We start from the raw sequence: 57,671 nt of genomic DNA, 5'->3' as shown, positions 1-57,671 counted from the left end.
CGATCGATGCGGTTCTCCGGTGCGAGCGGCGTGCCGACGGCGACATACCAGAGGATGGCGTTGGACTCGGCAAGATAGCGATCGTCGCCGACCTCGAGCAGCGGCACCTGACCGGACGGGTTCTTGGCCAGGAAGTCCGGGGTGCGGCTCTCGCCGCGCAGAATGTCCACCTCGACCGCTTCGTAAGGCAAGTTCAGCAGCGCCAACGCAAGGCGGACCTTGTAGCTGTTGCCCGAGCGCTGCATCGAATAGAGCTTGTACATTCTGAGGATGATTCCGGAAGACGGGAGGGCGCGGCGCTTGTTGCCCCGCAACGCGGCTAAACAATGATGCCGATGCGAATCCGCCGCAAGACCCGGCCAATAGAAAAACTCGAAAACCCTACCGCATTGCAATGCGGCGGAAGATCATTTCCGTGCGACCCTCCAACTCAGTTCACGCTTGCGTCAACGCGCAAGTGCGTTGCTCGACGCGATCGTGTGCGAGAAACGGCGGCCGCGTTTTGGCACTGAAGCTTCCGCATCGTCATGGCCGGGCTTGTCCCGGCCATCTACGCGCTGCACACGGCACGAAGAACGTGGATGCCCGGGCCTTCGCCTCGCCGGAGCGGCTTCGGCGAGCCGAAGGCGGGACAGGCCCGGGCATGACGACGTTCTCGTTTCATGGCCCTCGAAGGCGCCAAAATTGCTCCGAGGACACGCCTTGTCGGATATGCGGGATTTGCCCCGCAAAGTTGCGGAATATTGCGAGAAATCGCGGCTTGATGCGCGCCAGACACGTAAACTTTTCCGAGATCGGGCCGAAGTTTCTTGCGGCGCAACGGCACTCGTTTTAGGGTGGCTCATTCCCACAATCGGAGTCGTGAAGCCAAAGGGTTCACGACGCTTGTCAGGAGATGACGATGTCCTTCCTTGCCGCTGCGCTCGACCGTGTGAAGCCGTCCGCGACCATCGCGGTCACGGATAAAGCACGTGCGCTGAAAGCGGCGGGCCGCAACGTCATCGGTTTAGGCGCCGGCGAGCCCGACTTCGACACGCCCGCCAACATCAAGCTGGCCGCGATCCACGCCATCGAAGCCGGCAAGACCAAGTACACCGCGGTCGACGGCATTCCCGAGTTGAAGGACGCCATCATCGCCAAGTTTCAGCGCGAGAACGGCGTCGTCTACAAGGCGAACCAGATCATCGTCGGCACCGGCGGCAAGCAGGTGCTCTACAACGCGCTGATGGCGACCATCAATCCGGGCGACGAGGTGATCATCCCCGCGCCGTTCTGGGTCAGCTATCCCGAGATGGTGGCGCTCGCCGGCGGCGAGCCGGTGCCGGTTGTGTGCACCGCCGCGACCGGTTTCAAGCTCCAGGCCGAAGCGCTCGAGCGCGCGATCACGCCGAAGACCAAATGGGTGATCCTGTGCTCGCCGTCGAACCCGACGGGAGCCGCCTACACCAGGACCGAGCTGAAGGCGCTCACCGACGTGCTGGTCAAGCATCCCCACGTCTGGGTCATGACCGACGACATGTACGAGCATCTCGTCTATGACGACTTCCAATTCACAACGGTCGCGCAGGTCGAGCCGAAACTCTACGACCGCACGCTCACCGTGAACGGCGTGTCGAAGGCCTATTGCATGACCGGTTGGCGCATCGGCTATGCCGGCGGGCCGGCGCAGCTGATCAAGGCGATGTCGACGATCCAGTCGCAGTCGACCTCAAACCCGTCGTCGATTGCGCAATGGGCCGCCGTTGAGGCGCTGAACGGTCCGCAGGACTTCATCCCCGCCAACAACAAGGTCTTCAAGGAGCGCCGCGACCTCGTCGTCTCCATGCTCAACCAGGCCAAGGGGATCGAGTGCCCGCGTCCCGAAGGCGCCTTCTACGTCTATCCGTCCTGCGCCGGCACGATCGGCAAGACCGCGCCGTCCGGCAAGGTGATCGACAATGACGAGACATTCGTCACCGAACTGCTGGAGACCGAAGGCGTCGCCGTGGTGCAGGGTTCGGCCTTCGGCCTCGGCCCGGCATTCCGCATCTCCTACGCGACCAAGACCTCGGACCTCGAAGACGCCTGCAAGCGAATCCAGCGCTTCTGCGGCAATCTGCGCTGAGCTCGCAGACCTGATGTGACATCGAAGGGCCCGCGCAACGCGGGCCCTTTTTCTTTCAAGTCTGCGCGATCTGGCGCCACCGGAACTGTTGTGGCATAGACCATCGCGTGGCGTGTGCCGCGCCTCCATGCTCGCATCACATTCATCGCCGGAGATCTTCATGCGCCGTTCACTCCTCCTCGCCGGGCTTGCCGTTGCGAGCCTCGTTGCCTCCGTTGCGGGCGCCAGCGCGCAGTCGCGGATGGTGCAGGTGGGCGTGCTCGAATGCCGCGGCGGCGCCAGCGTGGGCTTCATCGTGGGATCGGTGACCCATCTCGGCTGCGTGCTGCGCGTCGATGGTTTGCCGGACGACCGTTACGTCGCGACGATCCGCAAGGTCGGCCTCGACATTGGCATCACCCAGGAAACGGCACTCGCCTGGGGCGTGTTCGCGCCGGTGAACCGGCTCGGACCGGGCGACCTCGCCGGCACCTATGCCGGCGCGCAGGGCAGCGCCTCGGTCGGCGTCGGCCTCGGCGGCAACGTGCTGGTCGGCGGCTCCAACAATTCGATCGCGCTCCAGCCGCTCAGCGTGCAGGGCCAGGTCGGCCTCAATGTCGCCGCCGGCCTCGAGAGCCTGGAACTCCGCCCGGGCCGTTGAGGCTCGGCGCCAGCCGAAGCGTTCCTCCTCACCTCTCTCTTCGGGCGAGGAGGAAATACCGACGACGCACCGCAGCGACGTTTGATGCTTGCCAAATCTCGGGGACGGGCAGAGCATCGGCGTTTGCCGACCCAATCATGGGCCGAGCTCCACACCAAGGAGGCGGCGAATGGGACAAGACGTCAGAAGTCCCCGAGGTCCACGGTGCATCGCGCTGGTGGGCCCTTTCCAAAGCGGTAAAACCACACTTCTCGAAGCCATCCTGGCGCGAACGGGCGCAATCCCGCGCGCCGGCAGCGTCGACGCCGGAACCTCCGTCGGCGACGCCACGCCAGAGGCCCGTCATCACAAGATGACCGTCGGGCTGACTGCCGTCACCACGAGTTTCATGGGCGACAGCTACACCTTTCTCGATTGTCCCGGTTCCGTCGAATTTGCCCACGACATGCGCGCCGCGCTGCCTGCGGTCGACGCCGCAATCGCGGTCTGCGAAGCCGACGAGAAGAAGCTGCCGCAGCTTCAGATCATTCTGCGCGAGCTGGAGGAGCTGAAGATCCCGCGCTTCCTGTTCCTCAACAAGATCGACCGCGCCAACAAGCGCATCCGCGAGACGCTCGAGATGCTCCAGCCCGCCTCGCGCGTGCCGCTGGTGCTGCGCCAGATCCCGATCTGGAAGGACGAGCTGATCGAGGGCTTCGTCGATCTCGCGCTGGAGCGCGCGTTCATTTACCGCGAGCACAAGGCCTCCGAAGTGGTCGCGCTCCAAGGCGGCGATCTCGATCGCGAGAAGGAGGCCCGCTTCTCGATGCTGGAGAAGCTCGCCGATCACGACGATGCGCTGATGGAGCAGCTGCTCGAGGACATCCAGCCGCCGCGCGATGCCGTGTTCGATGATCTCGCGCGGGAATTGCGTGACGGGCTGATCTGCCCCGTGCTGCTCGGCGCCGCCGCACGCGAAAACGGCGTGCTGCGTTTGATGAAAGCGTTGCGCCACGAGGCGCCCGGTATCGCGGAGACCGCAAAGCGTCTCGGCGTTCCCGAGACCAGGGACGCCCTCGGCTTCGTTTTCAAGACGCTGCATTCGCAGCACGGCGGTAAGCTGTCGCTGACGCGGATGCTCGCCGGTCATCTCGACGACGGTGCCACCCTGCAATCCTCCTCCGGCGGGGCGAGCCGCATCTCCGGCATCCTCGCCGTCACCGGGGCCTACGATACCAAGCGTGCCGCGGCGGAAGCCGGCGACACGATAGCGCTCGCCAAGCTCGACCCGATCAAGACCGGCGACACGGTCTCGAACGGCAAGACCCAGCCAGCAGCGCTCGCCGCCGGCGAGCCCACTCCGCCGGTGCTCGCGATCTCGGTTGCGGCTACTGACCGCAAGGACGACGTCAAGCTCGGCCAGGCGCTGATGCGACTGCACGAGGAGGATCCCTCGCTCGTCTTCGTGATGAACGCCCAGACCCACGACACCGTGCTGTGGGGGCAGGGCGAGATGCACTTGCGCGTCGCGAGCGAGCGGCTGCGCGACCGTTTCGGCGTCAAGGTCGCCTCGCATCCCCCCGCGATCGGTTATCAGGAAACCATCCGCAAGCCGATCGTCCAGCGCGGCCGCCACAAGAAGCAGTCCGGCGGCCATGGCCAGTTCGGCGATGTCGTGCTCGACATCAGGCCGCTGCCGCGCGGCGATGGCTTCAAGTTCGCCGAGAAGGTGGTCGGCGGCGCGGTGCCGCGCAACTACATCGGCGCGGTGGAAGAGGGGGTCGTCGACGGGCTCGCACGCGGCCCGCTCGGTTTCCCGGTCACCGATTTGCAGGTGACGCTGACCGACGGCTCCTATCATAGCGTCGATTCCTCCGACCTCGCCTTCCGCACGGCGGCGCGGGTCGGGCTCAACGAAGGCCTGCCGCAATGCCAGTCGGTGCTGCTGGAGCCGATCCACGTGGTCGAGATCGTCTGCCCGACCGACGCCACCGCCAAGATCAACGCGATCCTGTCGGCGCGGCGCGGCCAGATCCTCGGCTTCGACACCCGCGACGGCTGGAGCGGATGGGACTGCGTCCGCGCCATGATGCCGGAAGCCGAGATTGGCGAGTTGATCGTCGAACTGCGCTCGGCCACGGCAGGCGCCGGCAGCTTCACCCGCCAGTTCGACCACATGGCCGAAGTCACGGGGCGCGCCGCCGACCAGATCATCGCAGCGCATCAGCACGCGGCGTGATCGGTCTGCCGAAGTAAGGGAAGCAACCGCTCTCCCACACCTCTCCCCGTTCTCTACGGGGAGAGGGTGGGGTGAGGGGCTGTCACCCCGGGCGTGGCGAAGGTTGGACTCAGCTGCTCCTCGCAATGACGGTGGAGGGGGTGGCTTGCACGGCGAACTTCCCCTTGCGTTCGGCCTTAGTTGATGTATTTTACATCATTGTACATGCTTCAGATGTCACTTATAAAGGCTGAAACGTGAGGCCAAGGTGATCACGTCGTTCCAGATGCGGGCAGCGCGCGCGCTGCTTGGCATTGACCAGAGAGCCTTGGCGGAGCTCGCAGGCGTTTCGCTGCCGACCATTCAGCGCATGGAGGCGAGCACCGGCAACGTCCGCGGCGTGGTCGAGACCTTGATGAAGGTGGTCGAAGCCTTTGATCGGGCCGGCGTCGAGCTGATCGGCGAACAGGCGCGCAGCGAAGGCGGCGGACGTGGCGTTCGGCTCAAGCAGCCAGGGCCGCCGCGGCGAGTGGGAGCATGATCCCGCAATGATCGTGCTCGGAAGCAGTCTTAACTAACGCACCGTCGCGCCCCGCTACGCGGCCGCACGATGCATCGAAGCGTTGTGGGCAGCGGAGCAATTTGCTGAAATGAGCATCACAGGCGAACACGCAGGCAAGCTGCACCAGCTTCGTCGGCCGACCTTTACCGAACTCTATCTGCCAAAGCTCGTCACCGTATGGCGCGAGGGCTATGGCCTATCGGATTTCCGCGCCGATGTGTTCGCGGGCCTCACGGTCGCGATCGTCGCGTTGCCGCTGTCGATGGCGATCGCGATCGCCTCGGGCGTGACGCCGGATCGCGGACTCTACACCGCTGTTGTCGGCGGCTTCATTGCGTCACTGCTCGGCGGCAGCCGGTTCCAGATCGGCGGTCCCGCCGGCGCCTTCATTGTGCTGGTTGCGGCGACCGCCGACCGTCACGGAGTCGACGGCGTGATCCTGGCCACGCTGATGGCGGGCCTGTTCCTGATCGCTGCGGGCTTCCTGCGGATCGGCACCTATATCAAGTTCATTCCGTACCCGGTGACGGTCGGCTTCACGGCCGGCATCGCCGTCATCATCTTCGCGAGCCAGCTGCGCGATCTCGGCGGGATCACGCTGGTGGCGAAGGAGCCGAGCGAATTCGTCCCGAAACTCGTCGCGCTTGCGGGGGGCCTGCACACCGTCAATCCGTCGGCCTTGGCGGTCGCGATCGTGAGCATTGCCATCATCGCCGGCCTGCGACGCTGGCGTCCGTCCTGGCCGGGCATTCTGATCGCGGTCGTGCTCGCGGCGGTCGCATGTGCCGTGCTGTCGCTGCCGGTCGAGACCGTCGGATCGCGCTTCGGCGGCATTCCGCGCGAACTGCCTTCGCCGGCCTTGCCCGCGTTCTCGCTTGCGAAGGCGACCGCCGTGCTGCCGGATGCGATCTCCTTCGCGCTGCTCGCCGCGATCGAATCGCTGCTGTCGGCGGTGGTGGCCGACGGCATGACCGGACGCCGTCACCGCTCCAATTGCGAGCTGGTGGCGCAAGGCGCCGCCAATGTCGGCTCGGCGCTGTTCGGCGGCATCTGCGTCACGGGGCTGATCGCGCGCACCGCGACCAACATCCGCGCCGGCGCGCGGGGGCCGCTCGCGGGTATGCTGCATTCGGTCTTCCTGCTGCTGTTCATGCTGATCGCAGCGCCGCTCGCGAGCTACATCCCGCTGGCCGCGCTCGCCGCCGTGCTCGTCGTGGTGGCCTGGACCATGGCGGAGAAGCACGAATTCGCGACGCTCCTGCGCTCGTCATGGGGCGATGCCGTCGTGCTGCTCGCAACCTTCCTGCTCACCATCTTCCGCGATCTGACCGAAGGCATTTTGGTCGGCTTCGCGCTTGGCGCGGTCCTGTTCATCCATCGCATGGCGGAAATGACCGGCATCGAGGAACGTTCGCCGATGGTGGCTGCCGATCGTCCCGACGACGAAAATGGCGAGCGCGTGCCTTACGACCCCGCGCTCGCGGTCGATCGTGACGTGCTGGTCTATCGCATCACCGGCGCGTTCTTCTTCGGCGCGGCCTCGGCGATCGGCAGCGTGCTCGACGGCATCGCCGACAAGCGCAAGGGTTTTGTGGTCGATTTCGCCGCGGTGCCGTTTCTGGATTCGACCGCGGCCAACGTGCTCGGCCGCGTCGCCGCCAAGGCCCACCGGCAGGGCATCCGGCTGTTCATCACGGGGGCATCGCCAACGGTTCGCCGCGCGCTGCTCACCCATGGCGTCACGCCGCCACGCGCGCGTTATCGCGAGACCATCGCGCGTGCGGTCGCCGACATCAAGGGCGGCGCGGCGCACCCCGCAGCTGGTGAGGCGGGCACGACCTAACGTCGAGCCTCTCCCGAGACGGCCCGCGCGCTTGACAGGGCCTGCGGGACGCGAAATGGATCGCCTCCGAAACGACCCGAGGGGAGGACGACCGTGACCAAGGCTCCCGCAGCCTGTCTGATCGGATGGCCGGCCGCGCATTCGCGCTCGCCGCTGATCCATCGTTACTGGCTGCGCGCGCTCGAGATCGAGGGCGGCTATGTCATCGAGGCGGTTCCACCCGATAATTTGCGCGATTTCGTGCTGCGGCTGTCGCTGCGCGGCTTCGTCGGCGCCAACGTCACCATCCCGCACAAGGAGGGCGTACTTGAGCTCTCGACGCCCGATGCCCGCGCGCAGGCGGTGGGGGCGGCCAACACGCTGTGGTTTGCGGACGGCGAGCTGCGCTCGACCAACACCGACGTCGAGGGCTTTATCGGCAATCTCGATGCCAGCGCGCCCGGCTGGGACGCAGCCAGCGAGGCGCTGGTGCTGGGCGCCGGCGGCTCCGCGCGGGCCATCGTGTTCGGGCTGCTCGAACGCGGCATCAAGCGCGTGCATCTCGCCAATCGCACCATCGCCCGGGCCGAGATGCTTGCAAGGCAGTTCGGGCCGAAGGTGCATCCTCTTGCGTGGGACGGGATCGACGACATCCTGCCGCGTGCAAAACTTCTCGTGAACACGACCTCGCTCGGCATGCACGGTCAGCCTTCACTTGACCTTGAAGTGGCGCGCCTGGCGGATGGCGCCGTCGTCGCCGATCTCGTCTATGTCCCGCTGGTGACGCCGTTGCTGGCGGCCGCAAAGGCGCGTGGACTGAAGACCGCCGACGGGCTCGGCATGCTGCTGCATCAGGCGGTCCGTGGCTTCGAGCTGTGGTTCGGCCGGCGACCGCAGGTCACGGCCGAGCTGCGTGCGCTGGTCGAGGCTGATCTCACAAAGACTTGAAAGAATAGCGCGTAACCTCCGGAGTTCTATGTCCGTAAGGGCGATAGGGACAATCGGAGACCATCATGTCTGTTCAACGTGCAACTTTCACACGTCCGCTCATCGCCGTCGCGATGGTGGCCGTCTCGACCCTCTCGGCACTTGCGCAAAGGGCGCCGGTGCCGACGCGCGTGCGCGGCACGATCGAAAGCGTCAATGGTGACACGATGCAGGTCAAGGCGCGCGGCGGCGAGGACGTCAAGCTGCACATCGCCTCCGACGTGAACGTGTCAGGCATTACCAGGATTTCACTTGCCGACATCAAGCCCGGCTCCTTCGTCGGCGCCACCACCGTGCCCGGACCGGACGGCGGCGCGAACGCGGTCGAGGTCCACGTGTTTCCGGAGAGCATGCGCGGCACCGGCGAGGGCTCGCGACCCTACGACCTCAAGCCCAACTCCAGCATGACCAATGCGACCGTGTCGGAGAGCGTGGTCGGCAATGACGGCCATACGCTGCTGGTCAAGTACAAGGACGGCGAGAAGAAGGTGTTCGTCGCCGACAATACGCCGGTCGTGACCTTCGTGCCCGGCGACAAATCCGATCTGAAGGCCGGCGCCAAGGTCATCGCCTTCATGAAGCAGCTGCCGGACGGCTCGTTCGAAACCAACCGCGTCAGCATCGGCCGCGACGGCCTGACGCCGCCGATGTAATAGAGGATAACAACATGACGAAGAGAACCTGGATATCGTTGGCGTGGCCGCATTCGCCGCCTGCATCGTCACGTCATCCGCCCTGGCGCAGCAGACGCCGACGGTGCGCATCCGCGGCACCATCGAGAGCGTCGACGGCAACACGCTCGGCATCAAGACCCGCGAAGGCAGCGACGTGAAGGTGCGCATGACCGACAATGTCGCCGTCTTCGCGGTGGTGAAGACGTCGTTGTCGGAGATCAAGGACGGCTCCTATATCGGCGTCACCGGCCTGCCGGAGCCCGACGGCACCCAGAAGGCGATCGCGGTGCACATCTTCCCCGAAAACCAGCGCGGCGCGGCCGAAGGTTTTCGTCCCTGGGATGCGCGCGCCAACTCGACCATGACCAACGCCACCGTGGCGCAGACGGTGAAGGGCACCGACGGCCAGAACATCACGGTCAAGTACAAGGACGGTTAGAAGAAAGTCGTGGTGCCCCCGGACACGCCGATCGTCACCTTCGTCGCCAGCGACAAATCCGAGCTCAAGCCCGGCGCCAAGCTGATCATTTTCGGTGCGGTGAAGAAGGACGATGGTTCGCTGGAAGCCAACCGCGTCAATGTCGGCCGCGATGGGGTGACGCCGCCGATGTGAGAGTGCTGCTGCGGCGACATCTTCAGTGTCGTCCCGGCGAAGGCCGGGACCCATACCGCGTGATCTATCTTTGGGCGCAGGTCTCAGTACCGCGCGAAGGTTGAATAACTACCGATCTTCGCCAAACTACTCGCTGTGGCTATGGGTCCCGGCCTTCGCCGGGACGACGGCTGAGTTTGAAGCGGCTGCTTTTGACCACACTACGGCGATCACATCGCGATGATATGTTCGTCGATCTCGTCAATCCTGTTGACGCCGCACAGGCCCATGGTTGTGAGCAGCTCCTTCTGGATGATGTCGATCGCCTTGGCGACGCCGGCCTGGCCGCCGGCGCCAAGGCCGTAGGCGTAGGCGCGGCCGATCATGCAGGACTTTGCACCGAGCGCGAGCGCGCGCATCACGTCCTGGCCGGAGCGGATGCCGCCGTCGAACATGATCTCCATCCTGTCACCGACCGCCTCGGCGATCTCGGGCAGCACCTCGATCGATGACGGCGCGCCGTCGAGCTGACGGCCGCCATGGTTCGAGACGACGAGAGCCTGCGCGCCGGTCTTGGCGGCTTCCTCGGCGTCCTCGACGTCCAGAATGCCCTTGATGATCAGCTTGCCCGGCCAGATGCTGCGGACCCACTCGACGTCCTTCCAGTTCAGGGACGTATCGAACTGCGATGCCGTCCACTCCGCGAGGCGATTGAGGTCCCCGGTGTTCTTCACATGGCCGGCGATGTTACCGAAGGTGCGACGCTTGCCTTGCAGCACGCCGGAGACCCAGGTGGGCTTGCTAGCGAAATCCAGCAGCTTCGAGAGCGACCATTCCGGCGGAACCGTCATGCCGTTCTTGATGTCGGCGTGGCGCTGGCCGATCACTTGCAGGTCAACGGTCAGCACCAGCGCGGAGCAGTTCGCCGCGATCGCGCGCTGGATCAATTCCTTGATGAAGCCGCGGTCCTTCATCACGTAGAGCTGGAACCAGAACGGCTTCTCGACATTGGCTGCGATGTCCTCGATCGAGCAGATCGACATCGTCGACTGCGTGAACGGGATACCGGCGGCCTGCGCGGCGCGGCAGGCATGGATCTCGCCATCGCCATGCTGCATGCCGAGCAGGCCCACCGGCGCGAGCATCAGCGGCATGGTCGAGGGCTCGCCGAGGATGGTGGTCGAAGTGTCGCGCTTGGAGACGTCGACCAGGATGCGCTGGCGGAACTTGATTGCCTGCATGTCATCGCGGTTGGCGCGCAGCGTTTCCTCGGCGTAGGAGCCGCGGTCGCAATAATCGAAAAACGCCTTCGGCACGCGGCGCTGATGCAGTGTGCGAAGATCGTCGATACAGGTGATGTGCTTCATGAACGTTTCCCCGGCCCGGCTTGTATCGGAAGAGTCTGCATCGGAAGTCTTGTAGCGGAAGAGGCTTGCATCGGAAGATCGAGGGGTCATCTAGCATGGTTGGATGCACAGCCAAATCGTTTGCAAATCGTTTTGAAGAGGAGGGCGCCATGACCAGGCCGCACACCGGACCGACGCCGGAGGAGATCAAGGAGAAGCATGATCTCGAGGAGGCGCTGGAAGAAGGTCTGGAAGAGACCTTTCCGGGCTCCGATCCCGTCAATGTCACCCAGCCGGCGCCGAGCCGCGGGGACGGCCATGTGAAGCGCTCGGGCTAGCGCGGGTTCCGGCCTGTTCCGGCGACCTGGCCGGAAATATAATGTTAACAGGACGTTATCGGGGCCGGGCAAGCCCGGTTCCGTAATGATTTATCATATTTTTTGAAGCCAAGTTAGCTGCGATGGCTTTATAACACCTCAGCAAATCAGGGATGCGGGTCCCGCCATGGCACCCGGAGGTTGTATTGGGGATCCCTGGTTGTTGCGTGGGGGACGATATGAGCCGCAAATATTTCGGGACGGACGGGATTCGGGGCCGCGCTAACGGACTGATCACGCCGGAGCTCGCGCTCAAGGTCGGCCAGGCCGCAGGCCTCGCGTTTCAGCGCGGTGACCACCGCCACAGGGTCGTGATCGGCAAGGACACCCGCCTGTCCGGCTACATGATCGAATACGCGATGGTCGCGGGCTTCACCTCGGTCGGCATGGACGTGCTGCTGGTCGGCCCGATGCCGACGCCGGCAGTCGCGATGCTGACCAAGTCGATGCGCGCCGATCTCGGCGTGATGATCTCCGCCTCGCACAATCTGTTCGAGGACAACGGCATCAAGCTGTTCGGCCCGCAGGGCTTCAAGCTCTCCGACGACGTCGAGAAGCAGATCGAGCAGCTGCTCGACGAGCCCATCGACAAGCGTCTCGCCCAGAGCGCCAGCCTCGGCCGCGCCCGCCGTATCGACGGCGTGCATGATCGCTACATCGAATTCGCCAAGCGCACGCTGCCGCGCGATCTGTCGCTCGACGGCCTGCGCGTCGTGGTCGATTGCGCCAATGGCGCCGCCTACAAGGTGGTGCCGGAAGCGCTGTGGGAGCTGGGCGCCGACGTGATCCCGATCGGCGTCGAGCCCGACGGCTTCAACATCAACAAGGAATGCGGCTCCACCTCGCCGGAAGCGCTGTCGAAGAAGGTCCGCGAGATGCGCGCCGACATCGGCATCGCGCTCGACGGTGACGCCGACCGCGTCATTCTGGTCGACGAGCGCGGCCACATCGTCGACGGCGACCAGCTGCTCGCGGTGATCGCGCAGAGCTGGAAGGAAGACGGCCGGCTGTCGCGATCGGGCATCGTCGCCACCGTGATGTCGAACCTCGGCCTCGAGCGCTTCCTCAATGCGCAGGGGCTCGATCTCGTGCGCACGCCGGTCGGCGATCGCTACGTGCTCGAGCAGATGCTGAACGGCGGCTACAATCTCGGCGGCGAGCAGTCCGGCCACATCATCCTGTCCGACTACGCCACCACCGGCGACGGCTTCGTGGCCGCATTGCAGGTGCTTGCCGTGGTGCAGAAGCTGCGCCGGCCCGTATCGGAAGTCTGCCACCGCTTCGATCCGCTGCCGCAAATCCTGAAGAACGTCCGCCACAAGGGCGGCAAGCCGCTCGACAATTCCGACGTCAAATCGGCGATCTCCGACGGCGAGCAGCGGCTCAACGGCCACGGCCGTCTGCTGATCCGCTCCTCCGGCACCGAGCCGGTGATCCGCGTCATGGGCGAGGGCGAGGATCGCATCCTGGTCGAGGACGTCGTCGATACCATCGTCACCGCGCTCGGGCAGGCCGCGGCTTAAGGCGCATCGCGAAGCACGATCGTAGCCCGGACGCATCCCAGCCATCGACGATTGGCGGTGGATCGGTCGCCGCGCGCAGCGTAACTAGCAGGTCGCGGCAATGTGCCGCGCCTGGATCGATCCATTGAACAAGCCTGTCGTCGTCTCAGAGGAAACGCTGACCGAGCCCGTCATCGTCAGCGACGTGACGCCGGCGGCGAAGTCAGCGGCAGGGCCGGCCTATGTCGTGCTGGCCGGCATCAGCTTCTCCCACTTCCTCAACGACACCATGCAATCGCTGATCGCCTCGGTGTATCCGATCCTGAAGGACACCTACGCGCTCGACTTCGCGCAGATCGGCATGATCACGCTGGCCTTCCAGTTCACGGCCTCGCTGCTCCAGCCGGTAGTCGGCCACTACACCGACAAGAAGGCGCAGCCTTATTCGCTGTCGATCGGCATGGCCTCGACCTTCTTCGGTCTGTTGCTGCTCAGTGCCGCCCACCAATATCTCGTCATCCTCGTCGCCGCCGCGCTGGTCGGCCTCGGCTCGGCGGTGTTTCACCCGGAGTCGGCGCGCATTGCGCGGCTCGCCTCCGGCGGCCGCTACGGTTTTGCGCAATCGGTGTTCCAGCTCGGCGGCAGTTTCGGCACCTCGATGGGACCGGTGCTCGCCGCGCTCATCGTCGTGCCGTTCGGGCAGGGCAGTATCGCCTGGTTCTCCTCGATCGCCTTCCTCGCGATCCTCATCCTCTGGCGCATCGGCCGCTGGTACGAACCGCAGATCAAGGCGAAGAAGACCGCGGTCGCTCAAGCCCATCCCGACGCGCCGAACTCGCGTCGAGTCGTCGTTGCGCTGCTCGTGCTGGTCGCACTGCTGTTTTCGAAACAGCTCTACGTCTCGAGCCTGTCGAGCTACTACATCTTCTATCTGATCGACCGCTTTGGCGTGTCGACGCAAGCCGCGCAGATGTATCTCTTCATTTTCCTCGCGGCGAACGCGGTCGGCGCTTTTCTCGGTGGTCCCTTGGGCGATCGCTTCGGCCGCAAGATCGTGATCTGGATCTCGATCCTGGGGGCGCTGCCGTTCACACTGGCGCTACCCTATGCCGGGCTGTACGCGAGTGCGGTGCTGTCCGTGATCATCGGCCTGATCATCTCCTCGACGACCTCGTCGATCATCGTGTTCGCGCAGGAGCTGGTGCCGCATCGCTTCGGCATGATCTCCGGCGTGTTCTTCGGTGTTGCGTTCGGTATCGGGGGCCTTGGCGCCGCCGTGCTTGGCAAGCTCGGCGATCACACCTCGATCGAGTTCGTCTACCAGGTCTGCGCCTATTTGCCGGCGATCGGCCTGCTCGCGGTGTTCCTGCCCAAGCTGCCGCGGCACGCGCGTTAATATATCCTGTCTTGCTGCAACGCGGCTTCATACATCGTTAGGAAACGCGGCGAAGAGGTCGCATTTGGCGCTGCATTTTTGCAACGCTCGCGCCGCACGCGCGTGTGAGTTGAGAAAAAATCAACCTTAAAAATTAGGGTTAAGTGGCGCTTAAACATTTGCTGGCATCGTCCCGACCGTGAGTTTCCAGAACGTGAGGCGCCGTATTGCCTCACCGGCCAAAAGGACGAAGCCAATGCGTAGCGTTAAGTCTCTCCTTGCCGCGGGTGCGGCAACCCTGATCTCCTCGATGGCGTTCGCCGCCGACATGCCGATCGCGGCGCCCCCTCCGATGTACGCGCCCCCGGCGCCGCCCGCCGATTTCGGTGGCTGGTATCTGCGCGGCGACGTCGGCATGACCAATCAGAGCGCCAAGCGCATCGACAGCGCGACCGCGCAGGCGTTCCCGACCCAGACCGTCGGTCTCGGCTTCGATTCGTCGCCGCTGTTCGGCCTCGGCGTCGGTTATAAGTTCAACAACTGGTTCCGCACCGATTTGATCGGCCAGTATCGCGGCAAGGCCAATCTGCATGGCTCGGACAACGTCACGCTCGGAGCCGCCGATTTCGAAGCCAACAACTACTCCGGCAGCAAGTCCGAGTGGGTCGTCATGGCCAACGCCTACGTCGATCTCGGCACTTGGTGGTGCATCACCCCGTTCATCGGCGCCGGTGTCGGCGGCTCGTACAACAAGCTGAGCGGCTTCCGTGACGACGGCACCCGCATCAATGCTGGCGGTCTCTCCAACAGCGTGACCTACTTCGCCGACAACGGTAAGTGGAATCTTGCCTGGGCGGCTCATGCCGGTCTTGCCTACAAGGTCAGCCCTGGCCTAACCGTCGAACTCGCCTATAGCTACATGGATCTCGGCGACGCGAACCCCGGCAACTTCCGCGCCTATGACAATAGCATCTCTGGCGCGTCGACGATCAAGGTCAAGGACATCACTTCGCATGACGTGAAGCTCGGCGTGCGTTGGGACCTCAGCAGCCCGCCGGCCTACATGCCGCCGCCGCTCGTCACCAAGGGCTGATCGTCCGCCTGATCGGTTAGGACTTCTTAACGGCGCGGGATCATCCCGCGCCGTTTTGCTTTGCGTATTTTTCATGGCGACCGGCGACGAAGGGCTCCGACGCAACCATTGGTTAAGGTTAACGGGCCATGATCACGAGCGAAAGTTCGAGTTCGATGGAGCGTTCGATGCGTAGGCTATTGTTGGCGGCGGCGATGTTGGGGACGGTCTCTGCGGGGCACGCGGCCGATCTCTCCGATCTTCCCATCCTGCGCGGCAGCTTCACCGACGGCTTGAGCAAGTCCAACGTCAACTGGCAGGGAAGCTATATCGGCGCCCAGGGCGGCTATGGCTCGTCGGACGAGAACTTCAGAGGCTCGACCAGCAATATGATGGCGGCGTTGCTGGCCGATACCTTGGTCGAAAATGAGATGGGCGTATCGCAGTGGAACCTCGGACTTGGCAAGGCTTCACAACGCAACAGCGGCTACGGCGCTTTCGTCGGCTACAATGCCCAGTGGGACGATGTCGTACTCGGCCTCGAGATCAGCTACTTGCACGGCAAGTTCGGTGGATCGGCGTCGGCCTCGGAGCGGCGCGTGAGCGCCCTCGCTCTGTCGGACAACAATTTTCACGACGTGACGGCGACCTCCACGTCATCGATCAACATCAGCGACATGGCGACATTTCGCGGCCGCGCAGCTTACGCCTGGGGATGCTTTCTGCCCTACATGTTCGCGGGTCTCGCACTCGGAAATGCCGACATCATCCGCACGGTCAGTGCGCAGGACCGCATCAGCGCGACCCAGCTCGGCACCTATACTCCACTCGCGCTGCTGAGCTCGACGGAGGCCCAGCATAACCATTTGATCTACGGCTACAGCGCCGGTCTTGGTGTCGACGTCAATCTGGTCGGCGGCCTGTTCTTCCGCGGTGAGTACGAATATATCCGCTTCAGCTCGGCGGTCGACACCAGCATCAACACCGTCCGCGCCGGTCTCGGCTACAAATTCTGACGCGCCCGCGCGGGCCGATTGACAGGCCGCCTCCGTCCTGATGCTCTGTCGCTGAACGCGGGGGGCAGCGATGCGGATCTACGGCGATAGCAATTCCGGCAATTGTTTGAAGGTGAAGTGGGTCTGCGACAAGCTCGCGGTGCCCTACCAGTGGATCGAGATCGACACCCGCAAGGGCGAGAGCCGCACGGCGCAATTCCTCGAGATGAACGGTGCCGGCCAGGTGCCCACCGTTGCTTTCGACGACGGTCGCACGCTGGCGCAATCGAATGCCATCATCCGCTATCTCGCGCGCGACAGCGCGCTCATACCGGGCGATGCCTTCACTGCCGCCAAGATGGACGAATGGCTGTTCTGGGAACAATACAGCCACGAGCCCTACATCGCGGTGTGCCGCTTCCAGCTCGTCTATCTCGGCAAGGACGCCTCCGAGCTCGATCCTGAAAAGGTCAAGCGCGGCTATGCGGCGCTCGACCGCATGGAGCAGCATCTCTCCGGCAACCGTTTCCTCGCCGGCGATGCGGTTTCGCTCGCCGATGTCTCACTGCTCGCCTATACCCGCGTTGCGCATGAAGGCGGCTTCGATCTCGGTCGTTATGCCGCCATCCGCCGCTGGATCGCCGAAGCCGAGACCTTTCTCGGGCTTCCCAAGGTGCGCTAAGGCGCGCTGAGGCAGGAGTAACTTAATGAACGCCGAATCCGTCTCCATTCGTCCCGCGCGCCGCGAAGACGTTGCTGCGATCGTGACGATGCTCGCCGACGATCATCTCGGGCGCGCACGCGAGCGCGTGGAAGACCCGCTGCCTGCGTCCTATTACGAGGCATTCGCTCGGGTCGAGCGCGATCAAAATCTCCAGCTCGTGGTTGCCGAGAACGAGGGCAGGGTGGTCGGCTGCCTGCAACTCGCGATCCTGCCGGGTCTCAGCTCGCAAGGCGGCCTCCGCGGTCTGCTCGAAGACGTCCGCGTTGCTTCCGATTGCCGCAGCCGCGGCATCGGCGAGCAATTGGTGCAATGGGCGGTGACGGAAGCGAAAGCGCGCGGCTGCAATCTGGTCGAACTGCTGACGCATCAGACGCGAACAGATGCGCAGCGCTTCTACAAGCGGCTTGGGTTCACGGCGAGTCACGTCGGCATGACTGTCCGCTTTTGACGCAGCACGCTATGAGCCTTGCGCGATCAGCGAAATCGGATCGCGCGTACGTTCATATTAAGAGCTGATAAACCACCGCTACGGCGTTCACGTTGGTGAAGGAACGAACGGTGCTACGGGACGTCGAAACCGGGCTCGATCGGTTCGGGGATTTCGATGACAAGCTATTCGATGATCAAGGTCGGCAACGACTACGTCGTGCAGGCCAATGACAAATGCATTTTGAAAGTCGGCAGCCGTCGCCGCGCCGCGCAATTGATCAGCGAAGCCACGGACTTGTTGAACGCACTCGCCGCCGTCGAATCCCCTAAAATCGCACCGGAAGCGCCATCACTCGCGCGTGAGGCCCCGGAACTTCCTTGACTGGTCTTCCCGATTCCCGTATCAGCCGCGGCGGGACACCTCCCCCCAACGGGAGGCTTACTATCTGGAAGGGTAGACGATGACTGTAGCGAAGCCCGCTTCGCGGCCGAACGTGCCGCATTTTTCCTCCGGCCCCTGCGCCAAGCGCCCCGGATGGAATGCCCAAAATCTCAAGGACGCAGCGCTCGGCCGTTCGCATCGCGCGAAGGTCGGCAAGACCAAGCTCAAGCTCGCGATCGATTTGACGCGCGAGGTGCTCGAAGTGCCCGCCGATTATCGCATCGGCATCGTGCCGGCCTCCGATACCGGCGCGGTCGAGATGGCGCTGTGGTCGATGCTGGGTGCGCGGCCCGTCACCACGCTCGCCTGGGAATCCTTCGGCGAGGGCTGGGTCAGCGACATCGTCAAGGAATTGAAGCTCAAGGACGTCACCAAGCTCAACGCGGCTTACGGTGAGATCCCCGACCTCTCCAAGGTCGATCCGAAGTCCGACGTCGTCTTCACCTGGAACGGCACCACCTCGGGCGTGCGCGTGCCGAACGCCGACTGGATCAGCGCGACCCGCGAAGGCCTGACCATCTGCGACGCCACCTCGGCCGCGTTCGCGCAACCCCTCGACTGGGCCAAGCTCGACGTCGTCACCTTCTCCTGGCAGAAGGCGCTCGGCGGCGAAGCCGCGCACGGCATGCTGATCCTGTCGCCCCGCGCGGTGGAGCGGCTCGAAACCTACAAGCCGGCCTGGCCGCTGCCGAAGATTTTCCGCATGACCAAGGGCGGCAAGATCAACGAAGGCATTTTCGTCGGCGAGACCATCAACACGCCGTCGATGCTCTGCGTCGAGGATTATCTCGACGCGCTGAACTGGGCCAAGTCAATCGGCGGCCTGAAGGCGCTGATCGCGCGCGCCGACGCCAACACAAAGGTGCTCGCGGACTGGAAGGCGAAGACGCCCTGGATCGACTTCCTCGCCAAGGACGCCGCGATCCGCTCCAACACTTCGGTGTGCCTGAAGTTCACCGATCCCGCGATCACCTCGCTCTCCGAGGACGCGCAGGCCGACTTCTCCAAGAAGCTGGTGACGCTGGTCGAGAAGGAAGGCGCGGGCTACGACTTCGCCTACTACCGCGATGCGCCCGCCGGCTTGCGCATCTGGTGCGGCGCCACCGTCGAAGCCAGTGATGTCGCGCTGCTGACCCAGTGGATCGACTGGGCCTTCGCCGAGACCAAGGCCACGCTCGCCAAGGCGGCGTAAGCAAGCTTCGCTCGTCGCGTTATCTCATCTCGTCATGGCCGGGCTTGACCCGGCCATCCATCGAAGAGAATGGATCCGCGGGGCAAGCCCGCGGATGACGGTCTCAGATTTATCGACCATCAGGGATCATTCCCATGACCAAACCCAAAGTTCTCATTTCCGACGCGCTCTCTCCCGCTGCCGTGCAGATCTTCAAGGACCGCGGCGTCGAGGTCGACTTCCAGCCCAACCTCGGCAAGGACAAGGACAAGCTCGCCGAGATCATCGGCAATTACGACGGCCTCGCGATCCGCTCGGCGACCAAGGCGACCGCGAAGATCCTCGAGAAGGCGACCAATCTCAAGGTGATCGGCCGCGCCGGCATCGGCGTCGACAACGTCGAGATTCCCGCCGCCACGGCCAAGGGCATCATCGTGATGAACACGCCCTTTGGCAATTCGATCACGACTGCCGAGCACGCCATCACCCTGATGCTGGCGCTGGCGCGCGAGATTCCGCAGGCGGACGCTTCGACCCAGGCCGGCAAATGGGAGAAGAATCGCTTCATGGGCGTCGAGATCACCGGCAAGGTGCTCGGCGTCGTCGGCTGCGGCAACATCGGCTCGATCGTCGCCGACCGTGCGCTCGGCCTGCGCATGAAGGTGATCGCGTTCGATCCGTTCCTGTCGCCGGAACGCGCCAGGGACATCGGCGTCGAGAAGGTCGAGCTCGACGACCTGCTCAAGCGCGCCGACTTCATCACCCTGCACACGCCGCTGACCGAAAAGACCAAGAACATCATCGACGCGTCCGCGATCGCCAGGATGAAGAAGGGCGTGCGCCTGATCAACTGCGCCCGCGGCGGCCTCGTCGACGAGCAGGCCGTGGTCGACGCTTTGAATTCCAAGCACATCGCCGGCGCCGCCTTCGACGTCTTTGTCGAGGAGCCCGCCACCGCGAACGTGCTGTTCGGTCATCCCAACGTGATCTGCACGCCGCATCTCGGTGCGTCCACCACCGAAGCCCAGGAGAACGTCGCGCTTCAAGTCGCCGAGCAGATGTCCGATTACCTGCTCACCGGCGCGATCTCGAATGCCGTCAACTTCCCCTCGATCACGGCGGAAGAAGCGCCGAAGCTGAAGCCCTTCATCGCGCTCGCCGAAAAGCTCGGCTCGTTCGCGGGACAGCTGACCGAGAGCGGCATTCTCAAGGTCGAGATCACCTATGAGGGCCACGTCGCCGAGATGAAGATCAAGGCGATCACCTCCGCCGTGCTGTCCGGCCTGCTGCGGCCGATGCTGGGCGAGGTCAACGTCGTTTCCGCGCCGGTCGTCGCCAAGGAGCGCGGCATGGTGGTGGACGAGATCGTCCGCGCCGCCCAGAGCGACTATGAAAGCCTGATCACCGTCACCGTCACCACCGAGCGGCAGGAGCGGTCGGTCTCGGGCACGGTCTATGCCGACGGCAAGCCGCGCCTGGTCGACATCAAGGGCATCCGCGTCGACGCCGAATTCGGCAAGTCGATGATCTACGTCACCAACGAGGACAAGCCGGGCTTCATCGGCAAGTTCGCGAGCCTGCTCGGCGATGCCAAGATCAACATCGCGACCTTCCATCTCGGCCGCGTCGCGCCGGGCTCCGACGCGATCGCGCTGATCGAGGTCGACGGCGCGGTGCCGGCCGACCTGCTCGCCAAGGTGCAGGCCCTGCCGCAGGTCAAGCAGGTCAAGGCGCTGACGTTCTAGTCGAGCTTTCTCCGTCGTCATGGCCGGGCTTGACCCGGCCATCCACGTCTTGCCCGGTCGGAGAGAGAACGTGGATGCCCGGGACAAGCCCGGGCATGACGAGTGGATAGAGTGATGCTCACATTGATATTCCGACCCGCGGAACAACGCCGCCCTCTCGCGAGGGCGGCGTTTTTATTTCTCCCGCGACCGCTGCACTTTGTGTACCAATGGCGCCGAGAAGACCTCGACCGACGCACCGGTCAAAATCGTTCGAAAAGGGAGAAAACAATGCGTGAAGCCGTCATCGTTTCCTATGCACGCACGGGCCTCGCGAAATCCGGCCGCGGCGGGTTCAACATCACCCCGCCGATGTCGCTCGCGGCCCACGCCATCCATCACGCGGTCGACCGCGCCGGTGTCGAGAAGGACTATGTCGAGGATTGCTATCTCGGCAATTGCGCCCATGGCGCGCCGAACATCGGCCGCCAGGCCGCGCTGCTGGCGGGAATGCCGAAATCGACCGGAGGCGTCTCGGTGAACCGGTTCTGCTCGTCCGGTCTCCAGACCATTGCGATGGCCGCCAACTCGATCCGCTCGGACGGTTCCGACTGCATCGTCGCAGGCGGCGTCGAGAGCATCTCGATGCCGGGCGGCGGGACGCCGAAGGAATCGATCGATCCCGAGCTGCTCAAGACGGCACCGGCGATCTTCATGGCGATGATCGACACCGCCGACATCGTCGCCGAGCGCTACAATCTCAGCCGTGAATATCAGGACGAGTATTCGCTGGAGTCGCAGCGACGCATGGCCGCCGCGCAGCAGGCGGGCAAGTTCAAGGACGAGATCGTCCCGATGAAGACCAAGATGAAAGTGGTCGACAAGGCGACCAAGGCCGAGTCGATCGTCGACTACGTCGTCGACCGCGACGAGTGCAACCGGCCCGAGACCACGCTGGAAGGTCTCGCCAAGCTCGAGCCCGTCAGGGGTCCCGGCAAGTTCGTCACGGCCGGCAACGCCAGCCAGCTGTCGGACGGTGCTGCGGCCGTGGTGCTGATGGAAGCCAAGGACGCGGAGAAGCGCGGCCTCAATCCCATGGGCCGCTTCGTCGCCTGGGCGGCCGCGGGTTGCGAACCGGACGAGATGGGCATCGGCCCGATCTTTGCCGTGCCGAAGCTGTTGAAGCGCCATGGCCTGAAGATCGACGACATCGATCTCTGGGAGCTCAACGAAGCCTTCGCCAGCCAGTGTCTCTATTCGCGCGACAAGCTCGGCATCGATCCCGACAAGTACAACGTCAACGGCGGCTCGATCGCGATCGGCCATCCCTTCGGCATGACCGGCGCGCGGCTCACCGGCCACATCCTCCAGGAAGGCAAGCGCCGCAAGGCGAAGTGGGGCGTCGTGACGATGTGCATTGGCGGCGGCCAGGGCGGCGCGGGACTGTTCGAGATTTATAGCTGAGACAGACTGCAGGACTGCGAAGGGCACGGCGCCGCAAGCGCCGTGCCCTTTGTTTGAGTACCAGGTCAGGCGTGCACTCTTTGGATCACCGGTTTTGTGGGATGAAGCGGCTGAAGGAAGGTAGTCTAAGACAAAGCTTGATGATGAGGGGAAGGGCGAGGACCGGGATGACGCACGCAGCGACATAACCTTCCGCCAGCGACGGCAGACCGAAGCTCGCCGCTGCCCACACGAGCGTGACGTTGCGGTTTCCGCTCACGAGACCGATGGTACCGGCGGTTTGCCACCCCAGTCTCGCGAACGTCATGGCAGCGAGGACGCACAGACCGAAATTGAACACGATCGCCGCGGCGAGCATCACGTCGAAACGCAGGGCGTTGCTGGTCCATTGCGCCCGTATGCCTTGCGAGGTGGCAAGCCCCACGATCATGAGCCCGACAACGGCGATCCCGGTGGCGGCGCTTTGATCGGGCAGAACGGGAATCACATGACGACGAAACCTCATGGCTAAGAAGGCCACCAGGCCTGCAGCGCCGATAATGCTGAAGAGCCGGATCGCCAGCCCGCCCATGTCGAATGCAATTCCAAGTCCGAGTACCGTGGCAAAACTCGGAATCGAGATCGGTGTGAGCAAGGTCAGTGCGATGGAAACGAGCAGTGCGAGACGTGGTCGCAAACCGAGCATTCCGGCGATCGCAGCGGCGCTTCCGACCGGCGGCGCCAGCAGTGAAAGCAGAACGCCGGCCCGCAGCGCAGGATCAAGCGGAGCAAAGGACAGCAGAATCGCAGCAGCGAATGGCAGCACCAGGCCAACCCAGGCAAGCACCACGCCCATCAGGAGCGGACGAATGCTGGCTTCAGAGGGGGCAAGACCCGCCGTAAGAAACGAGCCCAGCGTCAGAAGAAATGCCGAAAAAGGCAAAAGATCGTAGCCGAGATGAGCGAGGGGAGTGATCACCAGCCCTGCGCAAAGCGAGATCACCAGGAGCATGGGTCCTTGTCCGCCAAGCGTGGACAATATCCGGCCAACGTACATATCAGCTCCTCAGGACTTGCGCATCGACGACGATGCGTCTTCAGATTTCAGTCATGTCGGCCACCATTGCGAACGTCAGAAGAATCCGGCGCTCAAATCCAGGCCGTAGGTTCGTGAGAGCACGAACACAAAGACGCACGCTGCGCACAACAAGAAGGCGTGCTTCGCCAATTCGGCACCGATGACCGAGAGGACCGTGCGGGAAATCGTGCGTATGATTGCTGGCATGTTGCCTCCTGGGTTTTCAAATCCCATGAACCGGCTGCATGTGGCGGCCGTCAGTCGGTGTGCGAAGCGAGGATCAGGGGCGGATCACCTCGCTCGGTCGACGCGCGCTGAATGAGGATCGCGCCGATCACGTGAACGAGGCCGAATCCCAGCAGAACGAGGATCATCAGGCGCGTCTCGCCGCCTGTTCGCTTTCTGTCGTGCGATGCTGGAGATCTGGCCCGAATTGGAGACGCAGCACGGTTGTGATTGTTCACGATTGTCCTCATATGCTTCGCTGTCGCTCGTCCCGATCGCCTACGGTGTCGGCGGGTTCGAAATGTAGTGGGTGACGAAATCATTGGAGGCGAGGTTGGCTTGGCGCTCTCGGGGCGCCTTGCTTATTGCCGCGAAGGCAATCACCAGCGCCATGAGCGAGCCATAGAAGGCGACCACTCCAAGTCTCCACATCGCAACCAATCGCTGTTCTTGGTCGGACGCGAGAAACCTCTGCGATTGTCTTCCCTGCTGTGCGATGTCGGTCAATGCGACCTCCTGTTTGATGGCTGTTGTGATGCCGGCGTGCGATCAGTCGCCTCCGAAAAGGAGCGGTGCGACGGGCGGCGCCGACTGCGAAGCGGCCCTGAGTGCCGGGTGTGCAAAGGTCGTCAACGCTGCGTCGAATCCGGCGAGCACCACGAATAAGCCAACGACGATCATGATGAGGTGATGCGCGCGCACGCTGACTTCCGGATGAAATTGCTCCGCGTCGATCAACCAACCGGCATCTCGTCGCGATGCGATCTGAACCCACTGTCGTCGTCGCCGGCGTCACTCGGCCGTCACTGCAGCGTTAATATTGTTCGCTAAGGCGGCAATTCGTGTAGGATGTATATCCGTGAGCGCATCTGCTTATTTTTGAGGCGGAATGACCGAAACTGCACCCGCGCCCAGCCCAAGTTTTACTCTCGCACTTCTTGGACGTTTTGAACTGATCGGGCCGGACGGCGCCGTCAGCTTGCCGAACAAGAAACTCGCGGGATTGCTGGCCTATCTGGCCTGCACGGCACCTCAGCCTCAGCACCGCGAAAAACTCTCGACCTTGCTGTGGGGATCGCACTTCGAAGCGCAGGCGAAGCAAAACCTGCGACAGGCGCTGTTCAAGCTACGTCAAGTTCTTGGTCAGAGTGCTCTCAGGAGTGACGGCGAATTCATTTCGTTGAATGCCGTTGTGATCACCTGCGATGTGCCGCAATTCGAGCGGCTTGTCAGAAAGGGCAGCTGTGACGCGCTGACCGCGGCGGCAGATCTCTATCGCGGGCGCCTCGTCGATGACATCGCGGTCAACGCTGAGGGCTGGAGCGAGTGGCTGGCCGGCGAACGCGAGCGGTTATCGGAGCTGGCTGTCGGCGCGATGGTAGCGCTCGGCGACCAGGAACTGTCCGACGGACGTGCCGGCGATGCCCTGCTCGCCGGCCAGCGCGCCAATGCACTCAACAGCATGCGCGAGGATGCGCACCGCCTGATCATGCGCGCGTTGTCCGCGGCCGGCCGCAACGCCGAGGCACTCAAATATTATCAGGCCGTCGTTGCCTTGCTGAAGCAAGAGCTCGGCACCGCGCCCGATGCCACGACCAGCGCGCTGGCTGCGGGATTGCGCAAGGTCCAGGAGCAGAAGATCGTTCTGCCGGCAGCGGAGCCGACGGCAGACCTTTCGCACCAGGCGGAGCACGTGTTCGGCAACGACAGGCCCTCCGTGGCGGTGCTTCCGTTCCGCAACATGGGTGGTGAAACCGAACAGGACTACTTCGCCGATGGCGTCACTGCAGACATCATCACCGCTCTATCGCGCTTTCGCGAGCTCGTGGTGATCGCGGCCGGATCGAGCTTTGCCCTTCGGGACAAGGGAATGACCAGCCGGCAGATTGCGCAGCAACTCGGTGCGCAATACGTCCTGAGCGGTCATATTCGCAAGGCGGGCAACCGCATTCGCGTCTCGGCCGAGCTCACTCATACCGGAAGCGAGGCCCAGGTCTGGTCCAATCGCTACGACCGCCCCCTGGTCGACATCTTCGACCTGCAGGACGACGTCAGCAGCAGTGTTGCCGCAGTCGTCGATCCCGCCGTTCGTAGCGCCGAGATCGAACGCGCACGCCGCAAGCCGCCAACTGATCTTTCGGCCTATGATCTGTATTTGCGCGGCCTTCACCATTTATGGGGCGGCACCCGCGAAGGTATCGTCAAGGCCATCGATCTGCTTCGGCGGTCTCTGAGCCTCGATCAGGAGCGAACGGCGACGCTGGCGGCGCTGGCTTGGGGACTCGTGATGGCTCCGCCGCTCGGCGCCAACATGTCTGCGGATGCCGCGTCCGAGGCGGTCGGTCTGGCGCGCCGCGCCGTCGAGCAGGATAGTGGGGACGCTTTCGCCCACGCTGTCTACGGCTTCACGCTGTTTGGGCCCGCCGGCGACAACGATCAGGGGCGCATTCACGCCAGCGAAGCCGCAAGGCTCAATCCGAGTTCGGCTTTCGCATGGGGTGTACTCGGAATGATCGACAGCATGGGAGGCGATTATGCCAACGCACTCGCATGCCTGCATCGGTCTCTCGTCCTCAGCCCCGAGGACAGCATGCTCCATATGTGGATGACGGGATTGACCGCGTCCTACTTTGCCCTCGGGCAGTACGAGGAGGGCGTTGCCTGGGCGCGCAAGTCGGTTCGGCACAATCCGAGCAACGGCACCGGGCATCGCATGCTCGCGGCAAACCTGGTCGGGGTCGGCCGGCTGGAGGAAGCCCGCGAGGTCACCCGGGTTCGCGATGCGGCACAAAAAACGACGATCCGCGATCTGCGCGCCATGCGCTTTTTCAAGCAGCACGAGGCGCTTGAACGCTACCTTTCGGCCCAGCAGATCGCCGGCGTGGCCGACTGAGCCTCAAGCGCCGAGTGCAACGAGCAGCGTGCGCATGGTCATGAAGACCAGGATGACCGAGCCGACGGTCCACAGCATGGCGCGAATGTCGTGAATTTGCCCGGTGAGATAGGCGAGAAAATGCAGCAGGCGTGAGGCAACGTAGCCGTAGAGCAGGCATTGCGCGAGAAGCAGCGACGGCTTTGTGAGAACATAAAGAAAGCCCGCGACCAGGAAATACGGCAGGCTCTCGAGATCGTTCATCTGGATCCGGCGGATCCGCTCCACATCTTCGTTGGGAAGAAGCTGCGCCGGATCGGGCGCGGGATTCAGTGGTGTCTTCTTGATGTCCTCCGGCGAACGGTAGCCGCCCTGGACCCTCACCATCCGGACTACGGTGAGCCACGACATCGCCACGGCCTTGAGGATGATCAAGCTGGCGGCAACGACATAGGTAGCGAAGAGGGGATCGTGAAGATTGATTCCGTCCAATTTGGTACCCCTCCGGCAGGGCCATACTACATGTCCGAGCGGGTTGCGCCACTACGTAAAGGCAGCCGCCAGTCCAGTCCCAGCCTGATCTCGTCTTACGCCTTCGCCAGCGCCGATCGGCCACCCGTTCGGCATGACCGGCGCACGTCTCACCGGCCACATTCTCCAGGCAGGCAAGCGCCGCAAGGCGAAGTGGGGCGTCGTGACGATGTGCATCGGCGGCGGCCAGGGCGGCGCGGGCCTATTCGAAATCTACAGCTGAGATCGAGCCTCTTGAATGCGGAAGGCACGGCGTCGTCGGCGCCGTGCCTTTTGCTTTCTGGCGCGTACTTGGGGGATATGCCCGCGGTGACTCAGCCGTTCTTCTCGTGCGCGACAGGTCGGAACACCCACTCGCGCCAGACCACCAGCAAGGCTGACATGATCACCGGGCCCAAGAACAAGCCCAGAAGGCCGAAGGCAGCCAAGCCTCCAAAGATTCCGACGAACGCGAACAGAAACGGCAGCCGCGCGGAGTCGCCGACCAGGGTCGGCCAGACGAAATGATCGCCGGCCAACATGACGATCGCGCCCCAGAAGAAGACGCCCGCGGCTGCGAAGCCGCTGCCTCCGCCGGAGATCAGGACTACCGCCGCAGCGGTGAAAGCCAGCCAGGCGCCGAAGGGAAGCATGGCGAAGGCCGTCGTCAAAATCGTGAATACGATGGCATTCGGCACGCCCGCGACGAAATAGGCCACGCCGATCAATAATCCCTCGCCCGCGGCGACCAGCACCGTACCGTTCACGGTGCCGCGGATCGCGCCGACCATCTGCTCGGCGAGACCCTCTCCCGCCTCACCGAAAAGTCGATCGCAGGTTTCCAGCACGCGGTCCGAGATCGACCGGCCGTTGCGCAGCAAGACGAACAAGGCCACCAGCGAGAAGAACAGAAGAAACAGGCGGTGAAGCAGCTGGCCGCCGAAGGTTCGAAGCAATTCCGATGCGTTGTCTGCGTTGACGCTTTTCAGCCATGCGGTCGCGGCTTTGGGATCGGAAAGATTGCTGCGCCACCACTGCTCCATGCTCTCTGCGGCGATCGGAAGGCGGGCGAGCCAATCAGGCACTTCGATCCCGCTCTCTCCGGCCTGCTTCATCCAGCCTACGAGCAGATCGCCTTGCTGCGCGATCTGATAGACGGCAAGCGACATCGGCGTAAACAGGATGAGGGCGACGACGAGCGTGAAGACCAGCGGGGCCAGGCTGGAGCGGCCGGAACTCACGCGCGCTGCAAACTTGGTGTAGAGCGGCCACAGGCTGGTTGCGAGAATCGCGGCCCAGATCAACGCGGGGAGAAATCCCGCCGCCGTCCACAACGCAAGTGCGACCAGCGCGAGGGCAAGCACGACCCGTGCGTTCATGCGCGCGCCCGCGCCCGTGGGCAGCGGCTTTCGCTCAGTGGCGGTCGGGCCTCCCTCGCTCCCCACCGTGTCGCTCCGCTTGGGCGAACGCTGTTTCGATGCCACGGATTTCGCTCGGTCGGCCATTTGAAATCACTGGGGTGCGGGAGCTGCAGTGCCGAACTGATCAGCAGGAGAAACGCTTGGTCCAGGCTTCAAGCCGCAACAAGGGGCTTCGGTTCCGTTCGGGAATAAGTTGCAAGACGTGGCAGCCTTCGTCGGGCGCGGCTCAGCCGAAGCCGCCCGGCACCAGGCCGGCCGCAGCGCGGCCGCGGGTGTGCACCATCTCCGGGAAATCGCGCTCGCCGCTTACGCCTTCGCCAGCGCCGGTGCGAACACCACCTCGATCAGCGAGCCAGAGTTCGCCGCGCTCTTGATGTTGAAGCGGGCGCGGTTGGCTTCGACCAGGGCCTTGGTCAGCGACAGGCTCAGCGCCGAATTATCCTCGGCGTCGCCGGGCGGTGGGGTCCGGAACGGCTCCATCGCGGCGGCGACTTCGCGCTCGGTGAGGCCATGGCCGGTGTCGCGGATGCGAAGTGCGACCTCGCCGCGGTCGGTCAGCGCGGTGGAGACGATGACCTGGCCGCCGGCGCTGGCGAGCCGGATCGAGTTCGAGATCAAATTCATGGTGATCTGCCGCATCGCGCGTGCATCCGCGCTCACCTGCGGCAGCGCATGGCCGAGCGAGGTGCGGATGATGATGCGCTCGCGATTGGCCTGCGGCTGCATCACCACCACGCAGGCCTCGACGAGATCGTTGAGGTTGAGGTTGGCGAAGGTGAGGTCGAGCTTGCCGGTCTCGATCCGCGACAGCTCGAGCAGGTCGTCGATGATGGCGATGACGCGCTCGCCGGAGGCACGGATGTCCTTCATGTACTCGCCATAGCGCTCGTTGCCGAGCGTGCCGAAGCGCTCCGAGATCATCACCTCCGAGAAGCCGATGATGGCGTTGAGCGGCGTGCGGATTTCGTGGCTGATCCGCGCCAGCATGTCGGCCTTGGCATTCGCCGCGCCGTCGACCAGACGTCGCGCCTGCGTCAGCTCGCTCTCGCCCTGCTTGCTCTGCGAGAGGTCGCGGAACACGGCGAAGAAGTTCGGGCCGTCGGGCCTGGTGCGCCCCATGATCATGGCGAGCGGAATGACGCCGCCCTTCTTCTCGCGCCCGAGCACCTCGCGACCGTGGTCGAGCAGGCTCGCGATGTCCTGGCTCTTGAGGTTTTCCAGATAGTCGATCACGACATGCTGGCTCTCCGGCGCGAACAGCGTCACCAGATTCTGCTGCATCAGCGTCTCGCCGTCATAGCCGAACAGCGCCTCGGCGCTGCGGTTGCAGGCGTGGATGTTGCCTTCGGCATCGAACATGACGATGCCCTCGGCCGTGGTGTCGAGGATCGCGGCGAGATCTTCCGCGTCGGCCTCGCCGACCTCGGGCTCGGGCGGGAAGATCTCGGGGACAATGGTCTCGGCGACGACGGTCTCCGCGATCACGGGCGCAGCCGCAACGGGCGCGGCCTGCGGCAGCGCGCAGATCAGCGCATGCGCACTCTCGCCATCCCAGTCGATCGCGTGCAGATGCGCCTCGGTGGTCGGCAGCGGCGCTTCGCCATTGGCGAGCGTCGCGCTGATCGTGACAGGCGTGCCTGCTTGCGACGTGCTGCTGGCCGCCGACACGCCCGGCTCGACATAGAGCGCATCCAGCCCGCCGGCATTCTCAAGGGCGCTCAGGCTGGCATAGCCCATGCGCGCGAGAAACGCGGAATTGGCATAGAGCAGGCGGTCGAGCCGGTAGATCAGGATGCCGGTCGGCAGCAGGTCGAGCAGCGCGCGGTCGCGCGTGCTGTGGCCGTGCGCGGGCGGCGCGGGCGCGGTCAGCCATTCGGCCGGCGCGTGCGGCGGTTCAGCCTCAGGCTTGGGCTCGGGCGACGGCGCTTCGGGCGTGATCTCGGCATCCGGCGGCTCGGACGATGCCGCGATGGTTTCCTTGTCGCGTTCGAGGCGCTCGGACAATTGCCGCGCGAGCTCGTTGAACGCGCTGTTCTCGACCGGCGTCAGCGTCGGCGGTCGCGTGTCGCCGGGCGCTCGGAACGGCAGGACATTGGGAGGCGTTTCCACTGGCGTTTCCGGATCGGTTGGATGTGAATTCGCGTCGGGTGTGGGTTCGGGCAGTTCAGCTTCAGGCTCAGGCTCAGGTGCGGGCGGCTCGATCGGCGGAGGCGGCGGCGCCTCTGGCTCGGGCGCTGGTTCGGGCTCCGGCTCGACCACATCCACGGACAGGCTTTGCGGCGCCGCCGGTTCAGCCAGCAGCTCAAAGCGCCTGAGCGCATCGAGCCGGTTGAGGCCGTCGAGATCGCGGCAGACGCCAAAACCCCTGAAGCCCGCAAAATTGCGTTCGCCGTCATAGACCGGCAGCCCGGCAAGCTCGACCGGCAGGTGCTCGCCGCCATCGGCCGGCCAGTTCACGGTGATCCCGGCCCAGGTGTCCTTGCTCGCCAGCGCCTGCGCCACGCGGCTTTCAGGATCGAGCGCGAATGCGTCGGCGATCTCGCGCCAGGGGCGGTCGAAGCCGGCCGCCGTGCGCGGACCGATCAGGTGGATGAATTCGTCGGAGAGAAGCACAAAGCGGCCTTCTGCATCCACCTTCCAGAGGAAGCGCAGCGGATGCTGACGCGGTGCGGGCGGCTCTTCGTGGCCCGACGGCGGCTCGACCATGCCGGTCACGGTCGGCGCGTCCTGCGGCGACACCATGGCTTCCGGCGAGTTTTCAACCGGAGTTTCTGGCGCGGCGTCGGCTGCTTCCTCGACGGCTTGCTGAATCGAGACGATCTCTGTCGCCGGCTCGCTTGCGGGCGGATCGTGCGCGATCGCCCCGGTGGCTTCCGGCGCGTCCTCGGCAAAGGCATCGAACAGCGCAATTTCGGATGGCGCCTCGTGCGACGGCGCTGCTTGCACATGCTCCGGCACGGCGGGTGGGGCAGGGGACGGCGCAGGCTCGGACGAAGCGATGTCTTCGCGCGCAACCTCTTCAGTGGCCTCGGCTTCGACCTCCTCACTCGCAGCCGCCGCCTGCTGCACCGCAGGCTCGATCAGCGCGACCAGGCCGACGTCGGCCCCGCTGCCGACCCGCTGCAGCACCATCTGGCCGATGCCGATCGGCGTCTCGGCGCGGCCCTGGCGAAGCGCATCACTGCGCGCCTGTTCGAGGCCGGCTTCGCCCAGGTCGCGGAAGCCGAGCAGGGTGCGGGCGGTTTCGCTGGCGCCGACGAACAGGCCGTCGGGCGCGAATGCCGCCATCGGCGTCTTGGCGCCGTCGACCAGACGAAGCAGCCGCTCGACCAGCGGCATGGTGCGCAAGCCCGGGTCCATCGCGGTAACGAGCACCGCAGATCCTTGGAAGAATTGGCCGCCATCGGCGAACTCGAGCCGGGCACAGGCGCAGGTCATCAGCGTGCCGAGCCGCGCGCCGAAGCCGCGCAGCCGTTCGAGCCGGATGGCGCCGTTCGGAGGCAGCCGGCCGGCAAGGCGAACGATCTGGCGGCGGTGGTTGTCGGCGGGGCCGAAGGTCTTCTCTGCGAGCGCCGTGGCATTGGCGGCGCCAAACAGTCTGGCGCCGACCGGATTGGCCCAGAGCACGCGCGTGCCGTCGATCGACCAGAGCCAGGCGGGCAGCGGCGAGGTCGCGTGCACGGCCAGCCGGGGATCGCCCACGCCTCGCAACTGGAAATCCGAACTCGTCATCCGACCGGCTTCGCGTCTCGCTTGTCAGCAAGGCTGCCGGGAATGACAGCCTTAAGAAAGGGTTAGTATCGCCCGCAGCCGCGGACAGGTCCACGGCCCCAGCCTATGCGCCGAGGCCTAAAGCCGCGATAACCTTAATGTCCCCAGGCCCGCAAGGCGGGCCGACACTGCATCCGCAGGATTCGCGCGTCGGGGAAGAAGTGAGCTGGATAATCTGGCTTGAACCGGTGGTGCTCCGGGCTCGGTCTAACCTCGCCCGCTTGCGGGAGAGGTCGGCGCGAAGCGCCGGGTGAGGGCTTTTTCCTCATTGGGGCTGTCCCATTGCGGAGACACCCTCTCCCCAACCCTCTCCCGCAAGCGGGAGAGGGAGCGCACCGGCTTTGGGTTCGCGTCAAAACACCTCAACCACCGGTTCCCCACCCCGGGAACCTCATCCTCCCCGAGATTAAATTTTGCAACGCACCCTCGAAACCCGTTGCGTTGCACAATGTTGACATTTTAGGCAGCCATGGTCACCGCGCTGGGCGAGCCATCATCCGTTTTGTGTTTCCAGTCATCGCATCCGTCACCCGGTTGGCCGGCGGGCGCGCCTGAAGGCTCACTCCGTTTTTTCATTAGTGTGAGGGACAAACCATGACAGGTGCGACTGATCCGTTTTCTGCCTCGATCATTCCGTTCGAGGTCCCCGAGCAGGTGCGTGCGTTCGCCGAAAAGGGCGTGTCGCAGGCCCGCGAGAACTACGCCAAGTTCAAGGACGCCGCCGAGACCCACAACGGCACCGTCGAGGCCGTGTTCTCTTCCGCCCACAAGGGCGTGAGCGAATACACCGCCAAGCTGATGGAGTTCGCGAAGGCCAACACCAAGGCCCATCTCGACTTCACCCAGGAGCTGTTCAGCGTGAAGGCGCCGCAGGATGCGTTCGCGCTGTGGACCAACCATTCCAAGACGCAGCTCGAGACCTTCCAGGCCCAGGCCCGGGAGCTCGCCGAGATCACCCAGCGCGCTGCCACCGCCGCCGCCGAGCCGATCAAGGCCTCTGCCGCGAAGCTCTACCCCGCCGCCTGATCTGGCCGGGCGGTTTGAATTAAGAAACCCGGGCCTAGAGCCCGGGTTTTGCTTCGGAAATAACCTCGTTTGCGGGGCGTTTTAGGGTGTTGCGGCCTTGCCAAAAACGCCCGTTGCACCTAGTTTCCGCCCCGTCCAGCCCCCCATGGTTCTCGGCCCTATCAAGGGCGCCCCCGGGCGGCTCGCAAGGATGCAGTTGTAGCTCAGTTGGTTAGAGCGCCTGTCTGTGGAACAGGAGGTCGGTGGTTCGAGCCCACCCAACTGTACCAACAAAATCAATAGCTTCTGCCATCAACGACGAAAAGGTTGCAATCGCAAGCTACCGCGTAGCTACCACGGCAACGGCAAGAGCGTTCTGGTTCCAAAAACGTTCGTAGTGATGGACGGACCCTTGGCCTAGATCGGCGCGGCGAATGCTCTTTGCGCTTCGGTTGGGTCGTTTCTGGCGCGAATCTGGTGCGGTCAATGTCTGCTCGTGCAAGCGAGTCGGGATTGACATCTAAAGGTCTCTATCGCCGTACTTCTTTTCAGGATGATCATCGAGCGGACCGATTTGGGCCTCTCAAGGCTGAAACAGGGGTTCGATTCCCCTAGGGAGCGCCAGCAAACTCAGGCACTTAGGTCGCCATCAGCCACGTTCGTTGAATAATGGTTGAATAAGACGCTGGTGAACAGCGGCGAACGCTTGGGGAATTTGCTGCCGAGATTTAGCAGACTGGCCTCGGCGCAATGCCTCGCTGTGGCTGGCGCACTCGCGAAAAATTTCCTCGTCGCCCCTTTGTATCCGGAAATACTCAAACCGCCGCTGACGTGCGCTGTCGTACGCGAGTGCCCTCGGATGCTCGCATTGACGTTGCTCATCGCACAATCAACCCTTCTGTCGAGCTTTGCGCGAATAGGAGAGCCACGTGAGATACAATCGACGAGAGAAAACTGGCGGACAACAGTCACAAGTCAGCCTATCCGCTCCGAAAGCCGCAGAACCGAGCACGATGCCATTCGCCCAGCGGCTCACCTGCACGATTGACGATGCATGCGAAGTGACCGGCTTGGGACGCACGAAACTTTACGAGTTGATAGGAGCTGGGCGTATCGTCACGACAACGATCGGACGTCGGCGACTAGTAGTGGTGCGCTCTCTCCTGGCGCTCCTTGACACCAACATGTCGAACTAATGGACGTGCGACTATCGCCGCGAGTTGAATCTCGATCAGTTTAGTCCGCTCGACCCTCGTATCCTGGCTGCAACATTTGGTATTCGCGTGTGGACGCCGAAAGACGTTCCAGGTCTTTCAGCAGCGGCACTGAAGCAACTCCGTAAGGTCGATCCGGACAATTGGTCTGCTGTCACGATTTGCGTGGGCACCAAACGCGTCATCATCGTCAACGACCAACACTCGCCGGAACGGCAGAACAATTCGATCATGCATGAGCTCTCGCACATCATTTTGAAGGACAGGGCGGCACAGGCATTCGTCTCACCTAACCTCGCCGACTGCGATTCTATGTGATCTTGAAACCGCAAAGATGGCGGACAATTGGGATGAAACGTCGTGTCTCTCCAGATTTGCTCGTGGAGGGACCGAACGCACGACAGAAAAAGAAACAATCTGCTCGCCGTCAATCTTTTTCAACGGGATCGGTAGCCTTCAATCGATCGGCTTGAAATCCAAGGGCACGCAAGAGTTGAAGACTACTCCACCACCAGGAACAAAAAGAACGTATGCGAGTTGCACATCGCTCAACCCATTATCGTTTCAACTGGCGTTAGCGGCGCCAATCTTCTTGCATGATGGCTAGACCCGTTTCACGCCCGAGTGCAATTGCAGAAAGCTCAGGACTGCAGCGGCCGTTTGGCTCGCTACAAAGCCATTTGTAACGCCGCCGGCCGGCCGCTGGACGGTTCTGGCTCATTTGCGCTCTTGTCGGAAGACGGAATGCACAGCCGACGCCTCGCAGGCCTTTGCGCCGACGAAAGCGGCGGCGCGTGACTGAGCGACCCAAGGCTTCGCGGTCATGGTTGTCCAACAGTCGGATGACCAGTTTCGGCTGCTCGAAGAAGGAATGCACGTCTTCTCTGAGAGATATTCCTACTGCCGGGTTGACGGCCTTGACCAGAACCAGCGGACGTCAATCTGGTACAGCAAGAATGCCGCAGACTGGCTCTATGGAAGGAACCAGTTCTAGCCTACATCGGTGTCATGAATGCTCCACAGCATAGGCCACCGAGATGAGCAATGAAAGCGCTCACCTGCACTCTGAAACAGCGATCGGCGCACCGGTTTACAAGACCTGGATGTGCGCGCTCTGCGGGGTTGTTTACAGCGAGCGGGAGGGATGGCCGGACGAGGGCATTCCGCCGGGCACTCGCTGGGAAGACGTCCCCGACGAGTGGATCTGCCCCGATTGCGGCGCAGACAAGAGTGAATTCCAGATGACTGAGGTCTGAACGAAATCCCGTTGATGCTGCGAGCAGCGTGCGCGGCATTCATCAATTGCCAGGGAGCTAGCATGTACGTCCCCCCACATTTCGCCGAGTCGCGCCCTGAGGCGCTTCACGATCTCATCAACAAAAATCCTCTCGGCATCCTCTTCACTAACGGGAAGAGCGGGCTCGACGCAAATCACCTGCCTTTCGAGTTGCATGCGAAGGAAGGGCAGCAGGGCGTGCTTCATTCACATGTGGCTCGCGCAAATCCCATTTGGCAGGATATCGCGACGGGAAACGAGGTGCTGATCGTATTCCGCGCCGGGGATGCCTACATCGCGCCGAACTGGTATCCGAGCAAGGTCGAGTTCAAGAAGCAGGTCCCGTCCTGGAACTATATGGTGGCTCATGTGTACGGACGCGTGACAATCCGCGACGATGAGCGTTACGTTCGTGGCATGGTCGCGCGGCTGACGCGCATCCATGAGGCGAAGCAGGCCGATCCTTGGAAGATGACTGACAGCCCCAAGGACTACATCGATATGATGCTCAAGATGATCGTCGGAATCGAGATCGAGATCACACGACTCGTTGGCAAGTCGAAGCTTAGTCAGAATAAAGAGGTCCGGGACATTCTCGGTGCAGGGAACGCGCTCAAGGCCCAGGGCAAGGATGTGATCGGCGATGCAATGCTGGCCGCCGCTGTGGCCAAAGCGGAGCAGGCCTGACTCATATCCGACGGAGCGACATGCTCGGAGAAATCGTGGCGCAACGACCTACTTGTAATCCTCGGGTATGACGGGGCCAAACCCATCGGCGGCCCTGCGCAAGCATGGATAATCTCATTCGCCCTACGATCGTCTGCCGCTGGCGAAAGCTGTAGTTGGACTCAAAAACTGGAGATCAGTGCGCGTTCTTCCCGGCGCGCTGCGAAGCACCCAACCCAATGTTCAAGTTCGCGGCGAGCGCCGATTGCTGCGAATGAGACCTGAGTGCGGCCATACAGATATTATCTGGCAGTTTCCATCCGTGGGCGCTTGGACAGTTCGGCCTTTCTGTTCGCGCGGACCGATGCCTCAAGGACACCTTTCAGGCGGACTGCGGCCGCCTGCAATTCCGCGACGGAAAAGCCGCCGAAGCCGAGCATTAGACCGAACCGAGCAGGCGCATTTTGGTACATGGGCGAGATCGGTCGCACAACCAGCCCGGCCTTATGTGCTTGCTCGGCAAGCTTGACGTCGTCGAGGCCGGCAGGAAGCCAAAGCACCAGGTGCATACCTTGGTCGCTGGGTTGGAGCGCTGTCCAGGACGGCAGCTCCGTCTCAATGGCGGAGATCAGGGCCACGCGCCGTTCTGCGTAAGCGCCCCGGATGCGCCGTATGTGAGCTTCGAAATAGCCCTCGCGCATATATTGCGCGAGCACATATTGATCGGCTGTCGGAGAATGGCGGTCAATAAGAGCACGGGCGCCCGCGAACGCATCCACCAGCGGAAGGGGAACGATGGCGTATCCGATCCGCATGGATGAAAACAGCACTTTGCTCATCGTCCCGAGATAGACGACACGTGTAGGATCGAGTCCCTGCAGGGACGGAAATGGATGTCCCGCGTAGCGAAGTTCGCTGTCGTAATCGTCCTCGACAATCCAGGCATTGTTTTGACGGGCCCAGGACAGCAGAGCCGTGCGTCTCCCCATGCTCATCGGCATGCCGAGCGGATATTGATGCGATGGCGTAACGAACGCGACCCGAGCCTTCGGGCATCGGACGAGACCTTCGTGGACGTCGATGCCCTGCGCGTCGACGGGAATGCGAGAGGTCTGGACGTTGAAGTTTCCGAGAACCGCGACAATACCGGGATAGGCGGGGTCTTCCGCCCATACTGCGTCTCCGTCCGCAAGAAGAACGGTTGCAGCCAGAAAAAGACCCTGCTGCGTACCCGCCGTGATCACGACCTGGCCGGCCTCGCATTTCACTCCACGGGCTTTACGAACGTAGTCAGTAATCGCGAGCCGCAAATCAGGCAATCCTTTCGGGTCGATGTATCCCGACGGGGCAGCCACGCGCAGCGCTCGGACGCGATTACCGAGACGGCGCCACTTGTCATCCGGGGCGACCGCGCCTGCCGGATGAGCGATTGCAAATGGCGCCGTCCCTTGCGGCCGAAGAGCTTGCGCGACCTCTGCAAGACGGGCGACGTTCTCCCGCAACACAGGGCCGATCCGCGGCGGCGCAATGAATGCCTGCGGTGGGCTGACGAGTTCGCGACCGCCGTTGACGTTGGCGACCATCGTGCCGCCTCTGGCGCGCGCCTCGAGGTAGCCTTCCGCATGTAGCTGACCGAACGCCTCGATGACCGTACCCCTCGCGAGTTGGAGCGATGCCGCGAGGGCGCGGGTGGACGGCAGCCGTTCGCCCGGCTTCAACATCCCGTTTGATATCGCCTCGCGAAGTGCCTGCGTGAGTTGTTGTCCGACCCGGCCTGCGGCCTTGTCGAGAGAGCCCAGCGAGGGAATTGCGATGATGTTTCGGCGCCTTGCCATTGCCGTTCTGGTCTACCTGTCCGCTCGTACTTTGAAGTCCAGAATAGACCAACTCTGTGAGTCATTGAAAGAAATCGTCACATACCTCTCTACCGCTCGGTTTCGACATCCCGACCCGCCGAGCAGCGATGGCCTTGCGGGTCAACGACCATTTCCCCACGACGTAGGTAGCTCGGCCCGAGGCCGTGGAAGATCGCCTCGTTGAATCGACGGGCTGAGCATCTTCGTTGTTGAGAGGCTATCCAGTTTCGAAGCCCGTCGAGAGTGTGAAATCCATCGGCCGCGTAGCAGCGGACGTCCGGAAGGAAAGCCTGCATCAATTCGGCGAGCGCATGTCCCGGATCGAGGTCCAAGCACCCTGCTGGCCCTCAGCTCTGCCAGGGCCTCCGGGGTCGCCGACCGCTCGATGAGGCGCGCGAGCTGCAAAGTGAGCTTCACTGTTGCATCGCTTGCGGAGAAGATGCGCTCGCCGTCGCCTCCTGCGAGCAGAATCCGCTGGCTTTCGATCGGCCTCGCGCCTGCTGGCGGCGAGCGCCTCTTGCAAGGGTTTGCGGGCGCGCGCGAGCCGTGACGTGCGGGAAGTGATCTCAATGCGTGTCTATATGTTGAAGGCGGCTGCGGCGCTCAGGCGCTACATCGATGATCGCCTTGTACAGATGGATCGGCGAGCATCAGCGATAGCTCCCTACCAGACCGATGAAGAATGCATGATCTGAGGTTCTCCGCAGGCGCGGACGCCCCGGCGGCGAGGGTTGCTGTTCGGCGCCAAGCAGAGGTTTGCCCTGAACCAAGCTCCAGCCAGACCTGCAGTTCATTGCGAGGAGCGGGCGTCTTCACCGTCGAGCTGAGCCAGCAGCCAGTCTGCAAACGCTCGTACGGCCGATCTTTGTCGGCTGGCGCGCGGATAGATGAGACGGTGACCGACGTAACTGATATCGATCGCACGTCCCGCCAATGGGGCAACCAATCGCCCATTGGCCAGTTCAAGCTCGGCCAGGAGGGTTGATTCCAACGCCACTCCCAATCCCTCCACAGCGGTCGCAATCGCAAGAAAGCTCCGATCGAACCTCATGCCGTGGAGCGCGGGGGCTTCCAATCCGTTGGCAGCGAACCATTGATGCCACTGCACCTGCTTCACGTCTGAGCGGATGAGCGTCTGATCGAGGAGATCAGCGGCCTTCCTTATCGATTTTGCGAGCGAGGGAGAGCAGAGCGGCGTGACCGTCTCCTCTGGTAGAGGAACAATCTCGACGCCTTCCGCGCGCGGCGGACCGTAGACGATGTCGATATCGAAATCATCGTTGCTGAAGCGCGCATAATCCGTGCTTGCGGCCAGTCGAACCTCGAGCTTCGGGTAAGCAGCGAGAAACTGCGCAAGCCGTGGCGCCAGCCATTGCGCAGCAAAACTTGGGGCGGAATGGACGCGCACCAGTTGTGGGCCGCGGGCGGCGACTTCTTCAAGCCCGCGGCGGAGCTGATCGAACGCCGCCCCGGTGTGACGCATCAGATTTTCGCCGGCTGGCGTGAGCCGCACAGATCGCGCGCTGCGCTCGAACAGAACGGTCCGAAGCGTGGCCTCCAGCTTGCGAATCGCGTGACTGACGGCGCTCGGCGTCAGGTGAAGCTCATTCGCCGCATCGCGAAACGATCCGGTCCGGGCTGCGGCTTCAAAGGCACGAATTGAGGATATCGGGATCTTCGAGAGCATTCGATAAGTGAACCAGATTCATCGATCCGTGACAACTGCGCGTTTGTAGGGCCGGCCTCCGCAGGTCATTCCTAAATCCAGCAAGGAAGAACAATTTGCGGGAGGAATTGATGCTGCTCAGCGGTAAGACGGCAATCATTTCGGGCGCGGCCTCGCCGCGGGGCATCGGGCTCGCAACCGCCCGGCGGTTCGCCGCCGAGGGCGCTCGGGTGGCCATTCTGGATATCGACGCCGGCGCCGCGGCGGACGCTGCGGCATCGCTTGGAAAGTCCCACATTGGACTGGCGTGCAACGTCGCCGACAAATCGTTCTGCGAACAGGCAGTCACCCGTGTGATCGAAACCTTCGCAGGCATCGATATCCTGATCAACAATGCCGGGATCACCCAGGCCGTCAAGTTCCTGGACATTTCGCCGGCAGATTGGGATCGAATTCAGGACGTCAATCTCAAGGGTATCCTGTTTCTGTCCCAGGCGGTGATCCCGCATATGCGCGCACGGAAGTCCGGCTCGATCGCGTGCATGTCGTCCGTCTCGGCCCAGCGCGGTGGTGGAATTTTCGGCGGGCCACACTACTCGGCTGCGAAAGCAGGGGTCCTTGGCCTCGCCAAGGCGATGGCGCGGGAGTTCGGCCCTGACGGGATTCGCGTCAACTGCGTTACGCCCGGCCTGATCGGCACGGATATTACGGCAGGCAAGCTGAATGATGAAATGAGAGCGAAAATTCTGGAAGGCATTCCGCTCAATCGCCTCGGCACGGCAGAAGATGTCGCCGGTATCTACACCTTCCTGGCCTCGGACCTATCTGCCTACGTTACGGGTGCCGTGATCGACGTCAACGGCGGCATGCTTATCCACTGAGCCAGCGAGATAAGGTCCAGATCGATGGAAACGCCCACCAATGCGCTTATCAACGCGCCCAAGCTAGCGGACCGCGCCTACAACATCCGCCGCAATGCGCTGCGCATGGGCGAAGTCCAGGGGCAGGGTTATATCGCGCAGGCGCTCGACATCTCCGATGTTCTCGCCGTGGCCTATTTCCACGCCATGCGTTACCGGCCTGAAGACCCGTCATGGGAGGGCCGGGACCGCTTTCTGCTCTCCAACGGACATTATGCCATCGCACTCTACGCAGCTTTGATCGAGGCGGGAATTGTCCCGGAGGAAGAACTCGAAACCTATGGCAGCGACGAGAGCCGCCTGCCGATGTCGGGCATGGCCTCCTACACGCCCGGAATGGAAATGTCGGGCGGATCGCTCGGACTTGGGCTGAGCATTGCCGTCGGCATGAGCCTAGGACTCAAGCGCAAGAGATCCGAGGCACAGGTATACACGTTGTTTTCCGATGGCGAACTCGACGAAGGCTCCGTCTGGGAAGCGATCCAGTCGGCAGGCCACTACAAGCTCGACAATCTGATCGGCATCGTCGACGTCAACAATCAGCAGGCGGATGGTCCTTCCACGCAGGTTATGGCCTTCGAGCCGCTGGTCGACAAGCTTCAGGCCTTCGGCTGGTTCGTGCAGCGGATCGACGGCAACGATCTCGATGCCGTACTTGCCGCGTTCGACGCGGCCAAGTCCCATTCCGAGCCCAAGCCGAGGATGATCGTCGCCGACACTCTGATGGGGAAGGGCGTTCCTTTCCTGGAGCAGCGCGAGAAGAATCATTTCATCCGCGTCGAGCAGCACGAATGGCAGCTCGCGCTTGCCGCGCTGGAAGCTGGGAGGCAGGCATGAGGACCATCAGATCAGCACCGCAGCCGCGCAAGCCGCGCCTGACCACCTCCGCCATGATCGCATCGATCGCTTCTGAGGGACAGAAGACGAAACCGGCGCCCTTTGGACATGCGCTCGTCGAGCTCGCCCGCAGCCGCCCTGAGGTGGTCGGCATGACGGCCGATCTGGGCAAATACACCGACCTGCACATCTTCGCGAAGGAATTTCCGGACCGTTATTATCAGATGGGCATGGCCGAGCAGCTTCTGTTCGGCGCTGCGTCGGGCCTTGCCGCCGAAGGCTTCATGCCGTTCGCGACCACTTACGCCGTGTTCGCATCGCGACGGGCTTACGACTTCATACACCAGACGATCGCGGAGGAAGATCGCAACGTGAAGATCGTCTGCGCGCTGCCGGGGCTGACCTCGGGCTATGGCCCGAGCCATCAGGCCGCAGAAGATGTCGCCCTGTTTCGCGCGATGCCGAATATGACGGTCATCGATCCCTGCGATGCTCACGAAATCGAGCAGCTGGTGCCCGCCATCGCGGCCCATCACGGGCCTGTCTACACCCGCCTGCTGCGCGGCCAGGTGCCGCTCGTGCTGGACGAATATGATTACAAATTCGAGCTCGGCAGGGCCAAGCTGATTCGTGACGGGAAGGACGCCCTGGTCATCTCATCCGGCATCATGACCATGCGTGCGCTCGAGGCGGCGCAAACCTTGAAGGGCGACAGCATCGATACTGCGGTGCTGCATGTTCCAACCATCAAGCCGCTCGACACTGAGACGATCTTGCGTGAAGCCGGCAAATCGGGCCGTCTTGTCGTCGTTGCCGAGAACCACACGTCGATTGGCGGCCTTGGCGAGGCAATTGCCGCGGTTCTAATGCGTTCAGGCGTTCATCCGCGTTTCCGCCAGATCGCATTGCCGGACGAATTTCTTCACGCTGGCGCACTTCCGACACTGCACGACCGCTACGGGATTTCTACCGCAGAGGTCGCAAGGCAGATCAAGCAGTGGCTTGCACCGGCGCTAAGCGCCAATCCAGCCAAGTCCTTGTGAGGAGCTACACCCGTCGCATGTTGCGGCGGCGAGCGATGACTCTTGCCTACATGCCGGCGGTCGAGAGCGGTGAACCAAGAGACGCGAAAGCTGCACGCCAGCGCAGGCTGATGCTGTCGGCACCAACGTCAATGCAGGATCAGGAGGAAACATGATTGTCTCGAAGCCCGGAAGGATGAGCCGCCGTACGCTATTGATGGCAGCCACGGCCGTACCTCTCTGCGGGATTCTTACTCGTCCGGCTTCCGCAGCCGAGTTCGTTTACAAGTTTGCGACCGGGCAGGATCCGACCCACCCCGTGAATATCCGGGCCCAAGAGGCGATCGACCGATCCGCGAAGCGACGAGCGGCCGGCTGGAGATCAGGCTGTTTCCGGCCAATCAGCTCGGCTCCGACACCGAACTCCTGACCAGGTACGCAGCGGCGTGAGTTCTTCAACCAATCGTCCTCGATCCTTGCCACCCTGGTGCCGAGCGCGGGCATGCACCGCCTTCGCATTCGCCGATTACGACAGCGTATGGAAGGCGATGGACGGCAAACTCGGCACCTATGGAATTCCGGTCATTGCCCGTCACGACGACATGCTTCCTTTTGCGAGCTTTATTGTCCCGAGGATGCGCTTTGGGTCTCCCCTTTCGCGGATGAGAACCAGCCCGTCGTCGTCAAGACACTCAAGCGGACCGCGGCGATCGGGAGCTTTCGCCGAGCTGTCGGCTGGACCCATGAGACGCGGGGTCGGTGCGGCATCGACCGGAGCTATCTACTTTTTGGTGAGTTGGGCTGCCGCCGCGCCCTGCCCACTTAAGATGCATGCGTTCGCGGGCTTCGCGGCGACGCTGGCGCCATTCGCGTCGGCGCTTCGCTCGCTCTGCCGGCAGCGGCAAGGATGGCACTGGTCAGCGTGACTTTCCGGGCCCGCGCGGTCCTTGTCCTCCCAGTGCCGCCAGACCTTCTCGATCAGCGGGCCCAACTCGGTGGCCATTGCGTCGAAAGCGCTAAAGATCGGTTGAGGACGTGTTCTCCGCACCAACCGACTTCCGGATCCGGTTCGCGCGGACCTCGCGGTGATCAATGCCCCTCGATATCCGGTAGTATTACGCGCCGGCCTTGCCGAAATTGGCTTGCAGAGTCGAGCGACTGATTGCGGACGTCGAGGCAGTCTACCGCCCGATAGCATTCATCTTGGTGCAAGTCGCCGGACCGATGCCGTGGGATTTGCTGACAGGGAGTGCCTCCACGAAGCCGGGGCTCATCTCCGGCGTGATGACGTACTGGCCGTTTGCCGCGCCAGGCTTTCTGCAGATACGCGCCGGCCGCGGAAACTCGCGTCCGAGGGGGCGCGATAGCTCGCCCTGGTCAGTGCTCTGGAGCGGGACATCGCTGACGGTCGGCTGTCCGATGGCGACTGCCTTCCGCCGCACCTTGACCTGGCACGAGAGCTCGGCCTGTCCGTCGGCACCGTCAGCAAAGCCTATCAGAAGGCCGAACAACGCGGGATCAGCGGACATGTCGGGCAGGGCACCTTCGTCCGGCGTCATTCGCCGCGCAGGCCGAGGCGGCCACGGCATGACATGAACCGGTCAATTTAGCGCTGAGCGTGCCCGGCCACGGAAGCGAAACGCAGGTCCTGTCCGCGTTGTTTGGCGAGGTGGTGCGCGAACCTGATCTTGCACTGTTGTTGGGCTACCATCCTCACGCTGGCGTTTCCCAGGAACGTGAAATCATCGCAGCCTCGCTCTCTGACAACGCCTTTACGGTCGCGCCGGCACAGCTGATTCTGTGCAACGGCGCCCAGCACGCGATCGATGTCGCCCTGCGCTTCGTGGCAAAACCCGGCGACAGTGTCTTGGTGGGTGCTTTCACTTATCCCTGCTTCAAAGCCATCGCCGCGCCAGCCACCTTAATTTGGTGCCCGTGGACATGGATGAGGACCGAAGCGACCCTGAGGCGCTGAAAAAGCCTGCCGGGCGTCCCGAGCGCGAGTGCTCTATTGCCTGCCGACGTTGCAGAGCCCCACGGCTCGCACGCTGAGTCTTGACCGCGGGGGCGCATCGGTGAATTCGCCGAGGAGCTCGATCTCGCCATCATAGAGGATGACGTTTACCGCTTTTTCTTCCCCGAGCGTCCTGTGCCGATCGCCTCATTGGTGCCGGCCCTCTCCTTCTAAATCACGTCCTACTCCAAATACCTTGCGCCAGCCTTCAGGCTCGGGACAGTGACAGTCCGGCCGGCCTACATCGCTCAAACTCAGCTCCTCCTGCACGCCTGTGCCTGGTTTGTTGCTCAGGTGTTAGGCGAGACTGTGGTGCGGTTGATTGAGAGCGGAAAGCTGGAAGAACTTCTGCGTGAGCGGCGGCGTCAGGCGCACGAACGTTACGGGATGCTCCTAGACTTTTTCCCAATGCCGCAAACTTCAGTTCTCAGCCTTCTACGGATAGTTGCAGTTGCCGCAAGAGTGGTCCGCAGATCGGTTTACGGCCGCTGCGCCAGGACGAGGCATACTTGTCCCCCCCCCGCATCGCCTCAGCGGTGGGAAAGGGGGATCCTGGCGCCATTCGCATCTGTTTTGGCGCCCCCAGCGATCCTAAAGAACTGTCCGATATATTTCAGATACTTCGGGACATTATGGCTCGCCAGCCAGTAAACGTCGCTTCTCACGCGTAGGTGTCCGTCTTCGTTTCGGTACGCGTGGCGAATCCCTTCGCGCGACAGCCCCTTTTCTTGGCTGCGACGATAGATCGGCTGCCAGCAAGCCGGTGCTGCCGAACTAAAGAAGATCACCGATGGAAATTCTCGGCCAGGTCTCGGTCTGCCGAGCGGCTTTAATCTTCGCCGACCAAGCGTCGATGAGACTGCCGAGGACCAATCGCCCGTTGCCGTGAATGTCCGGCCATTTCATCGTTGGTGTTCCCAGTGGCAACGAGATCACCCCATGCGCCGCCGATAGCAGGGCGGTCGCTAGGCGCTCCGTCAGCCCCGGCCTCGCCTCCACCCTCAATTCGGAAAGATACTCCGCGATCGAAGTCACAAATAGCCCGTAGCCCTTTCGTGCGATCTCAGTTTCACCGAAATAAACCCCGTCGGGAAAACGCCTGTCCTCGACTGTGCCGGCCATCGAATAGAGCGATCGAAAATGATCGGGGTTGTCCACCCAATACTTGATATAGGCCTCCATGACACGCCGCAGCCGGACCTCACCGCTGGAATGAAGCGCGCGGACTTGGTCGAGCCGATCCGCCATTTCCTCGAGATTCCTCTCCTTCACTGCCAGCAGCAGCAGGATCTTGGTCGGAAAGTATTTGAGAACCGTGCCCTTCGAGTAACCGAGCGCATCGGCGATCTTCTGGATCGAAACGGTTTCGAGTGTGCCGCTCGCGAACTCCTTTCGCGCTGTTTCAAGGATTCGAGCCTGCAACGCGCGCTTGTCAGCTTCTTGGCGCGCGCGCTTCTGAAAGCGCCGCATCCCCTTGGAGTTTCCTGATCTCTCGGCCGACATCCAATCTCCGCCCGGTCTGTCCTGCAGCTACATGGCTGTTATCACGAGCAAAAAACGCCACTCCATTCCTAGCTTGCCACCTTCTGCAATAAATGACTATAGTCAATTAAGTAGAAGCGACCAAACGGAGGCGAACAGTGGCAACTTCGGCACGCGAGTATGCCTGCAGCGATTTCGATCCGTTCGACTGGGACACTCGCATCGACCCCTATCCGGCCTATGCCGAGCTTCGTGCGAAGGCACCCGTCGTCAGGCTCGAGAAATACGGCATCTTCGCCGTGCCGCGTTTTGCCGAGATCAAGGCGGTCTTTGCTGACCATGTGAACTTCAGCAATGCCGGTGGTGCTGGCATCATCAATTCTTTCAAGGAGAAGCCGTGGCGTCCGCCGAGCATCGTCCTCGAAGCTGACCCACCGCTACATACACGCACCCGAAAGGTGCTAGCTCGGATCATGTCGCCGGGTGCCATGCGGGGCCTCGAGAACGGTTTCAAGGCCAAGGCCGCCGCGCTGGTCGATGAACTCATTGAAAAGAGATCATTCGACGCCGTCCGCGATCTTGCCGAAATATTTCCGGTGACTGTATTTCCCGATGCTCTGGGCATCGACAATGAGGGCCGCGAAAATTTTCTGACCTACGGCGCCATGGTGTTTGCCGGCATGGGGCCGGAGAACGATTATTTCCGAACTCTGATGGCCAAGGCACCTGAGGTTTTGCCTTGGGTTGCCGCGAAATGCCAACGGGACGCCTTGGCTCCCGGCAGTTTTGGCGCACAGGTCTACGAGGCCGCCGATAGCGGCGAAATTACCCATGACGAAGCGCCTCTGCTCGTCCGGTCCTTTCTTTCGGCGGGACTGGATACGACTATCAGTGCAACAGGCATGGCCCTCTTTAGTTTAATCCGTCATCCGGAGCAGTGGGCCATTCTGGCCGCCAATCCTTCGCTGGCGCGCGGCGCGTTCGATGAGAGCCTGCGCTATGATTCCGCCGCACCTTACGTCTTTCGGACCACACCGCATGAAACCGAGATCGCAGGGGTGCCGATCGGTAAGCACGAGAAAGTATTGCTGCTGATTGGTTCTGCAAATCGCGACGAAACGCGGTGGGAGCAGCCCGACCAGTTCGACATCACCCGGCGCGTCTCGGGCCATATCGGCTTCGGCACCGGGATCCATGGCTGCGTGGGGCAAATGGTCGCGCGGCTCGAAGGCGAAGCCGTTCTGGCCGCCTTGGCGGCGAGCGTCGCATCAATCGAGATAACGGGCGAGCCGGTATACCGCGACAGCAGTGGATTGCGGGCCCTCAGCTCACTGCCGGTACGCGTTACGACGAAATAGCGCCAGCCCGGGCTCTTTGCGGCGGCTGTCATTGCCCGCCAGGACGGCTGGCGGACCTGCTTCCTTTGCGAGCTTATTGCCCGAAAGGTGTTGTCGTGCAAGCCCCGCTGCTTCTTCGACGTAGTTGCTATAGTTCAGCACGCCTTTCGCATGAAAGTGCGTTGAGCCGAGAAGGGATCTTGTTCTTGAAAAGGAGCTTCCCAAGGGCCCGAAGGATCAACGATCGCCTTGATAACGTTTGCATCGAGAATCAACGCGGGCCCTCTATCAGCCTTGCGAAATACGCCATCGTCATCGTGGCGAACCCCAGGCAGGTCACCAGATCAACGCCTGCGGCGAGCAGCGCATCGCGCTGCAAGTCCGTGCTCTCGCCGTCGGAGTCCGACCGACACGCATGTAGCCAACCAACATAGGCGGATACGCATCGGAAATAGGTTTCCGTGCGCGTGGCGGCAGAGTTTTCCGCATATTTTTTGCGCCACCAAGCGTTTAGTTTAGGACGCTACTACAAGATTCGGTAGTTGGCTAAAGCCACTTTGAGGCCCTAGGTTCCGGCCGCCTCCCCGCCGATCATCATCATCGACGAACAGAAGCGAACGCAAGCGCACGTGAAGCCCGCACCGCCTGCCGGTCACCTTCCGCCCTTCCATCGCGTAGAGACTGAAGTGTCACCATGTCCGAACAACCCTTGCCGACGCTGCCGATGTGGCGCGTCGATCACATCGAGCCCTCGCCCAAGATGTTGGCGCTACGCGCCAACGGTCCGATCCACCGCGTGCGCTTCCCGTCCGGGCACGAAGGCTGGTGGGTGACAGGCTACGACGAGGCCAAGGCGGTGCTGTCCGACGCGGCGTTCCGGCCCGCGGGAATGCCGCCGGCGGCATTCACCCCGGATTCGGTAATTCTCGGTTCGCCGGGGTGGCTGGTCTCGCACGAGGGGGGCGAGCATGCCCGGTTGCGCACGATCGTGGCGCCGGCCTTCAACGATCGCAGGGTGAAGCTGCTCGCGCAGCAGGTCGAGGCGATCGCCGCGCAGTTGTTCGAGACGCTGGCGGCCCAGCCCCAGCCCGCCGACCTGCGGCGCCACCTCTCCTTTCCGCTTCCGGCCATGGTCATCAGCGCGCTGATGGGCGTGCTCTACGAGGATCACGCGTTTTTCGCCGGCCTGTCCGACGAGGTAATGACGCACCAGCATGAAAGCGGCCCGCGCAGCGCGTCGCGCCTGGCTTGGGAAGAACTGCGCGCCTACATTCGCAGCAAGATGCGGGACAAGCGCCAGGATCCGGGCGACAACCTGCTGACGGACCTGCTCGCGGCGGTCGACCAGGGCAAGGCGACCGAGGAAGAGGCGATCGGTCTGGCCGCGGGCATGCTGGTGGCGGGGCACGAGAGCACCGTCGCGCAGATCGAATTCGGCCTGCTGGCCATGTTCCGCCATCCGCAACAGCGCGAACGCCTGGTCGGCGATCCATCCCTGGTGGACACGGCGGTGGAGGAAATCCTACGCATGTACCCGGCGGGCGTGGGCTGGGACGGCATCATGCGCTATCCGAGGACCGACGTGACCATCGCGGGCGTGCATATTCCCGCGGAGAGCAAGGTGCTGGTCGGACTGCCTGCGACGTCGTTCGATCCGCGCCATTTCGACGACCCGCAAATCTTCGATATCGGGCGCGCCGAAAACCCGCACCTGGCGTTCTCCTACGGTCCGCACTACTGCCTCGGCATGGCGCTGGCCAGGCTGGAACTCAAAGTGGTGTTCGGTTCGATCTTCCAGCACTTTCCCGCGCTGCGCCTGGCCGTGGCGCCGGAAGAACTGAAGTTGCGCAAGGAGATCATCACTGGCGGGTTCGAAGAGTTGCCGGTGCTCTGGTGATGCGCGGACACCGCCGGGAATCGCGATCTTCTCCGCAATTTGCCGGCGCGCCTGGCGCGCGCCGTTCCGATCAGCAAGCCAACAGTTAACCAAGATGGACGTGCAAGAAACCACGGCAGCATGCCGGGACGCCTTCGCCGAACTGGCGTCGCCAGCGTGCATCCACGACCCGTATCCGTTCATGCGGTGGTTGCGCGAGCACGATCCGGTGCATCGCGCGGCGTCGGGCCTCTTTCTGTTGAGCCGCCACGGCGACATCTACTGGGCGCTCAAGGCCACGGGCGATGCGTTTCGGGGACCGGCGCCGGGCGAACTGGCGCGCTATTTCCCGCGTGCAGCGACCAGCCTGTCGCTCAATCTGCTGGCGTCCACGCTGGCGATGAAGGACCCACCGACGCATACGCGTCTGCGCCGGCTGATCTCGCGCGATTTCACCATGCGCCAGATCGACGACCTGCGGCCGAGCATCGCGCGCATCGTCGCAGCGCGCCTGGACGGCATGGCGCCCGCGCTGGAGCGCGGGGAGACGGTGGACCTGCATCGGGAATTCGCGCTGGCCTTGCCCATGCTAATCTTCGCCGAACTGTTCGGCATGCCCCAAGACGACATGTTCGGGCTCGCCGCCGGCATCGGCGCCATTCTGGAAGGCCTAAGCCCGCACGCCAGCGATCCCCAGCTTGCCGCGGCGGACGCGGCCAGCGCCAGGGTGCAGGCCTACTTCGGCGACCTCATAGAGCGCAGGCGCACCGATCCCCGCCACGACATCGTGTCGATGCTGGTCGGCGCACACGAGGACGATGCCGACACGCTGTCGGATGCGGAGTTGATCAGCATGCTGTGGGGCATGCTGCTGGGCGGCTTCGCCACCACTGCCGCGACCATCGACCATGCGGTCCTGGCGATGCTGGCGTATCCCGAACAGCGGCACTGGCTGCAGGGAGACGCCGTGGGGGTGAAGGCATTCGTCGAAGAGGTCCTGCGCTGCGACGCGCCCGCCATGTTCAGCTCCATTCCGCGTATCGCCCAGCGCGACATCGACCTAGGCGGCGTGGTGATCCCGAAGAACGCGGACGTGCGCGTGCTGATCGCGGCCGGCAATCGCGACCCGGACGCCTTCGCCGACCCCGACCGCTTCGATCCCGCGCGGTTCTACGGCACCAGTCCTGGCATGTCGACCGACGGGAAGATCATGCTGAGCTTCGGCCACGGCATCCACTTCTGCCTCGGTGCGCAACTGGCCCGGGTGCAGTTGGCCGAGAGCCTGCCGCGGATCCAGGCGCGCTTCCCCACGCTGGCATTGGCCGAGCAGCCGAGCCGGGAGCCCTCCGCGTTCCTTAGGACGTTCCGCGCGTTGCCGGTGCGGCTGCATGAGCACGGGGACTGAGATGCGCGTCGTGGTCGACCAGGATATGTGCGGAACCACCGGGCAGTGCGTGTTGACGCTGCCGGGCACCTTTCGCCAGCGCGAACCGGACGGCGTGGCCGAAGTGTGCGTGGCGACGGTCCCGCAGGCGCTGCACGCTGCCGTGCGGCTCGCGGCCAGCCAGTGCCCGGTCGCCGCCATTCGGGTCATCGAAAGCGACGCTGGCGATGACGAGCGCGCCACCGCCGACCCTGCGCCTTCTCCGGCCGAGGCCGAGCGGCATGCCGCAAAAGACCAGCGCAATCGACGAGGACACGATGGGACGGTTTGAAGGCAAGGTGGCCGTGGTAACCGGCGCCGGCGCCGGTATCGGCAAGGCATGCGCCCTCGCTATCGCGCGCGAGGGCGGCAGAGTGGTGGTGGCCGACATTGACGGCGCGGCGGCCATCGCCTGCACCGCGCAGATCGCGGCCGAAGCGGGCCACGCGCTGGCCCTGGCGATGGACATCGCCGATGCGCAGGCGGTGGCAGCGCTGTTCGAGACGGCGGAGCGGCACTTCGGTGGGGTCGACCTGCTGGTGAACAACGCGAGCGCCATGCATCTGACCCCGCGCGACCGCGCGATCCTCGACCTGGATCTGGCGGTCTGGGACCAGACCATGGCGACCAATCTGCGCGGCACCCTGCTCTGCTGCCGGCAGGCAATCCCACCGATGATCGCCCGCGGCGGTGGCGCGATCGTCAACATGTCGTCATGCCAGGGGCTCAGCGGTGACACCGCGCAGACGTCCTACGCCGCGTCGAAGGCGGCGATGAACATGCTGTCGGCCTCGCTCGCCACCCAGTACGGTCATGCGCAGATCCGCTGCAACGCGGTTGCGCCGGGTCTCATCATGACCGAGCGTCTCCTCGCCAAGCTGGACGAGGGCATGCAACGGCATCTGCGCCGGCACCAGCTCCTGCCGCGCGTCGGCCGTCCCGAGGACGTGGCCGCGCTGGTGGCGTTCCTGCTTTCCGAGGATGCTGCGTTCATCACCGGCCAGGTCGTGTGCATTGACGGCGGCATGCTGGCGCATGTGCCGACGTACGCCGACGGTGGCAACAGCCGCGCCGCGCGGCCTGCCGGCAACACCGCCGAAGCGGCTGCGGCGCCGCGCTGCTGATGGACATGCTGCTCAACCCGCTGGCGCGTCGGCACCGGCTGCGGTACGACATCCCGATCGTGCCCGGCGCTTTCCCCCTGGTCGGGCATCTTCCCGCCATCGTCTGCGACCTGCCGCGCCTGCTGCGGCGCGCGGAACGGATGCTGGGCAGCCACTTCTGGCTGGATTTCGGCCCTGCCGGACACCTGATGACCTGCGTGGATCCGGACGCGTTCGCGCTGCTCCGGCACAAGGACGTGTCCTCGGTGCTGATCGAAGAGATCGCGCCCGAATTACTTGGCGGAACGTTGGTCGCCCAGGACGGCGGCGCGCACCGGCAGGCGCGCGATGCGATCAAGGCGGCGTTCCTGCCCAAAGGGCTGACTCAGGCCTGCATCGGCGACCTGTTCGCGCCCGTCATCTGGGCGCGGGTGCAGGCGTGGCGTGACGGCGGCGACGTAACCATCCTGCGCGAAACCGGCGACCTGATGCTCAAACTCATCTTCAGCCTCATGGGTATCCCCGCGCAGGACTTGCCAGGATGGCATCGCAAGTACCGGCAACTGCTGCAGTTGATCGTCGCGCCCCCGGTCGACCTGCCCGGGCTGCCCTTGCGGCGGGGCCGCGCCGCCCGCGACTGGATCGACGCGCAGTTGCGCCAGTTCGTCCGCGACGCGCGCGCGCATGCCGCGCGCACCGGGTTGATCAACGACATGGTAAGCGCCTTCGATCGCAGCGACGATGCGCTCTCCGATGACGTCCTGGTCGCCAATATCCGCTTGCTGCTGCTTGCGGGTCACGACACCACCGCCTCGACGATGGCCTGGATGGTGATCGAGCTGGCGCGGCAGCCTGTGCTGTGGGACGCCCTGGTCGAGGAGGCGCAACGCGTGGGCGCGGTGCCGACCCGGCACGCGGACCTGGCGCAGTGTCCGGTCGCTGAGGCCCTGTTCCGCGAGACGCTGCGCGTGCATCCGACGACCACGCTCCTGCCGCGTCGGGCGCTGCAGGAATTGCAACTCGGCCAACGGCGCATTCCCGCGGGCACCCATCTGTGCATCCCGCTGCTGCATTTCTCGACCTCGGCGCTGCTGCACGAGGCGCCTGATCAGTTCCGCCTGGCGCGGTGGCTGCAACGCACGGAGCCGATCCGGCCGGTGGACATGCTGCAGTTCGGTACCGGCCCACACGTCTGCATCGGCTACCACTTGGTGTGGCTCGAACTGGTGCAGTTCTGCATCGCTTTGGCGCTGACCATGCACAAGGCCGGGGTGCGGCCGCGGTTGCTGAGCGGCGTCGAAAAAGGCCGGCGTTATTACCCGACCGCACATCCGTCCATGAAAATCCGCATCGGATTCTCATGAGCTGGCATCGCTTGCGCCTGTGTGGCGAGGCAGCGACGCCGGCAACACCGCGGCGGCCCGCTGTGGCCGTCTCCTGTCAGGTACAAGGACATGAACAGCATGCAGACCGGTTCCACGCTACACGACGACCGAACTGGCGTTTCCACGCTCGGCGGATTGGGCGCGCAGGCGCGCGGCGCTTCCGGCAGGCTGATGCCTGAGATCTGGATGCAGGACGGCGCAAAGCGGGTCGAACAAGCGCTCGCGCGTCGTCTCTGCGTCGAAGACAAGGGTGAGACCGAGCTGATCGCGGCAATGCGCTACGCCACCTTGCATGGCGGGAAGCGCACCCGCGCCTTGCTCTGTCTGGCTGCCGGCACACTGGCCGACACGCCGGCGCACATGCTCGACGACGTCGGCGCCGCGATCGAGATGATGCACGCCTGTACCCTGGTCCACGACGACCTGCCCGCGATGGACAACGACGTGCTTCGCCGCGGCCTTCCGACCGTGCATGTCAAGTTCGGCGAAGCCACCGCGATCCTGGTCGGCGACGCGCTGCAGGCGCACGCCTTCCTGACCCTGGCGAGCCTGGATGCGCCGGGCGACAATCCTATCGCGCTCGTGCGCGAACTGGCGCAGGCGGTGTCCGCCGAGGGTGCCGCAGGCGGGCAGGCCATCGATCTGTCGCTGGTCGGAAAGCACGTCGAGCTGGACAGGATCGTCGCGATGCACCGGATGAAGAGCGGAGCGCTAGTGCGCGCGTCCGTTCGCATGGGCGCGCTATGCGCCATCGCGGAGGATGCCGCGCACGCTGCGCTGTACTGTGCGCTCGATCGCTACAGCGCCTGTTTCGGCCTGGCGTTGCAGGTGGTCGATGACATTCTCGATGCGACGGCGGATACCGCGGCGCTGGGCAAGACCCCCGGCAAGGACGCGGCGGCGCAGAAGCCGACCTGCGCGTCGATCATGGGGCTGCAGGCTGCGCGCCAGTTCGCGCTCGATCTGTTGCGCGACGCCGGAGAGGCCATCGTCCCGCTGGGGCCGCGTGCGGAACGGTTGGGGCAGATGCTGCAGCGGGCCAACGCGCACCTGTTCAAGCACGCGCCATGCGCATGAGCGCGCCCGTGCGCATGGAGTCGCCCTTGTGCCGCTGCGATCAGCCGGCGGTAGCGGTGCATGCTGCACCGTGTCCGAGTCCGCGGCGCCCATCGCAGCGGTTGCCCTGCACGGCCGCGGCGCGCTGCGGCCAAGCCTATGCGGCGGACCGGCGCCAGCGTCGTTGGCGCGTCGCCGCGCCAGAGCAGTGCGGCCGTCCGGCGCTGCCCATCGGCCGGGCCGCGACGGACCTGCGGCGACGTGCGCGGCGTCTGCCCGATCCTGGTTCTCGTCAACCGTCTGCAGAAGGAACATCCCGCGTGAACGCGCAGTCCGAACAGATCCTTTCCGAATTGCGCCACCTGCTGAGCGAGATGAGCGACGGCGGCAGCGTCGGTCCGTCCGTCTACGACACGGCGCGAGCTCTGCAATTCCACGGCAACGTCACCGGTCGGCAGGACGCCTACGCGTGGCTCATCTCGCAGCAACAGGCCGATGGCGGATGGGGAAGCGCGGACTTCCCGCTGTTCCGTCATGCGCCCACGTGGGCGGCGTTGCTGGCATTGCAACGTGCCGATCCTCTTCCCGGCGCTGCCGACGCGGTCCAGGCTGCAACCCGGTTCCTCGAACGCCAGCCCGATCCCTACGCGCATGCGGTGCCGGAAGACGCGCCGATCGGCGCGGAGCTGATCTTGCCGCAATTTTGCGGCGAGGCCGCATCCTTGCTGGGCGGCGTGGCGTTTCCGCGCCACCCGGCCCTGTTGCCGTTGCGGCAAGCGTGCCTGGTCAAGCTGGCGGCGGTGGCGACGTTGCCGAGCGGCCATCCGTTGCTGCACTCCTGGGAAGCCTGGGGGACCTCGCCGACCACCGCATGCCCGGACGACGACGGCAGCATCGGCATCAGTCCGGCGGCCACAGCCGCGTGGCGTGCGCACGTCCTGACACAGGGGAGCACGCCGCAGGTCGGGCGCGCGGACGCGTATCTGAAGGCGGCATCGAAGGCGACGCGCAGCGGCATCGAAGGTGTCGTTCCCAACGTCTGGCCGATCAATGTGTTCGAACCATGCTGGTCGCTGTACACCCTGCATCTGGTCGGGTTGTTCGCGCATCCCGCGCTCACTGAGGTGATGCGCGTGATCGTCGCGCAGCTCGATGCCCGCCTTAGCGTGCGCGGTCTCGGCCCGGCATTGCACTTCGCGGCCGATGCGGATGACACCGCCATTGCGTTGTGTGTCCTGCGCCTTGCAGGCCGCGACCCGGCGGTCGATGCGTTGCGCCAATTCGAAAGCGGCGAGCTGTTTGTCACCTTCCCCGGCGAGCGCAATGCCTCGATGTCGACCAACATCCATGCCCTGCATGCGTTGCGACTGTTTGGAAAGCCTACCGCCGCCGCCAGCGCCTATGTCGAAGCCAATCGCAACCCGGACGGTGTATGGGACAACGAAAAATGGCACGTTTCATGGCTGTATCCCACCGCGCATGCCATCGCTGCGCTGGCGCAAGGCAACCCCCAGTGGCGCGACGAGCGCGCGCTGGCGGCGCTGCTGCGCGCGCAGCGCGACGACGGCGGCTGGGGCGCCGGTCGCGCGGCCACATTCGAGGAAACCGCCTATGCGCTGTTCGCGTTGCACGTGATGGACGGGAACGAAGAGCCGACAGGGCGCCGGCGCATCGCGCAGGCGGTGGCGCGTGCGCTGGAGTGGATGCTCGCCCGCCATGCGGCGCATCCATTGCCGCAGACGCCGCTGTGGATCGGCAAAGAACTATATTGCCCCACGCGGGTCGTGCGCGTGGCTGAACTCGCCGGGTTGTGGCTGGCACTTCATTGGGGGCGGCGCGCCCTGGCCAAGGGAGCAGGAGCGGCGCCATGATCCAGACCCAACGCGCGCTGCAGCAGGTGCTGGAGTGGGGGCATTCCCTGACCGGGTTCGCCGATGAGCATGCCGTGGAAGCAGTCAGGGGCGGCCAGTACATCCTGCAGCGCATCCATCCGAGCCTGCGCGACGCCAGCGCCCGCACCGGCCGCGATCCGCAGGACGAAACGCTGATCGTGGCGTTCTATCGCGAACTGGCGCTGCTGTTCTGGCTCGACGATTGCAACGACGTTGGCCTGATCGCGCCGGAGCAGCTCGCCGCGGTGGAGCAGGCGCTGGGGCAGGGCCTGCCGTGCGCGCTCCCCGGATTCGAGGGCTGCGCGGTGCTGCGCGCCTCGCTGGCCGCACTCGCCTACGATCGTCGCGACTATGCTCAGCTTCTCGACGATACCCGGCGCTACTGCGCAGCGCTGCGCGACGGACCCGCGCAGGCGGCAGGGGCGGAACGCTGGTCCTACGCCGAGTACCTGCACAATGGCGTCGATTCGATCGCCTACGCGAATGTGTTCTGTTGCCTGTCATTGCTGTGGGGGTTGGACATGGCGACCTTGCGCGAGCGTCCGGCATTTCGCCAGGTCCTGCGGCTCATCTCCGCGATAGGGCGTCTGCAGAACGATCTGCATGGACGCGACAAGGACAGGACGGCGGGCGAGGCCGACAACGCGGCGATCCTGCTGCTGCAGCGCTATCCGGCTATGCCTGTGATGGAGTTCCTCAAGGACGAGCTGGCCGGCCATACGCGCATGCTGCACCGCCTGATGGCGGAAGAATGCTTTCCCGCGCCGTGGGGAGCGTTGATCGAGGCCATGGCCGACATCTGCGCGCAGTACTATCAGACCTCGACCAGCCGCTATCGCAGCGACGCCGCGGGGGCAGGCCAGCGTGCGCCGGGCTGAACGCGCGGGAGGCGGAGGCGAGCGCCCGCTCCCCTCGGTCAGATCGGACGCAACGCCGTCGCCCGATGGAGCGAGCATGAGCGACACCGCCATGAGCCCGTGCAAGGACGACTATCTGGACGTCGTGCTGGATCGGCGAACGGCACCGGCCCCGATCGCCGACGGCTGGAAGTATATAGGTTTCGAACACTGCGCATGCGACTTGGACCTGACGCAGATCGAGCGCTGCGCCTGGCTGGTGGGCAAGATCATGGCGCGGAGCGGCGTCCATAGCGATCACCGAGAAACCCGGTACGCAACGATCCCAGATCATGCCGACGAAGGTCGCGGAGATGAACACCGCATTCTGGGCGAGGGTCCAAACCTGGTCTTCAGCATCACGCTCAGCACGGTACCGGCAATGTAGATGAAAAACATTCCGATGCCGATCAGCAGCATGATGCGGCCATGGAATGGCCCGACCAGCAGTCGATCAAGACGAGTGCCTGCGTTCACGGATTCGAGTTTGACGCTCTCCCTTGATGCGGACCGCCTTCTTCGAACGTCTGCCGCTTGTCTTCTGTTAGCATTACAGTTGCTTTTGTTGCGGGCTTCTGAATCCATGGGCAACCATGATTCGAATGTCGTGGGCGCGGGCCGCGTCGGTTGAGGAGACGCTTGCGTTGTGGGCGGCGTCGCTTCGAGAGATCAAGCAACGGATACGTCCGT

The 57,671-nt window shown here is 63.8% G+C and carries 50 protein-coding genes, 1 tRNA gene and 6 pseudogenes (1 of these 57 running past the window's edge); 43 read left to right on the top strand and 14 right to left on the bottom strand.

Annotated elements, in window-relative coordinates; all coding sequences use genetic code 11:
• Window positions 1–263, bottom strand: the start of a protein-coding gene (locus AC0L3P_RS20385) for a glutathione S-transferase family protein (protein ID WP_354208183.1). The gene continues 388 nt to the left of window position 1, outside the view; the window shows 263 of its 651 coding nt (coding positions 1–263); the start codon lies at window positions 261–263; its stop codon lies beyond the left edge, outside the window.
• A 638-nt stretch (window positions 264–901) separates the two neighbouring features.
• On the opposite strand from AC0L3P_RS20385, the gene AC0L3P_RS20380 reads away from it, so the two are divergent.
• The 8 genes and pseudogenes from AC0L3P_RS20380 to AC0L3P_RS20345 all read left to right on the top strand — a co-directional run bounded on the left by AC0L3P_RS20380 (window position 902) and on the right by AC0L3P_RS20345 (window position 9,599).
• Window positions 902–2,104, top strand: a complete 1,203-nt coding sequence (locus AC0L3P_RS20380; protein WP_473304431.1) for a pyridoxal phosphate-dependent aminotransferase — start codon at window positions 902–904, stop codon at window positions 2,102–2,104.
• Window positions 2,105–2,264: 160 nt separating this feature from the next.
• Window positions 2,265–2,744 carry a DUF992 domain-containing protein gene (locus AC0L3P_RS20375; RefSeq protein WP_354061615.1) on the top strand — a complete coding sequence of 160 codons (480 nt, stop codon included), beginning with the start codon at window positions 2,265–2,267 and terminating at the stop codon, window positions 2,742–2,744.
• 169 nt (window positions 2,745–2,913) lie between these two features.
• Window positions 2,914–4,962 (top strand): elongation factor G, encoded by a 2,049-nt coding sequence (locus AC0L3P_RS20370; protein WP_473304428.1) that lies wholly within the window; start codon window positions 2,914–2,916, stop codon window positions 4,960–4,962.
• Between the two features lie 247 nt (window positions 4,963–5,209).
• On the top strand, window positions 5,210–5,482 hold the full coding sequence (locus tag AC0L3P_RS20365; RefSeq protein ID WP_247353060.1) for a helix-turn-helix domain-containing protein: 273 nt from the start codon (window positions 5,210–5,212) through the stop codon (window positions 5,480–5,482).
• A 109-nt stretch (window positions 5,483–5,591) separates the two neighbouring features.
• Entirely contained in the window at window positions 5,592–7,346 is a 1,755-nt protein-coding gene (locus AC0L3P_RS20360) for a SulP family inorganic anion transporter (RefSeq protein WP_473304424.1), read from the top strand.
• A 93-nt stretch (window positions 7,347–7,439) separates the two neighbouring features.
• Window positions 7,440–8,273, top strand: a complete 834-nt coding sequence (locus AC0L3P_RS20355) for a shikimate dehydrogenase (protein ID WP_473304421.1) — start codon at window positions 7,440–7,442, stop codon at window positions 8,271–8,273.
• A 65-nt stretch (window positions 8,274–8,338) separates the two neighbouring features.
• Window positions 8,339–8,965 carry a hypothetical protein gene (locus AC0L3P_RS20350; protein WP_473304419.1) on the top strand — a complete coding sequence of 209 codons (627 nt, stop codon included), beginning with the start codon at window positions 8,339–8,341 and terminating at the stop codon, window positions 8,963–8,965.
• A 14-nt stretch (window positions 8,966–8,979) separates the two neighbouring features.
• Window positions 8,980–9,599 (top strand): annotated as a pseudogene (locus AC0L3P_RS20345) (single stranded DNA-binding domain-containing protein).
• Between the two features lie 209 nt (window positions 9,600–9,808).
• Here the strand turns inward: AC0L3P_RS20345 and AC0L3P_RS20340 are convergent.
• Window positions 9,809–10,945: an alpha-hydroxy acid oxidase gene (locus tag AC0L3P_RS20340; RefSeq protein ID WP_473304417.1), complete on the bottom strand. Its 1,137-nt coding sequence runs from the start codon at window positions 10,943–10,945 to the stop codon at window positions 9,809–9,811.
• Window positions 10,946–11,094: 149 nt separating this feature from the next.
• Between AC0L3P_RS20340 and AC0L3P_RS20335 the strand changes: the two genes are divergently transcribed.
• The 11 genes from AC0L3P_RS20335 (at window position 11,095) to AC0L3P_RS20285 (ending at window position 22,199) form a co-directional block, all read left to right on the top strand.
• Window positions 11,095–11,262 (top strand): hypothetical protein, encoded by a 168-nt coding sequence (locus tag AC0L3P_RS20335; RefSeq protein ID WP_473288032.1) that lies wholly within the window; start codon window positions 11,095–11,097, stop codon window positions 11,260–11,262.
• A gap of 218 nt (window positions 11,263–11,480) precedes the next feature.
• Complete coding sequence (glmM, locus tag AC0L3P_RS20330; protein ID WP_275172491.1) at window positions 11,481–12,824, top strand: phosphoglucosamine mutase; 1,344 nt, start codon at window positions 11,481–11,483, stop codon at window positions 12,822–12,824.
• A gap of 124 nt (window positions 12,825–12,948) precedes the next feature.
• Complete coding sequence (locus tag AC0L3P_RS20325; protein WP_473304414.1) at window positions 12,949–14,199, top strand: MFS transporter; 1,251 nt, start codon at window positions 12,949–12,951, stop codon at window positions 14,197–14,199.
• A gap of 235 nt (window positions 14,200–14,434) precedes the next feature.
• Window positions 14,435–15,271: an outer membrane protein gene (locus tag AC0L3P_RS20320; protein ID WP_275172493.1), complete on the top strand. Its 837-nt coding sequence runs from the start codon at window positions 14,435–14,437 to the stop codon at window positions 15,269–15,271.
• A gap of 167 nt (window positions 15,272–15,438) precedes the next feature.
• Window positions 15,439–16,266, top strand: coding sequence for an outer membrane protein (locus tag AC0L3P_RS20315; protein ID WP_275172494.1), 828 nt, complete (start codon window positions 15,439–15,441; stop codon window positions 16,264–16,266).
• A 70-nt stretch (window positions 16,267–16,336) separates the two neighbouring features.
• Window positions 16,337–16,927, top strand: a complete 591-nt coding sequence (locus tag AC0L3P_RS20310) for a glutathione S-transferase family protein (protein WP_473304410.1) — start codon at window positions 16,337–16,339, stop codon at window positions 16,925–16,927.
• A gap of 25 nt (window positions 16,928–16,952) precedes the next feature.
• Complete coding sequence (locus AC0L3P_RS20305) at window positions 16,953–17,417, top strand: GNAT family N-acetyltransferase (RefSeq protein WP_473304408.1); 465 nt, start codon at window positions 16,953–16,955, stop codon at window positions 17,415–17,417.
• Window positions 17,418–17,588: 171 nt separating this feature from the next.
• Entirely contained in the window at window positions 17,589–17,780 is a 192-nt protein-coding gene (locus tag AC0L3P_RS20300; protein WP_231170993.1) for a hypothetical protein, read from the top strand.
• Window positions 17,781–17,859: 79 nt separating this feature from the next.
• A complete protein-coding gene (locus AC0L3P_RS20295; protein WP_473304405.1) occupies window positions 17,860–19,032 on the top strand; it encodes a phosphoserine transaminase in 1,173 nt (390 codons plus the stop codon).
• 134 nt (window positions 19,033–19,166) lie between these two features.
• A complete protein-coding gene (gene serA, locus AC0L3P_RS20290) occupies window positions 19,167–20,756 on the top strand; it encodes a phosphoglycerate dehydrogenase (protein WP_473304403.1) in 1,590 nt (529 codons plus the stop codon).
• Window positions 20,757–21,026: 270 nt separating this feature from the next.
• The gene (locus AC0L3P_RS20285) at window positions 21,027–22,199 is read left to right on the top strand and encodes a thiolase family protein (RefSeq protein ID WP_275172497.1); all 1,173 of its coding nucleotides are present in this window, start codon (window positions 21,027–21,029) and stop codon (window positions 22,197–22,199) included.
• An 85-nt stretch (window positions 22,200–22,284) separates the two neighbouring features.
• Here the strand turns inward: AC0L3P_RS20285 and AC0L3P_RS20280 are convergent, their stop codons facing one another.
• The 4 genes from AC0L3P_RS20280 to AC0L3P_RS20265 form a co-directional block, all read right to left on the bottom strand.
• Window positions 22,285–23,190 (bottom strand): hypothetical protein, encoded by a 906-nt coding sequence (locus AC0L3P_RS20280; RefSeq protein WP_473304399.1) that lies wholly within the window; start codon window positions 23,188–23,190, stop codon window positions 22,285–22,287.
• Between the two features lie 120 nt (window positions 23,191–23,310).
• Window positions 23,311–23,463 (bottom strand): hypothetical protein, encoded by a 153-nt coding sequence (locus AC0L3P_RS20275; RefSeq protein WP_354061644.1) that lies wholly within the window; start codon window positions 23,461–23,463, stop codon window positions 23,311–23,313.
• A 297-nt stretch (window positions 23,464–23,760) separates the two neighbouring features.
• Window positions 23,761–23,988 (bottom strand): hypothetical protein, encoded by a 228-nt coding sequence (locus tag AC0L3P_RS20270; protein ID WP_354208149.1) that lies wholly within the window; start codon window positions 23,986–23,988, stop codon window positions 23,761–23,763.
• Between the two features lie 42 nt (window positions 23,989–24,030).
• A complete protein-coding gene (locus tag AC0L3P_RS20265; protein WP_354061648.1) occupies window positions 24,031–24,219 on the bottom strand; it encodes a hypothetical protein in 189 nt (62 codons plus the stop codon).
• 151 nt (window positions 24,220–24,370) lie between these two features.
• Between AC0L3P_RS20265 and AC0L3P_RS20260 the strand changes: the two genes are divergently transcribed.
• A complete protein-coding gene (locus tag AC0L3P_RS20260) occupies window positions 24,371–26,374 on the top strand; it encodes a BTAD domain-containing putative transcriptional regulator (protein ID WP_473304395.1) in 2,004 nt (667 codons plus the stop codon).
• 3 nt (window positions 26,375–26,377) lie between these two features.
• Here the strand turns inward: AC0L3P_RS20260 and AC0L3P_RS20255 are convergent, their stop codons facing one another.
• On the bottom strand, window positions 26,378–26,845 hold the full coding sequence (locus tag AC0L3P_RS20255; RefSeq protein WP_473304393.1) for an MAPEG family protein: 468 nt from the start codon (window positions 26,843–26,845) through the stop codon (window positions 26,378–26,380).
• Window positions 26,846–26,960: 115 nt separating this feature from the next.
• Here AC0L3P_RS20255 and AC0L3P_RS20250 point away from each other — a divergent pair.
• Window positions 26,961–27,107, top strand: a pseudogene (locus AC0L3P_RS20250) (acetyl-CoA C-acyltransferase); the annotation flags it as partial.
• A 91-nt stretch (window positions 27,108–27,198) separates the two neighbouring features.
• On the opposite strand, the gene AC0L3P_RS20245 reads toward AC0L3P_RS20250, so the two are convergent.
• Both AC0L3P_RS20245 and AC0L3P_RS20240 read right to left on the bottom strand, forming a co-directional pair.
• Window positions 27,199–28,242, bottom strand: coding sequence for an AI-2E family transporter (locus tag AC0L3P_RS20245; RefSeq protein WP_473304390.1), 1,044 nt, complete (start codon window positions 28,240–28,242; stop codon window positions 27,199–27,201).
• 348 nt (window positions 28,243–28,590) lie between these two features.
• Window positions 28,591–32,016 (bottom strand): PAS domain-containing sensor histidine kinase, encoded by a 3,426-nt coding sequence (locus AC0L3P_RS20240; protein WP_473304388.1) that lies wholly within the window; start codon window positions 32,014–32,016, stop codon window positions 28,591–28,593.
• A gap of 633 nt (window positions 32,017–32,649) precedes the next feature.
• On the opposite strand from AC0L3P_RS20240, the gene AC0L3P_RS20235 reads away from it, so the two are divergent.
• The 6 genes from AC0L3P_RS20235 to AC0L3P_RS20210 all read left to right on the top strand — a co-directional run bounded on the left by AC0L3P_RS20235 (window position 32,650) and on the right by AC0L3P_RS20210 (window position 36,237).
• Entirely contained in the window at window positions 32,650–33,081 is a 432-nt protein-coding gene (locus tag AC0L3P_RS20235) for a phasin (protein WP_473304385.1), read from the top strand.
• A 192-nt stretch (window positions 33,082–33,273) separates the two neighbouring features.
• Window positions 33,274–33,350 (top strand) — tRNA-His (locus AC0L3P_RS20230).
• Window positions 33,351–34,073: 723 nt separating this feature from the next.
• Window positions 34,074–34,256 (top strand): helix-turn-helix domain-containing protein, encoded by a 183-nt coding sequence (locus AC0L3P_RS20225; RefSeq protein WP_044590027.1) that lies wholly within the window; start codon window positions 34,074–34,076, stop codon window positions 34,254–34,256.
• Between the two features lie 24 nt (window positions 34,257–34,280).
• A complete protein-coding gene (locus tag AC0L3P_RS20220; RefSeq protein WP_473304382.1) occupies window positions 34,281–34,592 on the top strand; it encodes an ImmA/IrrE family metallo-endopeptidase in 312 nt (103 codons plus the stop codon).
• Window positions 34,593–35,311: 719 nt separating this feature from the next.
• Window positions 35,312–35,530, top strand: a complete 219-nt coding sequence (locus AC0L3P_RS20215; protein WP_085357752.1) for a rubredoxin — start codon at window positions 35,312–35,314, stop codon at window positions 35,528–35,530.
• A gap of 62 nt (window positions 35,531–35,592) precedes the next feature.
• Entirely contained in the window at window positions 35,593–36,237 is a 645-nt protein-coding gene (locus AC0L3P_RS20210) for an FMN-binding negative transcriptional regulator (RefSeq protein ID WP_007600163.1), read from the top strand.
• 281 nt (window positions 36,238–36,518) lie between these two features.
• On the opposite strand, the gene pdxR is transcribed toward AC0L3P_RS20210, so the two are convergent.
• Together pdxR and AC0L3P_RS20200 are read right to left on the bottom strand one after the other, a co-directional pair.
• Window positions 36,519–38,051, bottom strand: coding sequence for a MocR-like pyridoxine biosynthesis transcription factor PdxR (gene pdxR / locus AC0L3P_RS20205; RefSeq protein ID WP_473304379.1), 1,533 nt, complete (start codon window positions 38,049–38,051; stop codon window positions 36,519–36,521).
• Between the two features lie 811 nt (window positions 38,052–38,862).
• Window positions 38,863–39,759, bottom strand: a complete 897-nt coding sequence (locus AC0L3P_RS20200; RefSeq protein ID WP_473304377.1) for a LysR substrate-binding domain-containing protein — start codon at window positions 39,757–39,759, stop codon at window positions 38,863–38,865.
• Between the two features lie 110 nt (window positions 39,760–39,869).
• Between AC0L3P_RS20200 and AC0L3P_RS20195 the strand changes: the two genes are divergently transcribed.
• From AC0L3P_RS20195 to AC0L3P_RS20180, 4 genes and pseudogenes are all read left to right on the top strand, one after another.
• Entirely contained in the window at window positions 39,870–40,619 is a 750-nt protein-coding gene (locus AC0L3P_RS20195; RefSeq protein ID WP_473304374.1) for an SDR family NAD(P)-dependent oxidoreductase, read from the top strand.
• 24 nt (window positions 40,620–40,643) lie between these two features.
• Window positions 40,644–41,495, top strand: coding sequence for a transketolase (locus tag AC0L3P_RS20190; protein WP_473304372.1), 852 nt, complete (start codon window positions 40,644–40,646; stop codon window positions 41,493–41,495).
• A complete protein-coding gene (locus tag AC0L3P_RS20185) occupies window positions 41,492–42,538 on the top strand; it encodes a transketolase family protein (RefSeq protein WP_473304369.1) in 1,047 nt (348 codons plus the stop codon). Before AC0L3P_RS20190 ends, AC0L3P_RS20185 begins: the two co-directional genes overlap by 4 nt.
• A gap of 151 nt (window positions 42,539–42,689) precedes the next feature.
• Window positions 42,690–43,089 (top strand): annotated as a pseudogene (locus tag AC0L3P_RS20180) (TRAP transporter substrate-binding protein); the annotation flags it as partial.
• A 362-nt stretch (window positions 43,090–43,451) separates the two neighbouring features.
• Here AC0L3P_RS20180 and AC0L3P_RS20175 read toward each other — a convergent pair.
• A pseudogene (locus AC0L3P_RS20175) lies at window positions 43,452–43,836 on the bottom strand (DNA polymerase thumb domain-containing protein); the annotation flags it as partial.
• A gap of 54 nt (window positions 43,837–43,890) precedes the next feature.
• Here AC0L3P_RS20175 and AC0L3P_RS20170 point away from each other — a divergent pair.
• Window positions 43,891–44,127 (top strand): GntR family transcriptional regulator, encoded by a 237-nt coding sequence (locus AC0L3P_RS20170; protein WP_473304573.1) that lies wholly within the window; start codon window positions 43,891–43,893, stop codon window positions 44,125–44,127.
• Between the two features lie 8 nt (window positions 44,128–44,135).
• The gene (locus AC0L3P_RS20165; protein ID WP_473304367.1) at window positions 44,136–44,492 is read left to right on the top strand and encodes an aminotransferase class I/II-fold pyridoxal phosphate-dependent enzyme; all 357 of its coding nucleotides are present in this window, start codon (window positions 44,136–44,138) and stop codon (window positions 44,490–44,492) included.
• 813 nt (window positions 44,493–45,305) lie between these two features.
• Here AC0L3P_RS20165 and AC0L3P_RS20160 read toward each other — a convergent pair.
• Entirely contained in the window at window positions 45,306–46,034 is a 729-nt protein-coding gene (locus AC0L3P_RS20160) for a TetR/AcrR family transcriptional regulator (RefSeq protein WP_473304364.1), read from the bottom strand.
• A 137-nt stretch (window positions 46,035–46,171) separates the two neighbouring features.
• Here AC0L3P_RS20160 and AC0L3P_RS20155 point away from each other — a divergent pair, with 137 nt between their 5' ends.
• From AC0L3P_RS20155 to AC0L3P_RS20110, 10 genes and pseudogenes are all read left to right on the top strand, one after another.
• Window positions 46,172–47,371 (top strand): cytochrome P450, encoded by a 1,200-nt coding sequence (locus AC0L3P_RS20155; protein ID WP_473304361.1) that lies wholly within the window; start codon window positions 46,172–46,174, stop codon window positions 47,369–47,371.
• Between the two features lie 673 nt (window positions 47,372–48,044).
• Complete coding sequence (locus AC0L3P_RS20150; RefSeq protein WP_317245096.1) at window positions 48,045–49,247, top strand: cytochrome P450; 1,203 nt, start codon at window positions 48,045–48,047, stop codon at window positions 49,245–49,247.
• Between the two features lie 94 nt (window positions 49,248–49,341).
• Complete coding sequence (locus AC0L3P_RS20145) at window positions 49,342–50,631, top strand: cytochrome P450 (RefSeq protein WP_473304358.1); 1,290 nt, start codon at window positions 49,342–49,344, stop codon at window positions 50,629–50,631.
• Between the two features lies 1 nt (window position 50,632).
• Window positions 50,633–50,941: a ferredoxin gene (locus AC0L3P_RS20140; RefSeq protein ID WP_231188988.1), complete on the top strand. Its 309-nt coding sequence runs from the start codon at window positions 50,633–50,635 to the stop codon at window positions 50,939–50,941.
• Window positions 50,928–51,773, top strand: a complete 846-nt coding sequence (locus AC0L3P_RS20135; protein ID WP_473304571.1) for an SDR family oxidoreductase — start codon at window positions 50,928–50,930, stop codon at window positions 51,771–51,773. The genes AC0L3P_RS20140 and AC0L3P_RS20135 overlap by 14 nt, the downstream gene beginning before the upstream one ends.
• Complete coding sequence (locus AC0L3P_RS20130; protein WP_473304356.1) at window positions 51,773–53,116, top strand: cytochrome P450; 1,344 nt, start codon at window positions 51,773–51,775, stop codon at window positions 53,114–53,116. Before AC0L3P_RS20135 ends, AC0L3P_RS20130 begins: the two co-directional genes overlap by 1 nt.
• Window positions 53,117–53,215: 99 nt before the next feature.
• A complete protein-coding gene (locus tag AC0L3P_RS20125; protein WP_473304354.1) occupies window positions 53,216–54,214 on the top strand; it encodes a polyprenyl synthetase family protein in 999 nt (332 codons plus the stop codon).
• Between the two features lie 299 nt (window positions 54,215–54,513).
• Entirely contained in the window at window positions 54,514–56,064 is a 1,551-nt protein-coding gene (locus tag AC0L3P_RS20120; protein ID WP_473304352.1) for a hypothetical protein, read from the top strand.
• On the top strand, window positions 56,061–56,963 hold the full coding sequence (locus tag AC0L3P_RS20115) for a terpene synthase family protein (RefSeq protein WP_456766004.1): 903 nt from the start codon (window positions 56,061–56,063) through the stop codon (window positions 56,961–56,963). Before AC0L3P_RS20120 ends, AC0L3P_RS20115 begins: the two co-directional genes overlap by 4 nt.
• A pseudogene (locus AC0L3P_RS20110) lies at window positions 56,950–57,216 on the top strand (type 2 isopentenyl-diphosphate Delta-isomerase); the annotation flags it as partial. The gene AC0L3P_RS20115 and the pseudogene AC0L3P_RS20110, both read left to right, overlap by 14 nt.
• A gap of 7 nt (window positions 57,217–57,223) precedes the next feature.
• Here the strand turns inward: AC0L3P_RS20110 and AC0L3P_RS20105 are convergent.
• A pseudogene (locus AC0L3P_RS20105) lies at window positions 57,224–57,458 on the bottom strand (MFS transporter); the annotation flags it as partial.
• Window positions 57,459–57,671: the final 213 nt, after the last annotated feature.

It is taken from the genome of Bradyrhizobium sp. WSM4874, from assembly GCF_055811835.1.
This window is presented reverse-complemented; position numbering and strand designations above follow the sequence as displayed.

Coding starts and splice junctions, on each gene's coding strand:
- AC0L3P_RS20305 (WP_473304408.1), top strand. CDS start 16,953: ATGAACGCCGAATCCGTCTCCATTCGTCCCGCGCGCCGCGAAGACGTT.
- serA (WP_473304403.1), top strand. CDS start 19,167: ATGACCAAACCCAAAGTTCTCATTTCCGACGCGCTCTCTCCCGCTGCC.
- AC0L3P_RS20145 (WP_473304358.1), top strand. CDS start 49,342: ATGGACGTGCAAGAAACCACGGCAGCATGCCGGGACGCCTTCGCCGAA.
- AC0L3P_RS20245 (WP_473304390.1), bottom strand. CDS start 28,242: ATGAACGCACGGGTCGTGCTTGCCCTCGCGCTGGTCGCACTTGCGTTG.
- AC0L3P_RS20335 (WP_473288032.1), top strand. CDS start 11,095: ATGACCAGGCCGCACACCGGACCGACGCCGGAGGAGATCAAGGAGAAG.
- AC0L3P_RS20135 (WP_473304571.1), top strand. CDS start 50,928: ATGGGACGGTTTGAAGGCAAGGTGGCCGTGGTAACCGGCGCCGGCGCC.
- AC0L3P_RS20195 (WP_473304374.1), top strand. CDS start 39,870: ATGCTGCTCAGCGGTAAGACGGCAATCATTTCGGGCGCGGCCTCGCCG.
- AC0L3P_RS20215 (WP_085357752.1), top strand. CDS start 35,312: ATGAGCAATGAAAGCGCTCACCTGCACTCTGAAACAGCGATCGGCGCA.
- AC0L3P_RS20240 (WP_473304388.1), bottom strand. CDS start 32,016: ATGACGAGTTCGGATTTCCAGTTGCGAGGCGTGGGCGATCCCCGGCTG.
- AC0L3P_RS20260 (WP_473304395.1), top strand. CDS start 24,371: ATGACCGAAACTGCACCCGCGCCCAGCCCAAGTTTTACTCTCGCACTT.
- AC0L3P_RS20360 (WP_473304424.1), top strand. CDS start 5,592: ATGAGCATCACAGGCGAACACGCAGGCAAGCTGCACCAGCTTCGTCGG.
- AC0L3P_RS20140 (WP_231188988.1), top strand. CDS start 50,633: ATGCGCGTCGTGGTCGACCAGGATATGTGCGGAACCACCGGGCAGTGC.
- AC0L3P_RS20370 (WP_473304428.1), top strand. CDS start 2,914: ATGGGACAAGACGTCAGAAGTCCCCGAGGTCCACGGTGCATCGCGCTG.
- AC0L3P_RS20380 (WP_473304431.1), top strand. CDS start 902: ATGTCCTTCCTTGCCGCTGCGCTCGACCGTGTGAAGCCGTCCGCGACC.
- AC0L3P_RS20185 (WP_473304369.1), top strand. CDS start 41,492: ATGAGGACCATCAGATCAGCACCGCAGCCGCGCAAGCCGCGCCTGACC.
- AC0L3P_RS20320 (WP_275172493.1), top strand. CDS start 14,435: ATGCGTAGCGTTAAGTCTCTCCTTGCCGCGGGTGCGGCAACCCTGATC.
- AC0L3P_RS20235 (WP_473304385.1), top strand. CDS start 32,650: ATGACAGGTGCGACTGATCCGTTTTCTGCCTCGATCATTCCGTTCGAG.
- AC0L3P_RS20275 (WP_354061644.1), bottom strand. CDS start 23,463: ATGCCAGCAATCATACGCACGATTTCCCGCACGGTCCTCTCGGTCATC.
- AC0L3P_RS20210 (WP_007600163.1), top strand. CDS start 35,593: ATGTACGTCCCCCCACATTTCGCCGAGTCGCGCCCTGAGGCGCTTCAC.
- AC0L3P_RS20350 (WP_473304419.1), top strand. CDS start 8,339: ATGTCTGTTCAACGTGCAACTTTCACACGTCCGCTCATCGCCGTCGCG.
- AC0L3P_RS20225 (WP_044590027.1), top strand. CDS start 34,074: ATGCCATTCGCCCAGCGGCTCACCTGCACGATTGACGATGCATGCGAA.
- AC0L3P_RS20150 (WP_317245096.1), top strand. CDS start 48,045: ATGTCCGAACAACCCTTGCCGACGCTGCCGATGTGGCGCGTCGATCAC.
- glmM (WP_275172491.1), top strand. CDS start 11,481: ATGAGCCGCAAATATTTCGGGACGGACGGGATTCGGGGCCGCGCTAAC.
- AC0L3P_RS20300 (WP_231170993.1), top strand. CDS start 17,589: ATGATCAAGGTCGGCAACGACTACGTCGTGCAGGCCAATGACAAATGC.
- AC0L3P_RS20375 (WP_354061615.1), top strand. CDS start 2,265: ATGCGCCGTTCACTCCTCCTCGCCGGGCTTGCCGTTGCGAGCCTCGTT.
- AC0L3P_RS20285 (WP_275172497.1), top strand. CDS start 21,027: ATGCGTGAAGCCGTCATCGTTTCCTATGCACGCACGGGCCTCGCGAAA.
- AC0L3P_RS20340 (WP_473304417.1), bottom strand. CDS start 10,945: ATGAAGCACATCACCTGTATCGACGATCTTCGCACACTGCATCAGCGC.
- AC0L3P_RS20160 (WP_473304364.1), bottom strand. CDS start 46,034: ATGTCGGCCGAGAGATCAGGAAACTCCAAGGGGATGCGGCGCTTTCAG.
- AC0L3P_RS20310 (WP_473304410.1), top strand. CDS start 16,337: ATGCGGATCTACGGCGATAGCAATTCCGGCAATTGTTTGAAGGTGAAG.
- AC0L3P_RS20295 (WP_473304405.1), top strand. CDS start 17,860: ATGACTGTAGCGAAGCCCGCTTCGCGGCCGAACGTGCCGCATTTTTCC.
- AC0L3P_RS20115 (WP_456766004.1), top strand. CDS start 56,061: ATGATCCAGACCCAACGCGCGCTGCAGCAGGTGCTGGAGTGGGGGCAT.
- AC0L3P_RS20125 (WP_473304354.1), top strand. CDS start 53,216: ATGCAGACCGGTTCCACGCTACACGACGACCGAACTGGCGTTTCCACG.
- pdxR (WP_473304379.1), bottom strand. CDS start 38,051: ATGGCAAGGCGCCGAAACATCATCGCAATTCCCTCGCTGGGCTCTCTC.
- AC0L3P_RS20280 (WP_473304399.1), bottom strand. CDS start 23,190: ATGCTCCTGGTGATCTCGCTTTGCGCAGGGCTGGTGATCACTCCCCTC.
- AC0L3P_RS20130 (WP_473304356.1), top strand. CDS start 51,773: ATGGACATGCTGCTCAACCCGCTGGCGCGTCGGCACCGGCTGCGGTAC.
- AC0L3P_RS20315 (WP_275172494.1), top strand. CDS start 15,439: ATGCGTAGGCTATTGTTGGCGGCGGCGATGTTGGGGACGGTCTCTGCG.
- AC0L3P_RS20190 (WP_473304372.1), top strand. CDS start 40,644: ATGGAAACGCCCACCAATGCGCTTATCAACGCGCCCAAGCTAGCGGAC.
- AC0L3P_RS20200 (WP_473304377.1), bottom strand. CDS start 39,759: ATGCTCTCGAAGATCCCGATATCCTCAATTCGTGCCTTTGAAGCCGCA.